This window comes from Neotamlana sargassicola (assembly GCF_020523965.1).
In the GTDB taxonomy this organism is placed as follows: Bacteria; Bacteroidota; Bacteroidia; order Flavobacteriales; family Flavobacteriaceae; genus Neotamlana; species Neotamlana sargassicola.
The window spans coordinates 57672-115342 of sequence record NZ_JAJAPX010000002.1; the positions used below are offsets into that span (position 1 = coordinate 57672).

54 protein-coding genes (2 of these 54 cut by a window edge) are annotated in these 57671 nt (G+C 33.0%); 30 read left to right on the forward strand and 24 right to left on the reverse strand.

Going from position 1 to position 57671, the window contains the following annotated elements; all coding sequences use genetic code 11:
* The 7 genes from LG651_RS05040 to LG651_RS05070 form a co-directional block, all read left to right on the forward strand.
* Positions 1-1679 carry the 3' portion of a calcineurin-like phosphoesterase C-terminal domain-containing protein gene (locus tag LG651_RS05040; protein ID WP_226695066.1) on the forward strand. The gene continues 307 nt to the left of window position 1, outside the view, so only the last 1679 of its 1986 coding nucleotides appear in the window; its start codon lies beyond the left edge, outside the window; the stop codon is at positions 1677-1679.
* A gap of 10 nt (positions 1680-1689) precedes the next feature.
* The gene (locus LG651_RS05045; protein WP_226695067.1) at positions 1690-3282 is read left to right on the forward strand and encodes a calcineurin-like phosphoesterase C-terminal domain-containing protein; all 1593 of its coding nucleotides are present in this window, start codon (positions 1690-1692) and stop codon (positions 3280-3282) included.
* Positions 3283-3295: 13 nt separating this feature from the next.
* On the forward strand, positions 3296-4213 hold the full coding sequence (locus LG651_RS05050; protein ID WP_226695068.1) for a glycerophosphodiester phosphodiesterase family protein: 918 nt from the start codon (positions 3296-3298) through the stop codon (positions 4211-4213).
* Between the two features lie 279 nt (positions 4214-4492).
* Positions 4493-5701 carry a mannose-6-phosphate isomerase, class I gene (manA, locus tag LG651_RS05055; protein ID WP_226695069.1) on the forward strand — a complete coding sequence of 403 codons (1209 nt, stop codon included), beginning with the start codon at positions 4493-4495 and terminating at the stop codon, positions 5699-5701.
* A 130-nt stretch (positions 5702-5831) separates the two neighbouring features.
* Positions 5832-7865, forward strand: a complete 2034-nt coding sequence (locus LG651_RS05060; protein WP_226695070.1) for a transketolase family protein — start codon at positions 5832-5834, stop codon at positions 7863-7865.
* An 11-nt stretch (positions 7866-7876) separates the two neighbouring features.
* Positions 7877-8533: a fructose-6-phosphate aldolase gene (gene fsa / locus LG651_RS05065; RefSeq protein WP_226695071.1), complete on the forward strand. Its 657-nt coding sequence runs from the start codon at positions 7877-7879 to the stop codon at positions 8531-8533.
* A gap of 159 nt (positions 8534-8692) precedes the next feature.
* Positions 8693-11068, forward strand: coding sequence for a GAF domain-containing protein (locus LG651_RS05070; protein WP_226695072.1), 2376 nt, complete (start codon positions 8693-8695; stop codon positions 11066-11068).
* On the opposite strand, the gene LG651_RS05075 is transcribed toward LG651_RS05070, so the two are convergent.
* The 3 genes from LG651_RS05075 to LG651_RS05085 form a co-directional block, all read right to left on the reverse strand.
* Complete coding sequence (locus tag LG651_RS05075; protein ID WP_226695073.1) at positions 11058-12185, reverse strand: PepSY-associated TM helix domain-containing protein; 1128 nt, start codon at positions 12183-12185, stop codon at positions 11058-11060. The two genes, LG651_RS05070 and LG651_RS05075, sit on opposite strands and share 11 nt — an antisense overlap.
* Before the next feature lie 54 nt (positions 12186-12239).
* On the reverse strand, positions 12240-14645 hold the full coding sequence (locus tag LG651_RS05080) for a TonB-dependent receptor (RefSeq protein WP_226695074.1): 2406 nt from the start codon (positions 14643-14645) through the stop codon (positions 12240-12242).
* Between the two features lie 122 nt (positions 14646-14767).
* A complete protein-coding gene (locus LG651_RS05085; protein WP_226695075.1) occupies positions 14768-16036 on the reverse strand; it encodes a Pycsar system effector family protein in 1269 nt (422 codons plus the stop codon).
* A 154-nt stretch (positions 16037-16190) separates the two neighbouring features.
* Between LG651_RS05085 and msrB the strand changes: the two genes are divergently transcribed.
* The 4 genes from msrB (at position 16191) to trxA (ending at position 21336) form a co-directional block, all read left to right on the forward strand.
* Complete coding sequence (gene msrB / locus LG651_RS05090; RefSeq protein ID WP_226695076.1) at positions 16191-16637, forward strand: peptide-methionine (R)-S-oxide reductase MsrB; 447 nt, start codon at positions 16191-16193, stop codon at positions 16635-16637.
* Positions 16638-16639: 2 nt separating this feature from the next.
* Positions 16640-17179, forward strand: coding sequence for a peptide-methionine (S)-S-oxide reductase MsrA (gene msrA, locus LG651_RS05095; RefSeq protein ID WP_226695077.1), 540 nt, complete (start codon positions 16640-16642; stop codon positions 17177-17179).
* Between the two features lie 37 nt (positions 17180-17216).
* Positions 17217-20924, forward strand: a complete 3708-nt coding sequence (locus LG651_RS05100) for a metallophosphoesterase (protein WP_226695078.1) — start codon at positions 17217-17219, stop codon at positions 20922-20924.
* A 100-nt stretch (positions 20925-21024) separates the two neighbouring features.
* The gene (gene trxA / locus LG651_RS05105; RefSeq protein ID WP_226543638.1) at positions 21025-21336 is read left to right on the forward strand and encodes a thioredoxin; all 312 of its coding nucleotides are present in this window, start codon (positions 21025-21027) and stop codon (positions 21334-21336) included.
* On the opposite strand, the gene LG651_RS05110 is transcribed toward trxA, so the two are convergent.
* The gene (locus LG651_RS05110; RefSeq protein ID WP_226695079.1) at positions 21333-22166 is read right to left on the reverse strand and encodes a hypothetical protein; all 834 of its coding nucleotides are present in this window, start codon (positions 22164-22166) and stop codon (positions 21333-21335) included. The two genes, trxA and LG651_RS05110, sit on opposite strands and share 4 nt — an antisense overlap.
* 14 nt (positions 22167-22180) lie before the next feature.
* Between LG651_RS05110 and LG651_RS05115 the strand changes: the two genes are divergently transcribed.
* Positions 22181-23422 (forward strand): BaiN/RdsA family NAD(P)/FAD-dependent oxidoreductase, encoded by a 1242-nt coding sequence (locus LG651_RS05115; RefSeq protein WP_394371656.1) that lies wholly within the window; start codon positions 22181-22183, stop codon positions 23420-23422.
* On the opposite strand, the gene LG651_RS05120 is transcribed toward LG651_RS05115, so the two are convergent.
* Complete coding sequence (locus LG651_RS05120; RefSeq protein WP_226695080.1) at positions 23419-24183, reverse strand: NAD(P)-binding domain-containing protein; 765 nt, start codon at positions 24181-24183, stop codon at positions 23419-23421. The two genes, LG651_RS05115 and LG651_RS05120, sit on opposite strands and share 4 nt — an antisense overlap.
* 68 nt (positions 24184-24251) lie before the next feature.
* Between LG651_RS05120 and LG651_RS05125 the strand changes: the two genes are divergently transcribed.
* The 5 genes from LG651_RS05125 (at position 24252) to LG651_RS05145 (ending at position 28920) form a co-directional block, all read left to right on the forward strand.
* Positions 24252-24782, forward strand: a complete 531-nt coding sequence (locus LG651_RS05125; RefSeq protein WP_226695081.1) for a DUF1697 domain-containing protein — start codon at positions 24252-24254, stop codon at positions 24780-24782.
* Between the two features lie 80 nt (positions 24783-24862).
* A complete protein-coding gene (locus LG651_RS05130; protein WP_226695082.1) occupies positions 24863-25951 on the forward strand; it encodes a diphosphomevalonate/mevalonate 3,5-bisphosphate decarboxylase family protein in 1089 nt (362 codons plus the stop codon).
* Between the two features lie 28 nt (positions 25952-25979).
* Positions 25980-26906 carry a mevalonate kinase family protein gene (locus LG651_RS05135; RefSeq protein WP_226695083.1) on the forward strand — a complete coding sequence of 309 codons (927 nt, stop codon included), beginning with the start codon at positions 25980-25982 and terminating at the stop codon, positions 26904-26906.
* 57 nt (positions 26907-26963) lie between these two features.
* The gene (locus LG651_RS05140) at positions 26964-27866 is read left to right on the forward strand and encodes a geranylgeranylglycerol-phosphate geranylgeranyltransferase (RefSeq protein WP_226695084.1); all 903 of its coding nucleotides are present in this window, start codon (positions 26964-26966) and stop codon (positions 27864-27866) included.
* A gap of 181 nt (positions 27867-28047) precedes the next feature.
* Positions 28048-28920 (forward strand): pseudouridine synthase, encoded by an 873-nt coding sequence (locus tag LG651_RS05145; protein ID WP_226695085.1) that lies wholly within the window; start codon positions 28048-28050, stop codon positions 28918-28920.
* A 148-nt stretch (positions 28921-29068) separates the two neighbouring features.
* Here the strand turns inward: LG651_RS05145 and LG651_RS05150 are convergent, their stop codons facing one another.
* Positions 29069-29386 carry a type II toxin-antitoxin system RelE/ParE family toxin gene (locus tag LG651_RS05150; protein WP_226695086.1) on the reverse strand — a complete coding sequence of 106 codons (318 nt, stop codon included), beginning with the start codon at positions 29384-29386 and terminating at the stop codon, positions 29069-29071.
* Complete coding sequence (locus LG651_RS05155) at positions 29386-29619, reverse strand: hypothetical protein (protein WP_226695087.1); 234 nt, start codon at positions 29617-29619, stop codon at positions 29386-29388. The genes LG651_RS05150 and LG651_RS05155 overlap by 1 nt, the downstream gene beginning before the upstream one ends.
* Positions 29620-30257: 638 nt before the next feature.
* On the opposite strand from LG651_RS05155, the gene LG651_RS05160 reads away from it, so the two are divergent.
* From LG651_RS05160 to LG651_RS05190, 7 genes are all read left to right on the forward strand, one after another.
* Positions 30258-31655 (forward strand): arginine decarboxylase, encoded by a 1398-nt coding sequence (locus LG651_RS05160; RefSeq protein WP_226695088.1) that lies wholly within the window; start codon positions 30258-30260, stop codon positions 31653-31655.
* On the forward strand, positions 31645-32580 hold the full coding sequence (gene speB / locus LG651_RS05165) for an agmatinase (protein WP_226695089.1): 936 nt from the start codon (positions 31645-31647) through the stop codon (positions 32578-32580). Before LG651_RS05160 ends, speB begins: the two co-directional genes overlap by 11 nt.
* Entirely contained in the window at positions 32570-33544 is a 975-nt protein-coding gene (locus LG651_RS05170; RefSeq protein ID WP_226695090.1) for a deoxyhypusine synthase family protein, read from the forward strand. The genes speB and LG651_RS05170 overlap by 11 nt, the downstream gene beginning before the upstream one ends.
* A 32-nt stretch (positions 33545-33576) precedes the next feature.
* A complete protein-coding gene (locus LG651_RS05175; RefSeq protein ID WP_226695091.1) occupies positions 33577-33888 on the forward strand; it encodes a hypothetical protein in 312 nt (103 codons plus the stop codon).
* Positions 33889-33905: 17 nt separating this feature from the next.
* Positions 33906-34127, forward strand: coding sequence for a hypothetical protein (locus LG651_RS05180; protein WP_044630997.1), 222 nt, complete (start codon positions 33906-33908; stop codon positions 34125-34127).
* Between the two features lie 19 nt (positions 34128-34146).
* A complete protein-coding gene (locus LG651_RS05185) occupies positions 34147-34932 on the forward strand; it encodes an RMD1 family protein (RefSeq protein WP_226695092.1) in 786 nt (261 codons plus the stop codon).
* A gap of 137 nt (positions 34933-35069) precedes the next feature.
* Entirely contained in the window at positions 35070-35417 is a 348-nt protein-coding gene (locus LG651_RS05190; protein WP_226695093.1) for a hypothetical protein, read from the forward strand.
* A gap of 42 nt (positions 35418-35459) precedes the next feature.
* Here LG651_RS05190 and LG651_RS05195 read toward each other — a convergent pair whose 3' ends face one another.
* The 7 genes from LG651_RS05195 to LG651_RS05225 all read right to left on the reverse strand — a co-directional run bounded on the left by LG651_RS05195 (position 35460) and on the right by LG651_RS05225 (position 43343).
* A complete protein-coding gene (locus LG651_RS05195) occupies positions 35460-36281 on the reverse strand; it encodes an alpha/beta hydrolase (RefSeq protein WP_226695094.1) in 822 nt (273 codons plus the stop codon).
* Entirely contained in the window at positions 36262-37653 is a 1392-nt protein-coding gene (locus LG651_RS05200) for a mannosyltransferase (protein WP_226695095.1), read from the reverse strand. Before LG651_RS05200 ends, LG651_RS05195 begins: the two co-directional genes overlap by 20 nt.
* Before the next feature lie 138 nt (positions 37654-37791).
* Positions 37792-39282, reverse strand: coding sequence for a cellulose synthase family protein (locus LG651_RS05205; protein ID WP_226695096.1), 1491 nt, complete (start codon positions 39280-39282; stop codon positions 37792-37794).
* Positions 39279-39974 (reverse strand): glycosyltransferase family 2 protein, encoded by a 696-nt coding sequence (locus tag LG651_RS05210; RefSeq protein WP_226695097.1) that lies wholly within the window; start codon positions 39972-39974, stop codon positions 39279-39281. The genes LG651_RS05205 and LG651_RS05210 overlap by 4 nt, the downstream gene beginning before the upstream one ends.
* The gene (locus LG651_RS05215) at positions 39974-40447 is read right to left on the reverse strand and encodes a toxin-antitoxin system YwqK family antitoxin (RefSeq protein ID WP_226695098.1); all 474 of its coding nucleotides are present in this window, start codon (positions 40445-40447) and stop codon (positions 39974-39976) included. The genes LG651_RS05210 and LG651_RS05215 overlap by 1 nt, the downstream gene beginning before the upstream one ends.
* Entirely contained in the window at positions 40447-42036 is a 1590-nt protein-coding gene (locus LG651_RS05220; RefSeq protein WP_226695099.1) for a 4Fe-4S binding protein, read from the reverse strand. The genes LG651_RS05215 and LG651_RS05220 overlap by 1 nt, the downstream gene beginning before the upstream one ends.
* A gap of 2 nt (positions 42037-42038) precedes the next feature.
* Complete coding sequence (locus tag LG651_RS05225) at positions 42039-43343, reverse strand: NAD(P)/FAD-dependent oxidoreductase (RefSeq protein WP_226695100.1); 1305 nt, start codon at positions 43341-43343, stop codon at positions 42039-42041.
* A 190-nt stretch (positions 43344-43533) separates the two neighbouring features.
* Between LG651_RS05225 and LG651_RS05230 the strand changes: the two genes are divergently transcribed.
* The 6 genes from LG651_RS05230 (at position 43534) to LG651_RS05255 (ending at position 49129) form a co-directional block, all read left to right on the forward strand.
* Positions 43534-44244 carry a DUF547 domain-containing protein gene (locus LG651_RS05230; protein WP_226695101.1) on the forward strand — a complete coding sequence of 237 codons (711 nt, stop codon included), beginning with the start codon at positions 43534-43536 and terminating at the stop codon, positions 44242-44244.
* A gap of 43 nt (positions 44245-44287) precedes the next feature.
* Positions 44288-45193 carry a hypothetical protein gene (locus LG651_RS05235; protein WP_226695102.1) on the forward strand — a complete coding sequence of 302 codons (906 nt, stop codon included), beginning with the start codon at positions 44288-44290 and terminating at the stop codon, positions 45191-45193.
* 34 nt (positions 45194-45227) lie between these two features.
* Positions 45228-46238 carry a glycoside hydrolase family 113 gene (locus LG651_RS05240; RefSeq protein WP_226695103.1) on the forward strand — a complete coding sequence of 337 codons (1011 nt, stop codon included), beginning with the start codon at positions 45228-45230 and terminating at the stop codon, positions 46236-46238.
* On the forward strand, positions 46235-46969 hold the full coding sequence (locus LG651_RS05245; RefSeq protein ID WP_226695104.1) for a hypothetical protein: 735 nt from the start codon (positions 46235-46237) through the stop codon (positions 46967-46969). Before LG651_RS05240 ends, LG651_RS05245 begins: the two co-directional genes overlap by 4 nt.
* Complete coding sequence (locus LG651_RS05250; protein ID WP_226695105.1) at positions 46966-48234, forward strand: POTRA domain-containing protein; 1269 nt, start codon at positions 46966-46968, stop codon at positions 48232-48234. Before LG651_RS05245 ends, LG651_RS05250 begins: the two co-directional genes overlap by 4 nt.
* A gap of 166 nt (positions 48235-48400) precedes the next feature.
* Entirely contained in the window at positions 48401-49129 is a 729-nt protein-coding gene (locus tag LG651_RS05255) for a metallophosphoesterase family protein (protein WP_226695106.1), read from the forward strand.
* Between the two features lie 2 nt (positions 49130-49131).
* Here LG651_RS05255 and LG651_RS05260 read toward each other — a convergent pair whose 3' ends face one another.
* The 10 genes from LG651_RS05260 to LG651_RS05305 all read right to left on the reverse strand — a co-directional run.
* Complete coding sequence (locus LG651_RS05260; RefSeq protein WP_226695107.1) at positions 49132-50661, reverse strand: carboxypeptidase-like regulatory domain-containing protein; 1530 nt, start codon at positions 50659-50661, stop codon at positions 49132-49134.
* A gap of 100 nt (positions 50662-50761) precedes the next feature.
* Complete coding sequence (locus tag LG651_RS05265) at positions 50762-51484, reverse strand: TIGR04283 family arsenosugar biosynthesis glycosyltransferase (protein ID WP_226695108.1); 723 nt, start codon at positions 51482-51484, stop codon at positions 50762-50764.
* A gap of 32 nt (positions 51485-51516) precedes the next feature.
* Positions 51517-52401, reverse strand: coding sequence for a DUF547 domain-containing protein (locus LG651_RS05270; protein ID WP_226695109.1), 885 nt, complete (start codon positions 52399-52401; stop codon positions 51517-51519).
* The gene (locus LG651_RS05275) at positions 52398-53279 is read right to left on the reverse strand and encodes a sterol desaturase family protein (RefSeq protein ID WP_226695110.1); all 882 of its coding nucleotides are present in this window, start codon (positions 53277-53279) and stop codon (positions 52398-52400) included. Before LG651_RS05275 ends, LG651_RS05270 begins: the two co-directional genes overlap by 4 nt.
* A gap of 3 nt (positions 53280-53282) precedes the next feature.
* Positions 53283-54446, reverse strand: coding sequence for an MFS transporter (locus LG651_RS05280; RefSeq protein WP_226695111.1), 1164 nt, complete (start codon positions 54444-54446; stop codon positions 53283-53285).
* 128 nt (positions 54447-54574) lie between these two features.
* On the reverse strand, positions 54575-55387 hold the full coding sequence (locus tag LG651_RS05285; RefSeq protein ID WP_226695112.1) for a purine-nucleoside phosphorylase: 813 nt from the start codon (positions 55385-55387) through the stop codon (positions 54575-54577).
* Positions 55380-56009, reverse strand: coding sequence for a TIGR04282 family arsenosugar biosynthesis glycosyltransferase (locus LG651_RS05290; protein ID WP_226695113.1), 630 nt, complete (start codon positions 56007-56009; stop codon positions 55380-55382). Before LG651_RS05290 ends, LG651_RS05285 begins: the two co-directional genes overlap by 8 nt.
* A complete protein-coding gene (locus LG651_RS05295) occupies positions 56002-56496 on the reverse strand; it encodes a rhodanese-like domain-containing protein (RefSeq protein WP_226695114.1) in 495 nt (164 codons plus the stop codon). The genes LG651_RS05290 and LG651_RS05295 overlap by 8 nt, the downstream gene beginning before the upstream one ends.
* Before the next feature lie 30 nt (positions 56497-56526).
* The gene (locus LG651_RS05300; RefSeq protein WP_226695115.1) at positions 56527-57354 is read right to left on the reverse strand and encodes a metallophosphoesterase family protein; all 828 of its coding nucleotides are present in this window, start codon (positions 57352-57354) and stop codon (positions 56527-56529) included.
* On the reverse strand, positions 57339-57671 hold the 3' end of the coding sequence (locus tag LG651_RS05305) for a sodium:solute symporter family transporter (RefSeq protein ID WP_226695116.1). 1002 nt of this gene lie beyond the right edge of the window; the window shows 333 of its 1335 coding nt (coding positions 1003-1335); its start codon lies beyond the right edge, outside the window; it ends in the stop codon at positions 57339-57341. Before LG651_RS05305 ends, LG651_RS05300 begins: the two co-directional genes overlap by 16 nt.

Below are 57671 nucleotides of genomic sequence, written 5' to 3' on the forward strand. Positions count from 1 at the left end.
CCATTCCTGCTAATTTTGAATCTGGAAATTATACACTTAGTGTTTTACGTAATACCAACAGCTTGCTTTTGGGTAATGTTTTGTGTAATGTAATTGCTAATACCAACATTCCCGATGTTGCTGGTAAAAACATAAAAGGTGTGGTTTATAGCAATGGCGAAGGTATAGCAAATGTTACGGTATCCGATGGTTACGAGGTTACGGTTACCGATGCTCAAGGGCGTTATTATTTAGAGTCGCAAAAACAAACAGGATTTGTTTTTATTTCTGTTCCTGGAAATTACGAGGTTACAAATGTTGGTAGTGCACCTCAATTTTTTAAACGCATAAGCAATAGTGTTGAAACAATAGAACAGAAAGATTTTTCGCTTATTCAAGTAGATAATAACAATCACGTTGTATTGCCTTTAGCCGATTGGCATTTGGCTAATAGAAATAACGATTTGGAGCAGTTTAATACTAAGGTGTTGCCAGATATTAATAGCACCATAGAAAAATATACAGCCAACGGCACAAAAGTGTATGCTTTAACTTTAGGCGATTTAACTTGGGATGCATATTGGTACGATAACAATTTTGGACTAAATGAGTATGTGCCGTATATGAATAAGGTAAACGCACCTGTGTTCAATCTTATTGGTAATCACGATAACGATCCTTATTACGCTAACGATTGGGAAGCCGAAAATAAATACCGCGATATTATTGGGCCTACATACTATTCGTTTAACTTAGGGAAGGTGCACTACGTAGTTTTAGATAGCGTAGAATATGTAAATTCTGGAGGTTCGCAAGGCACTGTTGGTAGTCGTAACTACAACGAAAAACTAACCAACGATCAAATAGAATGGTTAAAAAAAGATTTAGCAACCATAACCGATAAAAGTACACCAATTGTTTTGGCAATGCATACACCATTGTATAAAAATCCAACGGTTGATGCAGGCGGAAATCAAATAAATGCTACAGATTTATCTAATGCCAATACACTTGTAAGTGCACTGGCCGATTTTTCTACAGTACACGTTTTATCTGGGCATGCGCATGTTAATTTTTCTGTAGAAGAAGAGCAAAATATCATGGAGCATAATACAGCAGCTTTGTGCGCTACTTGGTGGTGGACCGGCAAAAGTGGATATGCTAACAACCATATTTGTAAAGATGGTAGCCCTGGCGGATATGGCATTTGGCAGATAAATAATACCGATATACAATGGCGTTTTAAGGGGATTGGTTACAATGAAGATTATCAGTTTAGAACCTACGATGTTAATAGCATTCACATTACAGCTGCTAATTATGCGCCCAATGCAAGCGACGCAGATATAGAAAGTTATGCCGATGTGTACGCAAGCCCAAGTGCCAATAACGAGGTTTTAATTAATGTTTGGGGTTACGATTCGCAATGGAAAATTGAGGTTTCAGAAAACAATCAATCCTTGCCCGTAACACGCGTAAATGCTAAAGATCCGTTACATATTATTTCGTACGAAGCACTGCGTTTAAATGCTGGAGCAACACCAACAAGTGCTTTTGTTACCAATAATACGGCTCACATTTTTAAGGTAACGGCAGCTGCAGCAAATTCAACTTTAATAATAAAAGTAACAGATAGGTTTGGTAATGTTTACACCGAAAATATGGTAAGACCCAAAGCACTCACTTTAAATATGGTTTAAAATATAAAACATGAAAATTTCAAAAATAAAACTATTAATAACTACTGTAATTTTTGGCGTTACAGTAATGCAAGCAATAGCTCAAAATAAAGTTACGGGTTATGTATTTCATGATGCCAATAGCAACGGAAAAAAAGAAACCAACGAAAAAGGTATTGAAAACGTTGCCGTAACGAACGGTAAGGAAGTAGTGCTTACAAATGCAAAAGGTGTTTACCAGTTACCTTTAACTAACGATGCTATAATTTCGGTTATTAAACCAAGCAATTACAAAGTAGCTGTAAATGCTAATAACTTGCCGCAGTTTTTTTACATCCATAAACCCAAAGGGTCGCCTAAATTAAAATTTAAAGGTGTTGAGGCCACCGGGAAATTACCACACAACGTAAATTTTCCTTTAATAGCTTCTGAAGAAAATGAGGTGTTTACGGCACTAATTTTTGGAGACCCACAGCCTTATACAAAACAAGAAGTAGATTATTTTGCAAAGGGTATTGTTGAAGAAGTAGCAAATATTAAAAATATACCTTTTGGTTTAAGTTTGGGCGATTTAGTTGGCAACGATTTAAGTTTGTTTAATCCGTATATAAAAGCCACTAAAAAAGCAGGTATTCCTTGGTATAATGTATTAGGAAATCATGATCTTAATTTTGATGTTGAAACCGATGCACTTTCCGATGAAACTTACGAGGCTCATTTTGGGCCTGCAAATTATGCATTTAACTATGGTAAAGTTCACTTTATAATTATTGATAATGTATTGTACCCAGACCCGCGAAACCAGTCAAAATATTGGGGCGGTTTTAGAGAAGATCAATTTCAATTTTTAGAAAACGATTTAAAGTATGTACCAAAAGATCATTTAATTGTTTTGGCCATGCATATTCCGTTAAGCGAACCAGATGATAATGATACTTTTAATGACGAGCATCGCCAAAGGTTATTCAATGTATTAAAGCCATTTTCAAATACCTTGTCATTATCGGCACACACGCATATTCAGCGTCAAGATTTTTTTACTAACGCTCAAGGTTGGCCACAAGAAAAACCGCACCATCATTATAATGTAGGAACTACTAGTGGCGATTGGTATTCGGGTAAATTAGACGCCAATAAAGTGCCTACTTCAACCATGCGCGATGGCACACCTAAAGGTTATGCATTTATAAACTTTAATGGCAATAGCTACAGTGTAGATTATAAAGTGGCGGGTAAGCCTAAAACACATCAAATGGAAATATTTGCCCCTAAAGTTGTAGCAAAGGATAAGAAAACTAAAGCTGCAATTTATGTGAATTTTTTCATGGGAAGCCCAAGCGATGAGGTGTTGTATAAAATTGATAGTGGTGAATGGAAGGCTATGAAATACACCACAGAGCCAGATCCGTCGTATGTGTCTCAGGTTGTTAGTTGGGATGAATCTGAAACGTTAATACCAGGCAAGCGCGCATCAAATGCTATTGATTGTACGCATCTTTGGAAAGGTAAAATTTCAACAAAATTAAGTGTAGGTACACATACTATTGAAGTTAAGGCTAAAGATATGTTTGGTAAAACGCATTATGGTAGTAAAACGTATCGTGTAGAGCAATCTAACTTCTAAAAAAATATTATAAATGAAGATTTTAAATTATATAGTAGTTTTTCTATTCGTTTTTGCTTGTAAAGAGCAACAAGAAAAAGTTTCAAAAGAACATATAGATCAGGGTAAAAAAGTAGAAGTTCAAGGGCACAGAGGAGAGCGCGGGCATAGTCCCGAAAACACATTAATTGGTTTTAAAAATGCCATTTTAAAAGGTGTTGATGTTATTGAGCTAGATGTTGTTATCTCAAAAGATAAAAAAGTTGTAATATCTCACGAGCCTTACATGTCATCGCTTTACGTTTTAACACCACAAGGCGATAGTATTTCAAAAGCTGAAGAGAAGCAGTACAATTTATATCAAATGACCTACGATAGTATTAAAACATTTGAAGTGGGTTTAAAAGGAAATATTAAGTTTCCAGAGCAAAAGCGCATTAAAGCATATAAACCATTATTGAGTGAGGTTATTGATAGTATTGAAGCGTTTGTTAGCGCCAATAAACTAACACCTGTGGGATATAATATTGAAATTAAATCGGTGCCATCTCAATATGGAGTTTACCAGCCAAAACCTAGTGTTATGGTAGATTTAGTTATGCAAGTTTTAAATACTAAAACCATAGCAGGTAAATGGAATATACAGTCTTTTGATCCTGCAATTTTAAACGAAATGCACGAAAAATATCCAGATGTAACGCTCGCTTATTTAGTAAGTAAAGGCGATTTTAAAGAGAATTTAAAGTTATTAAATTTTACGCCTAATATTTACAGCCCTAATTATAAATTAATTAAAACAAAAACTGTAGTAGATGCTATTAAAGCCAAAAACATGAAACTAATTCCTTGGACGGTAAATGATTCTATTGCAATTAGTGAGCAAATACATTTTGGTGTAGATGGTATTATTACAGATTACCCAGAAAAAGTATTAACCCAAATTACTGAGTGATAATTTTTATTTCGTAATGATTAAGTTAAGTTATTGATTTTAAGTTTCTCATATTGAATCAAGTCGAAAGGGCTCTTCATTTTAAATGGAGAGTCTTTTTTTTGTTTACATATTTAAAAATTCTTCATACATATTAAATACAGGAAGAAATTTTACCAAAATTTTAAAGCTTTGTTGTACTATATTTAATAATTTATTCTTTTTTGTTATTAAGCTACGTTAATATTGGTTTTAAGTAATTAAGCTGTTAATTTTACACCAGAATTAAATACAGCAAAAATGGCTAAACTATTTTTAGTAGAAGGACAAATACAAAACTACGCTTGGGGAGGTACACAATACATTCCTAATTTATTGGACGTTAAAACCAATGGCGAACAATGTGCCGAATATTGGCTAGGTGCGCACAATAAAGCACCATCAACAATAAAAACTGCTGAAGGCGATAAAACCTTAGATACTTATATTGCTAATAACTTAGCATCTGTTTTAGGCGATAATATTGCCAATGCTTTTGGTCGCTTACCATTTTTGTTTAAGGTTTTAGATGTACGCGATATGTTATCTATACAAGTGCATCCTACAAAAGTTGAAGCTGAAAAAGGGTTTAAAAAAGAAAATGAAGCAGGTATACCTTTAACCGCAAAACACCGTAATTATAAAGATGATAACCATAAGCCAGAAATAATGGTAGCTTTAAGTGAGTTTTGGTTATTACACGGTTTTTTAACGGAAGCCAAATTAAAAGCGGTTTTAGAGTCTGTTCCAGAATTTAAACATTTAATATCTGTTTTTAAAGCTGAAGGCTATTTTGGTTTGTATAAAACGGTTATGGAAGAACCTCAAGAAGAAACCAACAAAGTACTACAGCCATTAGTTGATAGAATTTTACCATTATACAAAGCCGGAAAGCTAGAAAAACAATCGCCAGATTATTGGGCTGCCAAAGCAGTAGATTCTGCCGATGATGCTTCGGTTTTAGATAAAGGTATTTACTCTATTTATTTTTTCAATATTGTAAAAGCAAATAAAGGTGAAGCGGTATTTCAAGATGCTGGTATTCCTCATGCTTATTTAGAAGGTCAAAATATGGAGCTTATGGCAAATTCAGATAACGTGTTGCGTGGTGGTTTAACACCAAAACATGTAGATGTGCCAGAATTATTAAAACACGTGGCTTTTAACGAAACGGTTCCTAACGTTATGCAAGGCGATTTACAAGCCGATGGGATAGAACGTATTTATAAATCGCCAGCACCTGATTTCCAATTAAGTTTAATTTCTTTAGAAGCTTCAAAAACTTACAAAAACACCTCAAAAACAGCCGAAATTGTTATTGTAATTGAAGGTGAGGCTGAAGTAAACGAAGGGGAAACAACGGTTGGTTTAGCTAAGGGGCAAGCCGCTTTTTTAGCAGCAACAAGTCAATATACAATTCAAACAAAATCGAACGCAATTATATATAAAGCAACTGCGCCACAATCGTAGTTGTTAAAATCATTGTAAAAACTATTAATATTAGTTTAATACGTGCTAAAAGCAACTGCTTTTAACATAAAAAACCTTAGTTTTGTGAGGTTAATTGTTACAACACCATTAAACTAGAACCTTTAAAATAATGAACAAGAAATTAGATCAACAAGCAGCAGATAATATACGTGCACTTGCCGTTGCTATGGTAGAAAAAGCAAATTCTGGACACCCGGGAGGACCAATGGGTGGCGCAGATTTTATGCACATTTTATATTCGGAGTTTTTTAATTACGATCCTTCTGATATGGAATGGCCATTTAGAGATCGCTTTTTTATGGATGCAGGGCATTTATCAACATTAATGTATGCACAATATTATTTATTGGGTAACTACTCAAAAGAAGATGTTTCTAATTTCAGACAATGGGGTTCAATTACTCCAGGTCACCCAGAGGTCGATGTAAAACGTGGTATAGAAAACACGTCGGGACCACTAGGTCAAGGACACACCATGGGTGTTGGTGCAGCAATTGCTACTAAGTTTTTAGCAGCACGTTTTGGCGATTGGATTAACCATAAAGTTTATGGTTTTATTTCTGATGGTGGTATTCAAGAAGAAATATCGCAAGGTGCAGGTAGAATTGCAGGGCATTTAGGCTTAAGCAATTTTATTATGTTCTTCGATTCTAACGATATTCAATTATCAACGTCTACAGACGAGGTAACTACCGAAGATACAGCCATGAAGTATGAAGCTTGGGGCTGGAAAGTAGTAACTATTGATGGTCACGACCACGATGCTATACGTAAAGCATTAACCGATGCTAATAACGAAACCGAGAAACCAACTTTAATTATTGGTAAAACCATAATGGGTAAAGGGTGTGTAACTTCAAATGGCGATATGTACGAAGGTCATTGCGAATTACACGGTAAGCCAATTGGAGCAACCGGAGCCGATTACCATAAAACATTAGCTAATTTAGGTGCTGATGCTGAAAAACCTTTCGATATTTTTAGTGATGTTGAAGCGTTTTACAGAGATTTAATCGTAGAAAAAACAAAACAAGCAGCAGCTAAAAAAGCGGAGATAGCTGCTTGGAAACAAGATAATTCAGAATTAGCCGAGAAATTAGACTTTTTCTTATCTGGAAAATTACCAGAATTAGATTTTGCTTCAATAGAGCATAAAGCCGGTTTAGCTACCAGAGCCGCATCATCAAATGTGTTAGCTTATTTAGCTGAAAATGTAGAAAATATGATTGTGTCTTCTGCAGATTTATCAAATTCAGATAAAACCGATGGTTTCTTAAAGAAAACATCTGCATTACAAAAAGGCGATTTTAGCGGTTCGTTTTTACAAGCTGGTGTTGCCGAATTAACTATGGCTTGTATTGCCAACGGTATTGCGTTACACGGTGGTGTAATTCCTGTTGTGGCAACCTTCTTTGTATTTTCAGATTACATGAAACCAGCCATTCGTTTAAGTGCAATTCAAGAATTACCAGTAAAATACGTTTGGACGCACGATGCATTCCGTGTAGGAGAAGATGGGCCAACACACCAGCCAATTGAGCAAGAAGCTCAAATTCGTTTGCTAGAAAAAATGCAAAACCATAGCCATAAGCAAAGTTTCTTAGCCTTACGTCCTGCAGATTCTGCAGAAACTAGCGTAGCTTGGAAAATGGCTTTAGAAAATACAGATACGCCTTCTGGTTTAATTTTATCGCGCCAAGGTATAAAAGACGTTCCTGCTGAAGGTTCTCGTTACGAAGCCGCTTTAGCTGCCGAAAAAGGAGGTTATTTGGTAAAAGAAGTTGAAAATCCAGATGTTGTACTTGTGGCTAACGGATCGGAAGTTTCTACTTTAATCGCGGCTGCCGAAATTTTAGAAGCAGACCATAATTTAAAAGTGAGTATTGCTTCTGTAATTTCTGAAGGTTTATTTAAGCAACAACCTAAAGAATACCAAAATAGTGTTATTCCTAAAAACAAACCACTATTTGGTTTAACTGCTGGTTTACCTGTAAATTTAGAAGGTTTAGTTGGTGATGCAGGAAAAGTGTTTGGTTTAGAGCATTTTGGTTATTCTGCACCAGCCTCTGTACTTGATGATAAATTTGGATTTACCGGAGAGAAAGTAAGCAAAGAAGTATTAGCGTATTTACAAACAAAATAAAACATTAAACTATGAAATTTTTTATTGATACTGCCAATTTAGATGAAATCGCAGAAGCACAAGCTTTAGGTGTATTAGATGGTGTTACAACAAACCCATCTTTAATGGCTAAAGAAGGTATTACTGGCGAAGAAAATATAATAAACCACTACAAAAAAATATGTGATATAGTTGAAGGTGACGTAAGCGCCGAAGTAATTTCAACAGATTTTGATGGTATGGTAAAAGAAGGTGAGGCTTTAGCGGCTTTAAACCCACAAATAGTTGTTAAATTACCTTTAATTGCCGATGGTATTAAAGCTTGTAAATATTTCTCAGATAAAGGAATAAAAACTAACGTAACATTAGTGTTTTCTGCTGGTCAAGCTTTATTAGCAGCTAAGGCAGGAGCAACTTATGTATCTCCGTTTTTAGGGCGTTTAGATGATATTTCAACAGATGGTTTAAACCTAATTGCAGAAATTCGTCAGATTTACGATAACTACGCTTTCGATACGCAAATTTTAGCTGCATCAATCCGTCACACAATGCACGTAATCGATTGTGCTAAGTTAGGAAGCGATGTTATGACAGGACCATTAAAATCAATTACTGGGTTATTAAAGCACCCATTAACAGATATTGGTTTGGCTAAATTTTTAGAAGACTACAAAAAAGGAAATTCTTAAAACTAAGTTTTTTTAAAATATAATTAAAAGCTTCTCTTATAATTAGAGGAGCTTTTTTCGTTTATTCCTGTAACTTTTGCATCGTAAGTTCGTCTATTGGTTAACGACTTAAATATTATTGCTAACTTTGTAAACTCTAATAAACTTAACGGTAGCCAAATGAATATTAACGACAACATAGATTCGCCTTTAAAGCTAAACATAAGCTTTAATAAGCTTTTAGAGCAGTATGAAGTGTTGTCTGAAAGTAAAAGTGAACTCACCAATATTAGAGCTAAAAAAGTTTTAAAAATTGCAGAGCAATATCCAGAACTTCGTAGCGGTATTACAAATACAAAAGTTTTAAAAGAAAGAGAAAAAGAGATAGCGTTTTTATTAGAAGATACGTTTAGTCCTTTACTAACGCATAATGAAATAAAAACGGCTTCAATACCATTTCACAACTTTATATTTAATGCTTCACAACGTTTTAAGAATATTATAGAAATAGCAGGCGACGATTTTCAGCTTCAAATTAAAAACATGGCTGAAGAAGATTCGTACATCATGTCTTGTGCCGTTATTTTAAATTATTTATTTGGTTACGAGTTAAATTTTAAACGTCCAATTTACTATCAAATACCAGACGAAAAAGGTATTATTCGATATTATAAAATTTTATATAATGCCGATTTTTGTGAAATAGAACCCAACGATAATGCGCCTAAAATAACACCAGAAGATTATGATGAGCTTATCGATAATTTTGATAATATTGAGCTGTGGAAAGAAAAATTTCCGCCGCAAAGCTATAGTTTTAAAGGCTTTGTAATTTCTAATATTTTCGATGTTACTGCCGATCAATCTATTTCGAATATCAAATCAACATTAATAGGTGCCGATAAGCGAAATAGTAAAACCTTTATGGATGGTTTTCAAGATATTTTCAGGTCATTACTAGGTTTAAACAGTATTAAAGTTGGTTTTTCAATTTATTTAGAAGAAGAGAAAACTTTCGAACGTGTTTATGGTGAAGGCATGGAAAGTTTTTTATTAGCCAATTCAGATTCCGAAGCTTGTAATAGCGTGTTATGTGATTGGTCTTACAATAGATTGATAAATGAAAAAAAGTTTTTTTCAATTTCAAATATAGATGAAGCTTTAAAAAAGTCTAAGGCGCCCCAAGTTAAATCGTTACATAAGCAAGGTGTAAAAAGTGCCATTTTTGCGCCAATAGCCAATGAGGGTCAACTCATGGGGATTTTAGAAATTGTTTCTCCAGAACCTAAAGTTTTAAATAGTATAAATGCCAATAAACTGCACGATATAATGCCATTTATTGTATCTGCGGTAGAGCGCTCTAAAGTTGAAGAAGAAAACTTAATTGAGGCTATTATTCAACAAGAATGTACCTCCATACATCCAAGTGTAGCTTGGAAATTTAAAAAAGCAGCACATAAATTTTTAAAAGAAAGTATTACAAATACAAACGGTAAACCGAGCTTTAGTAAAATAAGTTTTGATAATGTTTATCCGTTATTTGGGCAAATAGATGTAAAAGGTTCATCAGAAGCTAGAAATCTGGCAACTCAAAAAGATTTAGCCTTGCAGCTTACTTTGGTTAGTAAAATATTAGATGCTATTCCAGAAAATGAAAAATTGCCTATTTTCGAGCAACTTCTGTTTGAAATTGAAAACTTTACTACCGAAATAAAAACCGATTTTAAAGTTGATACAGAACAACAATTAACACGGTTTTTCAAAGATGAAATTGAACCGCTATTTATATACTTTCTAGCGAAGCGAACTTTTGCTAAAGCTGAGATTGAAGATTATTTTAGTAAAGTTGATACTAATTTAGGTGTTATTTACTACTACAGAAAAAATTACGACGATACCATTGCACGTATTAACAAAAACATGTCTGCCATTATAGATGGTAAGCAAAAAGAAGCACAAAACATGTATCCGCACTTTTTCGAGCGTTTTAAAACCGATGGTGTAGAGCATAACATGTACATAGGTGAATCTATAACTAAAGAAGATAGTTTTAATAAAATATATCTCTATAATTTAAGGTTGTGGCAATTACAGGCTATGTACGACATGGAAAATAGTTTTTATCAAAACCAAAACGAATACCCTGTAAGTTTAGATGTTGCTTCTATGATTTTGGTGTTTAATCAACCATTATCTATACGATTTCGAATGGACGAAAAGCAATTTGATGTAGATGGAACATACAATGCCCGTTACGAGGTCGTAAAAAAGCGTGTAGATAAAGCCTATATAAAAGGTACAAACGAACGTGTTACTGCTAAAGGAAAAATGAGTATTGTTTATTCTCAAAAAGAAGATGAAATAGAATACTTAAAATACATTCGCTTTATGCAGTCTAAAAACTTATTTGCAAACGATGTTGAGGTTTTAGAACTTGAAGATTTACAAGGCGTAACTGGGTTAAAAGCCATAAGAGTAAGTATGAATTACCAAAAAACAAACGGTGATTCTGTATTTTACACTTATGAAGATTTAATGAATGAAATTAGATCTTAGCTTTATTTTTATACTTTCTGCCATACCAAAGTAATCCACCAGTAACAGGAAGAGAAGCAATAGTTAAACTCACTAAAAAGGCTATAATTTTACCAACAATTCCTCCAATAGCACCTACGTGAATGTCATAATTCATGCGTAAAATTTTATCTGGAACTTTGGCATCTTTATATTTTCCGTAAATGGCAGGAGTTTCAATTTCTTCTAGCGTATTTTGGTCGAAGAATCTGTAATCAGAGTTATAGTATAAACCTCTGCTATTAGCTACTTCAATATAAATACTTGTGGTGTCGCTTTCAGGGTAGTGTAATTCGTAGCTTACAGCTTCAGGCGACTCTTTTCTTAACTTTTCAATTAAAAAATCTATAGGCTTAACAGCATAAGCATCAGAAGGAGAATTACTCACATTTTCAGGTGTTATAAATGCAGGAACTTTATCGCCTCCGGTAGACATATAAACAACATACTTTAACCAGTTATAAGAAATAACACTTCCTGTAAAAGCAATTATAAAAGCCAAAAAGGCAACATAAAAGCCAACAACGGTGTGTAAATCGAAATTTTTACGTTTCCATCGGGTTGTTTTTTTCCAATCGAAAGTAACACGTTGCTTTAAGTTTTTGCGTTTTTTTGGCCACCATAAAATAAAACCAGAAATAATAATTAATAGGAATATTAAAATTGAAGCGCCAACTATATTTTCGCCTATATCTTTAGGAAGCCATAAACGCATGTGGCCTTTTAAAATAAATGCAAAAAAACCGGACAAATGATCGTCAACTTGAATTACTTCTCCAGAATACGGATTTAAAAATACACTTTGGTAAAATTCAGGTTCGCCGTCGTAAAAAATAACTTCAACAGCTTCGTTAGGTTGTTTAAAAATAGTACCATGAACCGTATTATTAGGAAAAACACTTAATGCAATAGTTTTTGCTTCAGTTGGTGTAATAAATGCTCTGTCTTGTGGCGTAACATATTTATAATCGTCGTATAAACTTTCTATTTCATCTCTAAAAGCCCAACAGCACCCTGTTATAGCTACAACAAAAACAATAGCACCAGTTACTAAACCTAAAATTTTGTGTAATTGAAATACGGTTTTTTTAAATCCCATGGTTAAAAGTGTAAAGGCAACCTTTAAAGGTTGCCTTTTATTTTTTGGTGAAAGTTAAAATTTATAAGTAAAAGTACCAAGTAAAACACGTTGTTGTTGTGGTGTAATAGTACTCCAGCCCGAATAGTAAGTCTCGTCGGTTAAATTATTTCCTTTAATACTAATTCTAAATGTATCATTTTCGTAATACGCAGATGCATTAAATATGGTGTAACCTGGAATATAAAAACTTCCTGTTGCAGCTTTGTATGCAACCATAGTATCATATTCTGTTTGGCCATTAAAACCAGCACCTATACCAAAGTTTTTAAAGAATTTGTAATCTGCCCAAAAGTTATACGTGATTTCTGGACCAGATTCACCATAACGACTACCTTCTAAGTAAGTAGCTGAAGGAGAATTTGTAATTTCGGAGTCGTTATAACTAAAACCTGTATGAATGTTTAAGCCAGGAACTGGGTTGGTGTTAACTTCTAACTCTATACCTTGGCTATTAATTTCTAGATCCTGTGTTTGAGTGGCCCAGAAATATTTATTATCGACAGTAATGTTGTAATAACTTAAAGTAGCTTCTAGTTTGTTATTAAATAAGCTTGATTTTGCGCCAACTTCAAATTGGTCTGCTTGTTCAACATCAAAAGCTTGTAATGTAGTTGTAGCGTTATTATTCTCATCGTAAGTCGTGATATATTGCGGGTCAACGTAAGAGAAACCGTTTTGGTAGTTTGCAAATATTGACAGTTCATCCATAATAGGTTGAAAAACAATTCCAAATTTTGGAGAAAGCGTTGTGTCGGTATATTCAGTTTCGTCATCGGTAGCATCATTTCTATCTCCTTGATAATCGAATCTATCAAAACGCACACTAGCCATTAAAGATAAAGATGGTAAGATGTTTATAACATCAGAGATGTAAGCTCCAAATATATTTTGACGAACATCACTATTTAAAAATCCTAGCCCAGATAAAGCAGTACTAAGGTTTTCTTCGTTAATTTCTGGCTCGCCAAAAACTAAGTCTCCGTTTATATTTATTGTATGTAAATAGCCCCAGTTTGAGCTATTGTCTGTTATTTTGTAATCTAAATAATCAGCACCAACCAATAATTTATTTTGTATGTCGCCAATTTTAAATGTACCTGTAAAGTTTTGTTGTAAGTTTAATGTTTTAGTTTTCGAATTTGTGTCTTGCGCATACAAACTAAAATATTCGGTTCCTACTGGAGCAGTAGGATCTGTCCAATCGGCAGCGTTCCATAAATACGTATAATAACCTAAAGATTTGGCTGTATTACCAGAGATTAATGTTTGAGAAGACCAGCTATCTGATAATTTCCAAGCTACTTCACCGCGATAATTTTGTGTTACGTTGGTAATTGTAACATCGTTACTTGTAAACGATAATTCTTCGTTATACCCTAATTCTTCAATAGAATTAAACGCTAATGGCCCGTATCGGTTTAAGAATAAAAAGGTTTCGTTGGTTTGCTCGTTTTGAGAGGCTTCGTAAGAGAAGTTAAGCGTTAAATTATTGTTTACTCTATATGAAATAGATGGTGCTACAAACACTGATTTTTTTAAACCAGCATCTTGAAAACTATGTTGTTGTTGAAATCCGCCATTGAAGCGTAACGATAATTTATCGTTTGGGCTAATATTTACATCGGCATTTAGTTTGGCAAAATCGTAAGAACCACCAGAAACAGTTACTTCGCCACCTGTACCGCTGTAAGGCTTTTTAGTAATAATGTTTATTAAACCACCGTAAGATGTAACTGTACTTCCAAATAAAGTTCCAGAAGGACCTTTAATAACTTCTACACGCTCTACATTCGATGGGTTTATAAAACCATTAGTAATACCAGCAACACCATTTACTAATTGCGGTTGCACAGCAAAACCACGGCTAGAGTAATACCCAGCACCGTCACCACTTCTTCCTGTAGACGACCATAGCTTTGTAATACCAGCAGCGTTTTTTAAAGCGTCTTCAAAAGTATTAACCGATTGCGATATAAGTAATTGGTTCGTAATTGTGTTGTAAACTTGTGAGTTTTCAATATTTTTTAATGGCATTTTAGATACGTATGCGCTTTGCTTTCTTGAGAATTTGTTTTGGCGTTCGGTATCTATTACAACTTCTTGTAAGAGTTCATTTCCTTCAAAAAGGGCAATGTCGCCAATATTAAAATCTGAATTGTTTATAGTAAAATCAATTTCTTTAGTTTTAAAACCGATAAAAGAAATGACTAAAGTGTAATCTCCATTTTCAAGATTTGAAATTTTAAACACACCATTTTCGTCTGTTTGTGCACCTTTAGTAGTGTTTTTTACAATGGCGTTCACACCTAATAAGCTAGTTTGGTAATTGTCGGTAACCGTACCTTGAACAGAATAATCTTGAGAGAACCCTTTAAATGTTAATAATAACAAAAGGGTGATAATAAATTTTGATTTCATTTATTTAGACTAATTATAGATTGTTTTACTCGGCAAAAGTATATGCTAAGAATTAAACAAACAAATTATTTGTAATTAATCTAAATAAATACAATATTAAATAACAATTTTGTAGCGTATAGTTAACATAACGTATTATTTACGTTGGCGTTTTTGTTGAAAAGCAAAGACGTTGTAGTAGAATTATCGGGTAAAACATCGTTAAGTCTGGCGTTGTTTCCTTTTAAAGCCACACCAAAAGATATTACAGAAACAATCATTCCTATCATAAAAATGGTGTATGTAATTCTTAATATTCGGTATTTTCGCTCTAAAACTTTACCTAAAAAATAGAGGTCTTTGGTTAGGGAGCTATAAACGTAATTTTTGTCTTTAAGTAATTCCTTTACGGCCCAATCGTATTCTTCTAAGCTCATTTTATGAAAATTACCAAAAAAGGTTAAATTCACTTTTTTGTTAGCAACATCCTCTTTGGTAAACTCTCCACTTGTAATATTAGGTCGTGTAGCAATTATAGAAAGCACCATAGATATTACACATGATAGCGTAAAGATTGCAGTTGGATAAATTAAATAAGGATTAGAGTCTAATTTTGAAATTAAATTAGCTAACACTAACGAAATTATAATGGCATTTACAGAAAGTAAAATGTTTGCTTTAGTATCGGCAATATCACTAAGTTTAATGTGGTTTCTTAACGCAACACGATAAAAAGTTTGAATACCACGTTCTGGACTCTCGTTTTTATATTGCGCTTTATATTTTGCTTTTAACTCTTCGGTTTTAAGCTTTGTTTTTCTTTTCTTTTTAGATTTTATAAGGCTAGCTAAATTTTTCTCTTTTCTAGGTTGCCAGTTTTTTAAAGCATAATCGGTATAAAACTCATGCTTTTTTGTTAACACATTTATATTCTCGTTTTCCCATTCAATTGGGGTATAGTTTTTTATGCCTTGTAATTCTAATTCCTTTCTTAAAAACTCGCTAGCTTCGGTAAAATATTTTTTACCAAAGTGCGATGCATCGGCATCACGAATTATTTTATCAAGCTCAGTTTTTGGCGAATCTTTAAACTTTGTTGCCATTATACAGTTGTTAACTGCTGTAATGGTTTCTTGGTTTACATCTTGTTCTTTTAAAAAAGCAGTTGCAATTTTTACACTTTCTTCTTCATGATTATCTATAGATTTAGTGTAACCTGTATCGTGAAGTAAGACGGCGAGTTGCAATATTTCGGAGTCGGTGGTGCTAATTTCTGTGTTTTCAATAATTTCTCTAACACTTCTTAAAACACGTTCGGTATGGGTGTAATTATGATATAAAAAACTGTTGTCTAATTCATTTTTTAGTAAATCAAATACAAATTTTTCAGTTTTTTTAATGAGTTCTAACATAGAGATAAGTTCGCTTTTAAAGACACAAATTACTAAAATTTATGCGTATTTTTGGTATTTTATAAGTAAAGATTTTGGTCGTAAGGATATTCACAAACTAACGACTTAATCTATTTCGAATTGTTTAAAAAAATCATAAAATTCCACCTTTATAATGCTAACATGGAAAGATATTGTTAATTTTTCGGTAAACGGAAATTTAAAACCAGATAAACGTATTGAAAAATCTGAAGCCCAATGGCAAAGTCAATTAACACCAGAACAATATAGAATTACCCGATTAAAAGGAACCGAAAGACCCCATAGTGGAGATATGTGTACAAGCCATGAAGCAGGTATTTACAGCTGCATTTGTTGTGGTACATTACTATTCGATTCTACCATAAAGTTTAGTTCAGGAACCGGTTGGCCCAGTTTTACCCAGCCAATAAAAGATAATGCGGTTAAATACGAAAAAGATACAACTTTAGGCATGGTTCGGGTAGAAATTATGTGTAACACTTGCGATTCGCATTTGGGACATGTTTTTCCAGATGGGCCAGAACCTAGTGGTTTACGATATTGTGTAAACTCAGAATCATTACAATTAGAAAAAAAATAAATATGAATAAAAATATAGAAATAGCAACGTTTGGTGGTGGCTGCTTTTGGTGTACACAAGCCATGTTTCAAGAACTTATAGGTATAGAAAAAGCAGTATCTGGTTATTCTGGAGGTACTGTACCAAGACATCCAACGTATAAAGAAGTTTGTTCTGGCTTAACAGGTCATGCCGAAGTAGTGCAAATTACTTTTGATGCCGATAAAATCTCATATAAAGAATTGGCTACTATTTTCATGACAACCCACGACCCTACAACATTAAATAGGCAAGGGGCCGATGTTGGAACGCAGTACCGATCTGTTATTTATTACCATAGCGAAACCCAAAAAGAAATTGCTGAGGCTGTTTTAAAAGAAGTAGCTTCTTATTTTGATGATCCAATTGTTACAGAGATAACAGAAGCAAGTACTTTTTATGAAGCCGAAGAATATCATCAAGATTATTACAACAATAATACAACACAAGGTTATTGTAATGCGGTAATTACACCAAAATTAGCTAAATTTAGAAAGCTTTATGCATCCAAACTTAAATCGTAATATTTAAGTAAAAACAATTAATCTTCAACCCTCTCTAATGAACATTCAATTCAAGCGATTATCTATAGCTTTAAGTTTAATTCTTTTAAGTGCATGTGCAACCTATAAAACACAATACAATACAGACGTTATTTCGGGTAGCTTTAACGAGTCCGATATTGTGTATTCTTTTTACCTCATTGGTGATGCTGGAAACTCACCAATAGGCTCAAAATCTCAAGCGGTTCAAGCTTTAGAGGCTACTTTAAAAGAAGCTCCAAAGGCAAGTACAGTTTTGTTTTTAGGCGATAACATTTACCCTAAAGGCATGCCGGACAAAGATGAAAAAGGTAGAGAGTTTGCAGAGCATCAATTAAATGTTCAAACCGAAATAGTTAAAGATTTTAAAGGTGATGCTGTTTTTATTCCCGGAAATCACGATTGGTACAGTAACGGATTAAAGGGATTAAAACGGCAAGAAAAATATATTGAAGATAAACTTGGCAAAAATACTTTTTTACCTGAAGATGGATGCCCAATTGAAAAAGTTGAAATTTCAGAAGATATAACACTTTTAGTTGTAGATACAGAATGGTATTTAGTAAATTGGGACAAACACCCAACAATTAATGATGATTGCGATATAAAAACACGGTCTAAATTTTTAGATGAATTAGAAAGTGAAATTAAAAAGGCTCGAGGTAAAACTACAGTTATAGCTTTACATCATCCCATGTTTAGTAATGGGCCTCACGGTGGTAAATATTCTGTAAAACAACATTTAAAGCCCATACCTGTTTTAGGAACTTTAAAAAATATAGTGCGTAAAACAAGTGGCGTTTCTCCTGAAGATTTGCAGAACAAAAGGTACAACGATTTAAAAAAGCGTGTAGTAACATTAGCTCAAGAAAACGATAAGGTAATTTTTGTTTCTGGCCATGAGCACAGTTTACAATATTTGGTTAAAGATAATTTACCACAAATAATTAGCGGTGCCGGATCAAAATCTACACCAACCCGAAACGTTGCAGACGAGTTTTCATCTAGTAACCCAGGTTATGCAAGATTAGATGTGCTTAAAAACGGATCATCTTTCGTGCGTTTTTATTCTGCTACCAATAAGGTTTTATTTCAAACTCAAGTGCATAAAAAAGACAGATCGGATGAAATTTTCGATTTCGATAGTAATTTCCCAGACCAAGTTTCAGCATCAATATACACGCAGGAAGAAATTGATAAATCTAAATTATACAAGGCTATTTGGGGCGAACGTTATCGCGAAGTTTATGGAACAAATGTAGAAGCACCAACCGTAAATTTAGATACACTTTTTGGCGGTTTAAAACCTTTTAGAAAAGGAGGAGGGCATCAATCAAAATCACTTCATTTAAAAGATAAAAATGGGGCGCGTTACGTTATGCGTGCTTTACGTAAAAGTGCTTTGGTTTACTTACAAGCAACGGTATTTTTAAATCAGTATATAGAAGGGCAGTTTGAAGATACTGCGCCGGCAAATTTAATTCAAGACTTTTTTACTGGGTCGCACCCATATGCTCCATTTGTTACCGCAACATTATCCGATCCTTTAGGAATTTATCATACAAACCCAGTGCTTTATTATGTGCCTAAACAAAACGCTTTAGGATTGTTTAATGAAGATTTTGGAGATGAATTATACATGATTGAAGAACATCCTTCCGATGGTCACGACGATATAAAAAGCTTTGGCTACGCAAAAGATATTGTAAGTACAGACGATTTAAGAGAGCATTTAAGAAAAGATGAAAAATATAGCGTAGACGATATTGGATATTTAAGAGCTCGTTTATTTGATATGACTATTGGTGATTGGGATAGGCATACCGACCAATGGCGTTGGGCAGAGTTTGAAATCAGTGATGATGAAGTAGTTTACAAAGCAGTGCCACGAGATCGTGACCAAGTATTTTCCATAATGGGAGATGGTGCATTTATGCAATACGGTACACGTTTTATACCAGCTTTAAAATTAATGGAAGGTTTTAATGATGATATTAGAAGTGTAAAAGGCTTCAACTTTAGCCCATTTGGGTTAGACAATATGTTGCTAAACAAAACCACAAAACAGCAGTGGAACGAACAGGTTGCTTTTATTCAAAAACATTTAACCGATGAAGTTATCGATGAAGCTTTAAACCAGTTTCCTAAAGAGGTTCAAAATCCAGAAACCTTAGCAAGAATAAAACGTGTTTTAAAAGCTCGACTTAAAAATTTACCAGAAATAGCCAATGCGTATTTTAAAGTTCTAAATAAAACGGTGGTAATAACAGGAACAGATAAAGATGATTTTTTCGATATAGAACGTTTGCCAAATGGTGAAACAAAAGTTTCTGCCTATAGAAATATTGATGGAAAAAGAGATAAACAATTCTATGAAAAAACCTTCAATAAAAATGATAATAAAGAAATCTGGATTTATGGTTTAGATGATAAAGATGTTTTTAATGTTTTTGGTGAAGGAAACAAATTCATAAAAGTTCGATTAATAGGTGGTCAAAATAAAGACACCTATAATATTGAAAATGGTAAAAATCTTAAGTTTTACGATTATAAATCAAAAGAAAGTATAATTACAACAAACAAAGGAAGCAAGCATTTAACTAACGATTATAATACCAATGTTTACGATTTTACCAAGCCTAAAAATAATACCAATCAAGTGGTGCCTTCAATTGGTTACAATCCAGACGACGGTGTAAAAATAGGAGCGGTAAACACTTTTACAACTTATGGGTTTAAACGAAGCCCGTTTACCACACAACATAGTTTTTCTGCGGCTTATTTTTTTGCAACAAGTGGTTTCGATTTAGGTTATAATGCAGAATTTGCTAATGTTGTAAATAAATGGAATTTAGCCGTCGATACTAGGTTTACAAGCCCTAATTATGCAATAAATTACTTTGGTTACGGTAATAGCACAATCAATCCCGAAGCAGATAAAAATGATGGATTAGATGTCGATTTAGATTATAACCGTGTAAAAATACGTAAGTTTAAAATTGCGCCAGCTTTAGTTTGGCGAGGTGAATTAGGAGCCAGTTGGCAATTAGGGTTATCTTATGAAAATAATGAGGTAGATAACACTGCTGGTCGTTTTGTTAGTCAACCAAACGTGTTGCCAAATTCGGTATTTAATAATCAAAATTTTGTTGGTGTTAATGCTAAATATCAATTTGATAATGTAGATTATCCCACATTTCCAACAATGGGGATGCACATGGCTTTAGAAGCGGGTTATAAAAATAATACCGATAACTCGAATAGTTACGCTTATGTAATTCCAGAATTAGCCTTCGATTATAAAATTATACCAAGCGGTCAATTGGTATTTGCAACAAAATCCAGAGCACATTTTAATATAGGTGATGATTTTGAGTTTTACCAAGCCGCAAACATTGGTGCAAAAACGGGATTAAGAGGGTACAGAAACGAGCGTTTTATTGGTAAAACCGCTTTTACTCAAAGTTCTGATATTCGAGTGAACTTGCGTAGAGTTAGAACAGGATTATTGCCGTTAAATATTGGCGTTTATGGTGGTTTTGATGTTGGTAGAGTTTGGGTAGATAATGATTTTGTTTTAAGTACAGAAAGTAATAGTGATACATGGAATACCTCTTTAGGAGGTGGTGTTTTTGCCGATTTATCTCAGCTTACAACCTTAAATGCATCATTATTTCATAGTGAAGATGGTGTGCGTTTTGCATTTAGACTAGGTTTCGCCTTTTAATATTTTATGTGACGAATTTACATTTTTGGTGTCTTATAAATAATTAAGTAATCCATGGTGTGTTTTTACGACTAATAATTCCCCCTAAAAAAAACATATTATGATTAATAGCTTTAATGAGATTGTAAACTCAAAAAAAACAGTTTTAGTAGATTTTTATGCCACTTGGTGTGGGCCTTGTCAAGCCCTAATGCCAATTTTAAAAGAGGTTAAAGATGAGGTAGGTGATGATGTTAAAATCGTAAAAATAGACATTGATAAAAACAATGAACTTGCCGTAAATTATCAAGTACGCAGTGTGCCAACCATGATTTTATTTGTAGATGGTAAACCACGTTGGAGGCAATCTGGAGTGCTTCAAAAAAATGAAATACTTAACGTTTTAGATGTTCAGGCATCTGTAAAAGTCTAATCGATTTTAATAGTATAAAGTCGACCACCGGTGTCACCATTTTTTTCATCGGTTAAAAAGAGGGTATTGTTATTTTTATAGCAGATACCCTCTTTTTGTGTTATGGAATTAAATCCAATGGTTTGGTGTTTACCATTAAAAAAATTATCACTGGTAAAGTTGCTAAATAAGTGAATTTTATGTTGGGTTAAAATAACAATTTCTTTGCCATCGTCACGAATATCGGCAGCAGTAACCCAATCGTAATCATTGTCTCCAAAATTATAATTGCCAATTAATTTAGCCTTTTGTTTACCACTTTTGGCAGGGAGTTTATATACTTTAGTTTTGCCATGTTCGTTATTTACACGTGTTTTGGTAAATAAATAGAAGTTATTATTAAAGTAAAAAAAAGCTTCACAATCAAAATACAACTCGCTTTTTTTTGGTGAATAATCGTCTTGGTCTTCGTAAGTAAAAGAAATAGTTTCTACATCAATTTTGTCATCAGAATCTAAATTAGAAGCATTTACTTTTAATATTTTTAAATGTTTACGGTCGCTGCCATTATTACCAAAATCACCTATGTAAATATTGCCTTTTTCATCTGATGTTATGTCTTCCCAATCATGGTTTTTTGCATCAATTTTTAATTTTTTTTCAATGTTTCCTTCTTCATTAACTAAAAATAAATGCGATTTGTTTCCACTGTCGTTAAGCATCCAAATACCATTGTTTTGAATAGTTGTTTCGTTACCAGAAACTTCATTTAAATCTTTTGGTAAATCTACACTTTGGTCTTGGCAGTTTGCCACTAAAACAAGTAGAAATAAGTAAGCATGTTTAAGCATAAAACAAGTTTTAAATGCTAAATTTACAGCGTTTTTTTAACTCTATGAATACATTTAACGTTATTATAATAGGTGGTGGTGCCGCTGGTTTTTTTACGGCAATTAATGTTGCTAAGCAAAATCCAGATTTAAAAGTTGCTGTTTTAGAAAAGGCTAAAACGGGATTGCAAAAGGTGAAAATTTCTGGTGGCGGACGTTGTAATGTTACGCATGCAGAATTTATTCCGCAGGAATTAGTAACTAATTACCCTAGAGGCGAAAAGGAGTTACTTGGGCCGTTTCATCAGTTCATGACGGGCGATACTATGGCGTGGTTTGAGGAACGCGGTGTTGCGTTAAAAATTGAAGATGACGGACGTATGTTTCCAGAATCAAATTCGTCTCAAACTATAATAGATTGCTTTTTAAAAGAAGCTGAAAAATATAAGGTTGAGGTTATTTATAGTTCGGGCGTATTAAATATTGAGAAGCACGATAATGCTTGGGTGTTACAAACAAAAACTGAAGCATTTTATGCAGAAAAGATAGTAGTTGCTACGGGTAGTAGCGTAAAAATGTGGGATATTTTAAAAACCTTAAATCATACTATTATAAATCCTGTGCCGTCATTGTTTACATTTAATGTTACCGATAAACGTATAAAAAACATACCTGGGGTTGCGGTGCAAAATGTTACAGTTAAAGTATTAAATACAAATTTAGAATCTACTGGACCGCTTTTGGTAACACATGTTGGTTTTAGTGCGCCTTCAATTTTAAAACTATCTGCTTTTGGCGCTGTTGAACTCGCCGAAATGAACTACGATTTTGATATTGAAATTAATTTTATTCAGCAAGAATTTAATCAATGTCTAGATGTGTTAAAGCAATTAAAACAGGAGTTAGCAAAAAAAACGGTGTTTAAATTTGCTCAGTTTGGTATTCCAAAGCGTTTGTGGCAAAAATTAGTTTTAGCTTCAAAAATAGAAGAAAGTAAAACTTGGGCAGATATTAATAAAACTCAACTAGAAAATTTAGCCACACAACTTACAAAAGCAGTGTTTCAAGTAAAAGGAAAAAGCACTTTTAAAGATGAGTTTGTAACTGCTGGTGGTGTAGATTTAAAAGAGATAAACTTTAAAACTTTTGAAAGTAAGCTTCATAAAAATCTGTTTTTTGCCGGAGAAGTTTTAAATATTGATGCCATAACAGGAGGTTTTAATTTCCAAAATGCTTGGACTAGTGGTTTTATTGCGGCTAGAAGTATAGCTGATTAAATGTTCAACAAATCAGAATATAAAAATTTGTAATCCAAAGTTTTAATAAGTTTTTCAGGACTTATTTTTTTGTATTGTAAAGGTTGCGAATTATTAAAAACAGGAATTGGTTTTCCTAAGCTTTTTCTAGCTTGAATGTAAAATGCTTTTCTTGTTGGGTGATGGTTGGCACAAGCATTAAATACTTCTCCAAAAACATCAAACTCTATTATTTTAGAAATAATAGCAATGCAATCGTTGCGATGAATCATGTTTACAAAACCGTTGGGCTGCGGTATTTCTTTATCTTTAAACCAATTCCCAGGTTGGCGTTGTCCACCAAATAAGCCAGCAAACCTAATAATTGTAGTTTTAAAAGTTGTGTTATCTCTAAATAAGGCTTCAACTTTTGTGAGTAAAGAATCTATAGTTTCATCGGTTTCTGTGTAAGTTTTATTGCCTCGTGGGTAAACCGATGTGGAGCTAATAAAAATCACTTTTTTTACAGAAGATGTTTCAATAGCCTGAACCAAATTTTGGTATGCTTCAAAACGTTTTGATGTTATCATGATAAGTAAAACATCAGTATTTAAAAAATCTTCAAAATCTGGGTTTTCCTCAATGTTTACGGTATAAGGCGATATGCCTTCAGATTTAAAGTCGTTAACTTTTTCTAAAGAAGTTGTCGAGCCTTTAATGTTGTGGCCTTTAGCTATAAAGTGTTTTGCTAAAGGAAAACCTAACCAACCACAACCTAAAATGCTATATGTTTTTGTACTCATGCTTTTCTGTAAAAATACGGATAGTTTAATAATTTAAGTTTTATATTGTAAACATAATTTAGCCTAAAATGAAAACTTTTATTGCATTATTACGAGGTATAAACGTAAGCGGAAAAAATAAAATCCCGATGGCAGATTTGCGTGCATTACTAACAGAATCTGGTTTAAAAAATGTACAAACCTATATACAGAGCGGAAATGTAGTTTTTGAATCTTCAGAAGAAAATAATAACATTTTAGAAACTTTAATTAGTCAAGCTATTGCCAAAAAGTTTAAATTTAATGTGCCAGTTTTAGTGCTTACTCCAGAAGAATTAAGTGTTATTTTTAATAACAGCCCTTTTCCGCAAGAGCAAAAAGAAGACAGCTATTTTACATTTTTGTTTCAAGCTCCTAATAACAGCTTGATTAAAGAAATTTCAGAGATAAATTACCCAAACGAAAGTTTTAAAATAACTTCTAATTGTGTTTACTTTTACTCGTCTATTGGTTATGGTAGAGCAAAGTGCAATAATAATTTTTTTGAGCGTAAATTACAGGTTACAGCTACGGCCAGAAACTACAAAACGACCTTAAAATTAATGGACTTATCAAATTAAAAAACTATTGCTTATTTTTGCAAGCAATTTTTTCTGTAAAGAGTCCGTTTTGTGGGAGTTGCACTCATAATTTTTATTGAATGATAGTAGAAGAATTTATAACAAAATCTTACCCAAAAACCATTGAAGAAGGTAAAGTAGCTTGGGAATCGCCAAGTAACATTGCTTTGGTAAAATATTGGGGAAAAAAAGAACACCAAATACCAGCAAATCCCTCTATAAGCTTTACACTTAGTAAGTGCAAAACCATAACGGTTTTAGAGTTTTCTGAAAAAGAAAATAAAACCGATTTTTCGTTTGATGTGTTTTTAAATAATGAGAAAAAAGACGATTTTAAACCAAAAATAGAAACGTTTTTTAAACGTGTTGAAGCGTATTTACCGTTTTTAAAAAACTATCATTTTGTTATAAAAACCGAAAATACATTTCCGCATAGTTCGGGCATTGCGTCATCGGCATCAGGAATGAGCGCTTTAGCTTTGTGTTTAACCAGTGTAGATAGAATGCTAAGCAAAAACCATGAGCATTTAAATAAGTCGTTTTTTAATAAAAAGGCGTCGTTTTTAGCACGTTTGGGTTCTGGTAGCGCTTGCCGAAGTATTGAAGGTAATTTGGTTACGTGGGGAACACACGAAGCTTTTGCAGAAAGTTCAAATTTATACGGTGTTAAATACCCATTTGAAGTTCATGAAAACTTTAAAAACTACCACGATACTATTTTGTTGGTAGATAAAGGCGAAAAACAAGTTAGTAGCACAGTTGGGCACGGTTTAATGCATAACCACCCATTTGCAGAAGAGCGTTTTAAGCAAGCACATAAAAATTTAAATGATTTGATAGCTGTTTTTAAGTCAGGCAATTTAGATGCATTTATAAAAATTGTAGAAAGTGAAGCTTTAACCCTTCATGCTATGATGATGACTAGCATGCCGTATTTTATTTTGATGAAACCTAATACGTTACAAGTAATAAATAAAATATGGGCGTATCGCGAAAAAACAGATTCTAAAGTGTGTTTTACTTTAGATGCTGGAGCAAACGTACATATGCTTTATCCAGAAAGTGAAGCTGAAAATATTAATCAATTTATTAACAATGAGTTGGTTGAGCATTGCCAAAATGGGCAATATATTAATGACAAAATAGGTTTGGGAGCAAAATTGTTGTAATTTTGCTAAACTATATAAGCTTCAAATCATGAAAGGACCATTATTTTATTCTAAAATTTTACTTTTTGGTGAATACGGAATTATAAAAGATTCCAAAGGTTTATCTATACCATATAATTTTTACAATGGTGCTTTAAAAAAGAGCGAAAACCCAAGTGAAACGGCAATAAAATCGAACGAAAGCTTAAAAAAATACGTAGATTATTTAGCAGCAATAAATCCAGAATTAGTTGTTTTTGATATTGAAACACTAAAATCTGATGTTGCAGATGGCATGTATTTCGATTCTTCAATTCCGCAAGGGTATGGTGTTGGTAGTAGCGGAGCGCTAGTAGCTGCGATTTACGATAAATACGCTAAAAACAAAATAACAGTTCTTGAAAATTTAACTAGAGAAAAATTATTAGAATTAAAAGCTATTTTTTCTGAAATGGAATCGTTTTTTCACGGAAAATCGTCTGGTCTCGATCCTTTAAATAGTTATTTAAGCATTCCTATTCTTATAAATTCTAAAGATAATATTGAAGCAACCGGTATTCCTGCACAACAAAATGGTAAAGGTGCTGTGTTTTTAATAGATAGTGGTATCGTTGGCGAAACAGCGCCAATGGTTAGTATTTTTATGGAAAACATGAAGCAAGAAGGTTTCCGTAATATGCTTAAAGATAAGTTTATAAAACATACCGATGCTTGTGTTGAAGATTTTTTAAGCGGAAACATAAAATCGTTATTCAGTAATACAAAACAACTATCAAAAGTGGTGTTAAGCCATTTTAAACCTATGATTCCTAAGCAATTTCATGAGCTTTGGAAAAAAGGTTTAGAAACCAACGAGTATTACTTAAAACTTTGTGGTTCTGGTGGTGGTGGCTATATTTTAGGGTTTACCGAAGATATAGAAAAAGCAAAACAATCTTTATCAAATTATAAACTAGAAGTGGTTTACAATTTTTAATTAAATTTTCTGTCACCCTGAGCGTAGTCGAAGGGTCAAAACATTTTTAACTTCTTTATGCTAAATAGAAGACAGAAACATATTCTACTTAAGTTTTTTAGTATGTTTTCTGTAGTGCGTGGTTACAATATTTTGGTTATTGTAATAGCACAATACTTAACAGCAAATTACATATTAGCTTACAATTTACCAATTCGCCAAGTTTTACTAGATATTAATTTGTTTTTACTTGTGTTAGCCTCGGCAGCAACTATAGCCGGAGGTTACATTATAAATAACTTTTACGACTCCGAGAAAGATTTAATTAACAAGCCAATAAAATCGAAACTAGATAAATTGGTAAGTCAAAATACAAAGTTGTCATTTTACTTTGTACTTAATTTTTTAGCTGTTGTTTTTGCAAGTTATGTGGCATTTAATGCTGTACTCTTTTTTGCATGTTACATATTTGCCATTTGGTTGTATTCGCATAAATTAAAAAAACTACCAATAGTTGGTAATCTAGTGTCTGCAATACTAACTATTTTGCCATTTTTTGCCATATTTATGTATTATAAAAATTACGAAACAGTAATTTTTGTACATGCAACATTTTTGTTTTTAATAATATCTATGCGGGAACTGACAAAAGATTTAGAAAATATAAAAGGTGATTTACTTCAAGATTACCACACCATACCCGTTGTATATGGCGAAAAGGCATCAAAAATAATGCTTGCTTTTCTAGCTGTTTTAACGTTAGTGCCAACCTATTTACTACTTTTTAAATACCAAATAGGATATATGAATTTGTATTTTTATGCTAGCATTTTTTTATTGATTGTCTTCGTTGCAATGCTTTGGTACTCAAAAGATAAGTTGCATTATTTAATACTTCATAATATTTTAAAAATTATATTATTAACAGGAGTTTTGAGTATATTATTAATAGACGTAAGTGTTATTTTAAACAGAATTTAATGGTTTTGGGCGTTTTTACAACTTTTTATGAAGTTGTAAACCGCGCTTTCGCAAGTCGCTGTGCCAAATACATTTTGCACGAGCTCCAACAATTGCTCAATCGCTAACGCAAAAAAATCGTAAATTAAAAAGTCTAAATCGTTAATTTTAAAGTATATCTTTGCACAAAAATTAAAATACTATGAGCAGGAACCAAGGCAGAGGCAGTAATAAAAATACATCAAGAGGTGGAAGCAGTTCTAATAAACGAACTAGTTATTCACGAGGTAATTCACCAATTAAAAATCAAGGTGGTTTTACAAAGCCCTCGAATAGCACAAAACCAAAAGCGCCAAAAAAATCTAACCCAGAGGAAGTTAGGTTAAATAAATATATTGCTAATTCTGGTATTTGTTCTCGTAGAGAGGCCGATGTGCATATAGCCACAGGTTTAGTAAGTGTAAATGGTAAGGTTGTAACCGAAATGGGTTACAAAGTAAAACCAGGAGACGAGGTGCGTTACGATGGTTCGCGTGTAAACCCAGAACAAAAAGCTTATGTGTTATTAAACAAACCAAAAGGTTTTGCAACCACAAATAGCGAAGGAAAGGGCAGAACAGTAATGGATTTAGTTGCCAATGCTACAAATGCTAATATTAGGCCAATTGGTCGTTTAGGTAGAAATTCTAAAGGCTTAATATTGTTTACTAACGATGAGGCTGTGGTAAAAAAGTTTACCAATTCTAAAAATGGTGTACCTAGGCTATTTCATATAGAATTAGATAGAAATTTAAAACATGAAGATTTTAAAAAGATTCAAAGCGGTTTTAAAGTTGATGGTTCACTTATTGAAGTAGAGGAGATTAGCTACATCGATGGATCAAGCAAAAAGGAAATTGGTTTAAAAATAAAAAATACAGGAAATACTATTATCCGAACCATTTTCGAGCATTTTAGTTATGATATAGTAAGTATAGATTGTGTAGCTATAGCACATTTAACTAAAAAAGATATTCCGCGAGGACATTGGAAGCATTTAACTACTCAAGAGCTTAATAATTTAAAGATGCTTTAGTGAGATTCCGTAAAACAGTCTCGGCTATAGGTAGTTGCATTGGTTAGTGCTTAATTTTGCAAGTACATGCCAAACTGAAAATCTGCGAGGATTTTCAGAAGTAGGCGATAACGAGCAATTACTTATAGTCATGGTAGGTAATCAGGCTTTATTTAGTTCGTTTCATTTTCGGTGGATTTTGTCGAGTATCAAAAACATCAGCAATTTTTATAAATCCGTTTTGTTCATCAACCGAATATATCAGTTTGTAGTTTTTGAAAACCAAATAACGATATTGTATTTCTCTATCTTTAAGTAATTCCTCTTCTTGTCCTATGAAAGACGATTTAATTAATTTTTCCGATTCTTTAATTATTCCAGTTACAATTTTAGTAGCAACTTTTAAACTAGCTTTCTTTTCGTAATATTCATAAATTTCATCAAGTTGAGTTTCCGAAAAGTCAGACCAAATAATTTTAAAATTCATTATTCGTATTTGGCCAAAAGTTCAGAACTTGTTTTAAATCGATTGTTTTTGAAATCCGATTCTGATTTGTCAATTCGTCTGTTTAACTCATCAATACTCATAGGCTTAATTAGCCTTTCGTCAGGAGTGTCTTTTTCCTTTTTCAATATTTTCTCAAGCTTGGAAATTGCTTCTTCGTTTTGAAGTTTTAGGAATTCTTGAATAAATTCTATTTTTCGAGCTTCTAAATTCATTTCGAGTTTCTTTTTATCAAAGATACTAAATTATCAAATTCAATCAATATCGTTCTTGGTTTAACGAATCTTTCAGCTTGTTGCCAACTTCGGAATAATATTGATTTGTCATGCTGAATTAATTTCTTTATTTCAGAATTAATATAAATTAAAGATTCCGAAACAAGTTCGGAATTACAATAAAATTTAATTAAATCCCTAAACCCGCGTTAGGGATAGCAGCAGAAAGCCCACAGCAACCCCATGGTAATTGGGTTGCGAGGACTTGTCGCGTATAGCCCGACCCTTGTGGTAACGCCCAATAACATACGTGTTTAAATTTTTTTTCATTTTTTTTAAAAAAATATTTGCTGTATTAAAAAATAAATTACATTTGCCGCACTTATTAGCTGAACAATTTGAAACCTGTTTCTATGTTCGGGCTTTTGAAAATTAGGAAGTCATACTCAAAAGCAGCTTACAGATTAAGCAACCGAATTTTAAAGCTAACTTCCGTTTCTCCAATTTATGCTGTACAGCATGAGTATGCCTTTGTGCCAACCACACAGAGCCAGTTTCGTATTTGATATTATTTTGTTCTTATTGGCTTAACATGTAGTTAAACTACAATTCTCAATTTTAACATTTTAATAGAATAAATGAATACTAAATATATTGATTTAATCAATCAAACTTTTGATTTTCCTCAAGAGGAATTCGCTTTAAAAAATAAAACATTGGAGTTTCATGGTATTAACCTTATGGAACTTGTCGAGCAATATGGTGCACCGTTAAAATTCACCTATTTGCCACAAATATCGAACAATATTCAACGTGCAAAACACTGGTTTGCTAAAGCTATTGAAAACAATAATTATGCTGGTAAATACAACTATTGCTATTGTACAAAAAGTTCGCATTTTAAGCATGTTTTAAATGAAGCCTTAAAAAACGACATCCATATTGAAACCTCGTCGGCTTTCGATATTGATATTGTAGAATCGTTAAAGGCTGAAGGCAAAATTACAGACGAAACCTTTGTAATTAGCAATGGCTTTAAACGTGCACAATACGTAACTAATATTGCTAGATTAATAAATAATGGGCATAAAAATGCTATTCCTATTATTGATAATTATGAAGAAATAGACTTATTATCTGAAGAAATTAACGATACCTTTAAAGTAGGCATTCGTATTGCTTCGGAAGAAGAGCCTAAGTTCGAGTTTTATACCTCACGATTAGGAATTGGCTACAAAAACATTGTACCTTTTTATAAAGAACAAATAAAGGATAATAAAAAGGTTGAGCTTAAAATGCTACACTTTTTTATAAACACAGGCATTCGCGATAACGCGTATTACTGGAACGAACTTACAAAATGTTTAAAGGTTTATACCAGTTTAAAAAAGATTTGCCCAAGTTTAGATAGTTTAAATATTGGAGGTGGTTTTCCTATAAAAAACTCTTTAGCTTTCGAGTTCGATTATGAATATATGGTCGATGAGATTGTAAACCAAATTAAACTAGTTTGCGATGAAGAAGGCGTAGATGTACCAAACATTTTCACCGAGTTTGGTAGTTTTACCGTTGGCGAAAGCGGTGGTGCTATATACGAAGTATTGTACCAAAAGCAACAAAACGATCGTGAAAAATGGAACATGATTAACTCATCTTTCATTACAACATTACCAGATACCTGGGCCATAAATAAACGTTTTGTTATGTTACCAGTAAACCGTTGGCAAGATAGTTACGAGCGTGTTTTATTGGGTGGTTTAACTTGCGATAGTGACGATTATTACAACAGTGAACAGCACATGAATGCTATTTATTTGCCAAAATATAATAAAGACAAACCGTTATATATTGGTTTTTTTAACACTGGCGCATACCAAGAAACTATTGGTGGTTTTGGCGGGTTACAACACTGCCTAATACCATCGCCTAAACATCTTTTAATAGATAGAGATGAAGCGGGTAACTTACAAACAAAATTATTTAGCGAACAACAAAAAAGTGAAGACTTACTTAAAATATTAGGTTATGCAAAATAGAACCTACGCAGGTATTCCAGAAGAATACGCAAAATTAGAGCAAGCGAAAATTGTTTTAATTCCTGTGCCTTACGATGGTACAAGTACATGGCAAAAAGGAGCAGATAAAGGTCCAGAGGCATTTTTAGATGCTTCTGAAAATATGGAACTTTTTGATATTGAAACCAGAACCGAAGTTTACAAACAAGGTGTGTTTTTAGCGCCTGCAGTTACCGAAAATAGCTCACCAGAAGCTATGGTTGAAGCTGTGCATGAAGCGACTAAAAAATACATTAAAAAAAATAAGTTTGTAACCCTTTTTGGTGGCGAGCATTCTATTTCTATTGGTACAATTCGTGCGTTTAACGAAATGTATAATAACCTAACCGTTTTACAGTTAGATGCTCATGCCGATTTACGCGAAAGTTACGAAGGTTCAACCTGTAACCATGCATGTGCGGTTTACGAGGCTAGCCAAACTACCAATTTAATTCAGGTTGGTATTCGCTCAATGGATGTTATTGAAACTACCGTTTTAAACGAAGACAAAACCTATTTTGCACACGATATGGCTGTTGATGATTCTTGGATGGATTCGTCAATAGACCAAATGACAGATAATGTGTTTATAACTATAGATCTTGATGCTTTCGATCCGTCAATACTACCAAGTACAGGAACTCCAGAACCTGGCGGTTTATTATGGTACGAAACCTTAGATTTTTTAAAGCAAGTATTCGAAGAAAAAAATGTAGTAGGGTTCGATATTGTTGAACTTTGCCCTAATAAAAATGAAAAATCTTCAGATTTTCTTGCAGCAAAACTATATTACAAAATGCTTAGCTATAAGTTTCAAAACGATGATTTTGATGATGATTTTGATAATGCCAACAATAACAAATCAGTAAATAAAACCACTAAATTTAAAGATAACGATGCGTACTAAAGGTCCAATATCTCAATTTATAGAACACAACTATTTGCATTTTAATGCAGCAGCTTTGGTTGATGCAGCAAAAGGTTACGAAGCTCAATTAGAAAATGGGGCTAAAATGTTAGTATCGCTTGCAGGTGCTATGAGTACTGCCGAACTTGGTAAAAGTTTTGCAGAAATGATTCGTCAAGATAAAGTCCAAATCATATCATGTACAGGTGCAAATTTAGAAGAAGATATCATGAATTTAGTGGCGCATTCGCATTATAAACGTGTGCCAAACTATCGCGATTTAACACCGCAGGAAGAATGGGATTTACTTGAAAAAGGATTAAATCGTGTTACAGATACTTGTATTCCAGAAGAAGAAGCTTTTCGTCGTTTACAAGAGCATATTTTTAAAATTTGGAAAGATGCTGATGATAAAGGTGAACGTTATTTACCACACGAGTACATGTACAAAATGTTACTTTCTGGTGTGTTAGAGCAGTATTACGAAATAGATTTAAAAGATTCGTGGATGTACGCAGCAGCCGAAAAAAACCTGCCAATTGTTTGCCCAGGTTGGGAAGACAGCACCATGGGGAATATTTTTGCAAGCTACGTTTTAAAGGGCGAGCTTAAAGCAAGTACCATGAAATCGGGTATTGAGTATATGACGTTTTTAGCAGATTGGTATACCGATAATTCAACAAATGGTATAGGTTTCTTTCAAATAGGTGGCGGTATTGCAGGCGATTTTCCTATATGTGTAGTGCCAATGTTATACCAAGATATGGAACGTACCGATACACCATTCTGGAGTTATTTTTGTCAAATAAGCGATTCAACAACGAGTTATGGTTCGTATTCGGGAGCTGTACCAAACGAAAAAATAACTTGGGGTAAATTAGATATCGATACGCCAAAATTTATTGTAGAAAGTGATGCAACTATTGTTGCGCCTTTAATTTTTGCTTATCTTTTAGGTCTGTAAATTAGATCAATCTATCTAAATTTTTAAAAAACATGAAAAATAGAAACGATAACTTAAAACGTGTGATAGTTGATTTTAAAAAACTAACACCAGAAATTTTAGCTTTACTTGTTGAAAAATATCCCGATGGTTATGATGATGATCATGTTATTTCGTTTAGAAATCAACATAACGAAATTATTGAAGCCGTAGAGGTTACAACAGAGGATACTAAATATTTGGTTAAAGTAAGTTCTAAGCTTGCGGTTACTATGGAAAACTATGATGAAGACGATTATGACGATTTCGATAGTGACGATCCAGAGGCAGTACAACCTCCAGATACGGAAGATACAGACGACTAATCACAAATAAATATATTATGAGAACAGCTGTTTTTAAATCTTACGAAAACGGTTATTACAATTTTTGGTTTGAAAATGGAGAAGAATTAGCTTTTGAAGATGTACACCCTAGGGTTTTAAAGCAATTCGATTTAAAAAATGATGAAAGTTTAATAGACAAAGACTTTAAAATAACATTTATTGAAGAAGACGATGGTGATGATGTTATTTATATTGTACAAAGCCTAAAACCACTATAAAAGGTATTTAAAAAAATAAATGTACACCGTAGTTGCTTACCAAGTAGCTAGTGCTATCAATATAAAATCTAGCAAACAACAGTTGCCGTGGCAGCTGTTGTTTCAAGATAGCGACGAACTGTATTATACCAGTTCACCAAACAAATTTATTTACATATTTCAGTATGGCATGGTTAGTTTTTTTAACATGACTAGTACTGAAATAAACCATGCATTGCAAAAACTTAAACCGCAATGCACAAACTATTTTTCAGAAAAATTATCAGATTCGGTAGAAGTTGTTATTAAACCAAACATCTTAAAGGTGGAGTTCGATAATGTTATTTTACCTAATTTAGACGAAGAAATGATTCGTTTAGTTATGCTAAACGCGTCGCAATCTGTAGCCTTAAACCGTTATACCGAAATAACCGAAGAGTTGTTAGCCGAAACAAATAAACATACTTCATATTTAGAAGCTAACGGTAAACTCGATATTTCTGGTAACAAGTTAAAGCGTTTTATAGGCAAGGTTTTAAATATTAAAAACAAGATTTCTGAAAATTTGTACATTTTTGATTCGCCCGAAATTACTTGGGAAAAAGAAGAATTTAACAGATTAAATCAGGAATTAAAACAAGCCTTCGATTTAAAAGATAGATATCGCGTAATTCACGATCGTATTGAAATTATAAAAGAAAACCTCGAGCTTTTTAAAGATATAATGGACCATAACGAAAGCAGCCGTTTAGAATGGATTATTATTATTTTAATTGTAATTGAGGTTATCGATTTATTTATAGCAAAACTTTCAAATATTATTTAACGACACAGATAGTACATTATAATAACTTAAAATACCAGCAGCTTTAAGGATAAAGTTGTATTAAGTTAAACCGAAACTTTGGTAGATTTTTTCCGGTTAAAAATGTGTCACAAAAAAATCAAATTTTAAATATTATTATGAAAGCAAAGCATTCAATTTTAGGTTTAGTAGCTATATTCAGCTTTATTTTAACAGGTTTTACTCCTTTAAAAGCTCAAGAAGATACTATTGTTATTACTGCAATTTTTGATGGTAAAGAAGATTATGGATACAATTTTATTACAACAAGCGATGATTTAGAGTATACCGTAACATTCCACAAAATAAGTGATGAAGTTGCAAAAAGTTTCGATTTAAACTCAGATAAATTAATAGGAACTAAGTTTAAAATCACCTACACCTCTAAAATAGTTGTAACTAAAGATGAAGATGGTTACGATTACGAAGAAGAGATTAATACCATAAAAAAATTACAAAAATTGTAATAAAATTTAAAAGCTGCCTTAATTTAAATTAAGGCAGTTTTTTTATAAAACGGTTTTTAATAAATCGTAATATTGTTTGGTAATATGCAAACCATTGTGGCCAGCATCTGTAATATAATACAAAGTGGTTTGCTCTGGTTTTATGGCTTGTAATTTTTCGGCATTTGTTTTTGGGTTAACCAAAAAATCGCGTGTGCCACAAAAAATAGTTATTGGGCAAGACACGGTTTTAAGGTATTCGTAAGATTTAATATCGTATTTCATAATCCATTTTGGTACTGGAGGCGCAATTTCGTCTGCAATTAAGGTCTGCCAAGAATAATAAGGAGCGCCTAAAATAAGTTGTTTGGGCTTGTTTTTAGAAGCAACATAACTTGCTAAACCCGAACCAAGCGAAAAACCAAAAACAATAATTTCAGATTCTTTATAGTCTTTTTTTACAAAATTGTATACCTGTTGTGCATCGCTTAAAAGTTCGTTGCTATTGGTGTACGCGCCGTCGCTTTTTCCGTAACCACGATAGTCAACAAAAAGCACATCGTAATTATTTTCTAGATACAAATGTGCACGTGTTCCCCATTCGTGTATGGCGCCAGCATTACCATGAAAGTATAAAATAATGCCTTTAGAGTTATTGGCTTTAAATTTTACGGCGTTTAAATTTATATTAGCATCAACGGGAATATTTAATTCTTCAAAGGGTTCTTTAAAGCTATATTTATAATTTTTATCTAAAACTTTAGGGTTGAAGAAAAAGCGTTCTTGTTTAAAATATAGAAATATTAAAGAAGCTACATAGAGTACAACAAGGGTTATAATGAAGCGTTTTAAAAATCTGAAAATTTTATAGAAGTTGATGCTCAATGGGTTTCTTTTTAAAAATTTCGAATAAAAATACACTAAAAACGATAATATATTCTAAAGCTATAACCCATAAATTTTCAGATTTATCCATGGAGTTTAAATTTAAATAAGCCAAATAGCTTAAAATAATAACAAAACTCCAAACCAACGGAAATTTATATTTAGTAAACACCGATAAAATTAATAGCATAGCCAAATACCAAGGATGCACTGTTGTTGCTGTAAAATAATAGAAAGATAAAGCTATTAACATGGCGCTAATTAGTTGTACAAATGTTTTGTTTTTTCTGAAAAAAGTAATGATTAAAACAAAGAGTACAACTAGTAGCGAACTTACTTTTCCTATTATGGCAATTTCGTTGTAACCTCGAAATGCATAACCTATTTCTCGCGCTATGTAATATAAACTGGCATTAAACTCGAAATTACTAAACCATAGCGCTACTGTTTTACTGTAATTATTTATAAATTCTGAAGAATAAAACGGAATGAAAAGTAAAACCGTTGTAGCTAATATAATAGTGTAAAAAGCGGTTAATTTTAATAGTTTTGAAATTAATGATTTATTAGATGATTTGTTGTTTACAAACCACTGAAAAAACAAGGGTAAAAATAACAAAGGAATGAGTTTGGTTGCTATCGAGCATGCAAATATTATGGCGGCTAAAATCCATTTTTTTGAGTAAAGTAGGTGTAAACTCCAAACTAAGAAGCATATCATGACACCTTCAAAATGTAAGTTTCCTGTGAGTTCTATTATTATAAACGGATTTAAAATAAACCAGAATATGTTATACTCTGGAAGATTTAGTTTTGCTAATAGTTTTTTTCCAAAATGTAAGGTGCCAAAATCTGCAATAATTATTAAAATACGCAAAACTACAACAGAGCCTAAAATGCTTTTATTAGCCAAAAATGCCGCAATTACAAAGCATAATTGATTTATTGGTGGGTAGTTTGTAAAATGGCTAGCGTTTAAACCGCCCATGCCTTCACGGAGTTCTTGAGCTTGAGCTACTGGAAATTGGTTGTTTTGAATAAAATATTCAACGGTATTTAGGTAAGGGTTATAGCCTTGAAAAAGCATACGGCCGTCCCAAATAAAACGGTAAAAATCTTGTGATAGGTTTGGAATGGCGAGTATAAACAAAGCACGAAAACTAAAAGCGAAAACGGTTAAGGCTTTAGTGTTGTGTTTAAAAATGTTTACTATTTTGTAAAATAGGTAAAATAATGCCGAGTATAGTGTTACTAGTTTTATATAATCGGTGCGGACTAAATTGTATGCAAACGACCAATAAAATAACATGGAAGCAAGTACTAACAATAACGGAATTTTATAAGTTGTTATAAAGTTTTTGTTTAGTAACATACTTTAATTTTTGTTGTTAGCCGCGTTAGCGATTGCAACGGTTAGCTTTTGGCGAGGCGTGCATCGAGCCAAAACTATTAGTGTAAAGCGCGACCCCGAAGCTTCGGGGTAACGTCCAAAAAAGTGTTAAACCTAAATTTATACTTTTGAGGCTAACGATTTAAAAAACACATAGCCAAAACCTACAAATAGCATGAGGTGGAATGGGAATAACCCAAAATCGCCACCTTGGTTACCTACTATAAAGGCGCTATACATACCAAACCCGAAATAGAGCATGAGTAAACCTTCGAAAACTACATGAATGGATAGGTTTTTTTTCATGTATTTGTTGTTTTTCCAGTTGTCTTTAAATTTGGTAATGTTGAATTTTGGTGTTCTTACAAATTCGCTTTTTTTACCAAAATGACCTTCTAGAACGGCAATGGAATTGTGCAGTGAAAAGCCCATGGCTATCGAGAAAAACACGAAAAACATGCCTATGTATTTAAAGAAATTTTTAAAACCAGCGCCATAAATATTTTTATACATGTGCCAATAGCAAACAAAAAATATTATGGTACTTAACACAAAAAAGCTCATAACGTAAAAGTATGGTTTTAAGTGTGCATATTCATTTTTTATGTAAAGCATTGGGATGCTTAAAATACCAACAATAAGCACGTTCAAAAACATGGTACTGTTTAGTAAATGCAGCAAGCCGTGTACTTTGGTTTTAGCAGAAATATTGTTGGATTTTAGTACGCGACCAAGCATTTTCTGAAAGTTTTCTGCACCACCTTTGTTCCAACGGAATTGTTGCGAACGTGCGGCACTAATTACAACAGGTAATTCGGCTGGTGTCTCGACGTCTTCTAGGTATTTAAATTTCCAGTTTTTAAGTTGTGCACGGTAACTTAGATCTAAATCTTCGGTTAAAGTATCGCCTTCCCAATTGCCTGCATCTACAATACATTGTTTACGCCATACACCTGCGGTACCATTAAAATTTATAAAATGACCTTTACTGTTGCGTCCTACTTGCTCTAATGTAAAGTGCGCATCTAAGGCGAAAGCTTGAATTTTAGTAAGTATGGAGTAATTTCGGTTTATGTGCCCCCAACGCGTTTGCACAACACCAATTTCCGGGTTTTTAAAGTAAGGCACGGTACGTTTTAACCAGTCCTTTTTTGGAAGAAAGTCGGAATCGAAAATAGCAATAAATTCGCCTTTTGCAATTTCTAAACCTTCTTTAAGTGCTCCGGCTTTAAAACCTTTTCTATCGGTTCTGGTTATGTGTTTTATATCTAAACCGGTGGCTTGAAGTTTTTCTATATGTGCTTTGGTGGTAATTACAGTTTCGTCGGTTGAGTCGTCTAAAACTTGAATTTCTAGTTTGTTATTAGGGTAGTCAATTTCAGCAATATTGTCTAGTAAGCGTTCCATAACGTACATTTCGTTGTACACAGGAAGTTGTATAGTAACAACTGGTATTTCGTTAGGATTGGATAAATCGAATTTCTCTGAAGTGTCTGTCGCTTTTTTAGATCTAAGATAATTAAACAGTAAATTTAACTGAGCTAATGCATACATGAAAATAAGTAGCAAAGAAACCGAGTAAATAAATATAATAACAGATTCTAAAATCATTTTTTAACGCTGTATTTAAAAATCCAACCAAGTATTTTTACGCCTGCAAATATAGCACCTTTTATGGTTCCTGAAACTTTAGATTTACCTATTCTATTTCTATAATTTACTGGAATTTCGGTGTAAGACAAATTTTGCTTTAATGCTTTAAGTTGCATTTCTATGGTCCAGCCATAGGTTTTGTCTTCCATTTTTAAAGCCAAAAGTTTGTTGTACTTTATGGCTCTAAACGGACCAAGATCGGTAAAATTTGCATTGAAAAATAAAGACATAAGATTGGTTGCGAGCCAGTTACCAAATATTTGTGGTAAAGTCATAGCGCCTTGTTCTCGTAGTTTTTTAACACGGGCACCTATTACTAGGTCTATATTTTGGCTGGTTATTGGTTCTACTATTTTAGTTAATTCTTGGGGGTAATCACTATAATCACCGTCTAAAAATACAATAATATCTGGTTTTTTAGTTTTTTTTGCGATATAATCTAAACCTTTTAGACAAGCGTAGCCATAACCCTTCAAATTTTCGGTTAATACCGTTGCACCAGCTTTTCGTGCATTTTCTTCGGTAGCATCGGTAGAATTGTTGCTTACTACTATAATTTCGCTAACAATATTTGGTACATCGTTAACTACATGAGCTATAGATTCTGCTTCGTTAAAAGCAGGGATAATTACATTTATAATTGGTGTCATTACTCTAGATCGCTTAGGCTATTCTCTTTAGTGAACGATTTAAAATCGGTCCATTCCTTAATTTTTTTTCCAAGCGAATATTTAGCGGCAGATGTTAGTTTTTTATTTTTATACATGAGGCAATAGCCGTTTTTTTTATTGTTTTTTAGTTGGCATTTATGATTGATGTTTCCGTTTTCATCATAAAACACCCACCAATCTATTTTTTGGTTGTTTTTAAAATGTCCTTCGCTAGTTTTTTTACCTTGTTGATTGTAAAACACCCAAAATTTTGCACGCATATTGTTTTTAAAATGCCCGCTTTCTTTTAATTTTCCATTTCGGTAGAAGGTTTTCCAATATCCAATTTTGTTGTTAGAACTATCTTGCCATCCGCATGATTTTAATTTTCCATTATCAAAGTAATTTCTTTGATACTGTTTTTGTGCGACTGCAATATTACAAATAAGACAAATAAAAACTATAAAACGCATTACTTTTGATTAACATAATTCATTAAATCGACATCGTTGCCTAATAAAATGTCGTTAGAATTTATGCGACCTTTCATGCTGTCGTTTTCTAATTTTAAAACACCTCTTGGGCAAACTGCGCTACAAATACCACAACCAACACAGCTTGAGCGTACAATATTTTCACCTTTTTGGGCATAATGCCTAACATCAATTCCCATTTCGCAACTATTGGAGCAGTTACCGCAAGAAATACATTGTCCGCCGTTAGTTGTAATTCTAAATTTTGAAAATAAGCGTTGTTGAAAACCCAGTATTGCGGCCATTGGGCAACCAAAACGACACCAAGAACGACTACCAAGAATAGGGTAAAACCCCGTACCAATTACTCCAGAGAATATAGAACCAATGTAAATACCGTATGCCGATCTTAAAGCGCTGCCTTTTACAAAAAACAAATGATCTGTAGTACTGGTAAAATGCATAACAAGTAATAATGTAATAACAGCAAATAAACTAATGGCGCCATATTTAGCATCTTTAGCTAATTCTTTACCTTTAAAATACATTACGCCAGCAAAAACTAGAGTTAAAAAAGCAATAACTAAGCTAATAAAAACGCCTTTTGTAAGCCAATATTTGGAGCTATCGGTGCCCAAATAAGAATATACCATTGCCGTAGTCATCACTACAGAAAATACCAGTACTAAATGAATTAACCAACGTTCAATTTTCCAAGCATATAATTTTTTAGATGATAATTGTCTAAACGAATCACCAGCAGTTTCGGCTAATCCGCCACAACCACAAACCCATGAACAATACCAACGTTTACCGTATTTGTAGGTTAAAAATGGAGTGATTACAAAAATAGATATAATACCAAATAGTAATAAAGCTAAACCAATTGTGCCGTTTGAAATAAAACCTTTAACCGACCATTGATCGAAAATATAATAGTTTAGTGGCCAGATGCTTTTTAAGTCGTAATACGGTAAATCGTTGTTCATTACATACATGAACTCCGGAATTAAAAAGGCAAAACCTAATTGAAAAAACATGACCGAAATGGTTCGTAATTGTTGATAACGATTATGCCTGTACTTTAAAATAAATTTATAACCAAATGCTAATATGGCAATGGTATACAAAGTTCCGTAAACAAACCATTGGCTCGCATCTCTACCGCTTAATAATTTACTTAACGGATCGAAAAGCGCAATTAAACCAGTGTTTGCTTCACCATTTTGCCCAAGTCCTAAATATTTAGGAAAGAAGTAAAGCACAATATAAAATGAAGTTAAAACAACGCCTAAAATCCAGCCACCAATACCACGAGATGAAATTGATTTAAACCATACACCATCATTTTTAATACCCTCTAATTTTGTTAAATAGGCCTCACGAGAATAAAAAACTGTGCCCACCGTTATTAATCCTAACGCTAGCGTTAAAAACAAGCCTTTATTTGGGAAATTCGTGTTAAATAATGCTAAGGCTAAAATAACTAGACCAATTGAGCCTATGGCTAAAGCTATTTTTTGTTTAGTGGTTATGTTTAATGCATCTGGTTTTGCTAACGACATGCTTGAATTTAATTTATTGCTCATGGTTATGCTATTGTTAATTGGTTATTGTAGGCTTTTAAAATGTCTTTTTCGAATCGTTTGTAAAATTCTGGGTCAAAATTGGCTTCAGCTAAATGGTTCATTACATAGTCAATATCCCGTTTTTCGGTAAGCCAATTATCAAAAGTTTCGTGGCGCATTCTAATGCCAAAAGTATTTATGCCTAAAAATTCGTTTGTGTTTTTGTTGTATGCTACGGTAATGCATTTGGTGTCGTCGTCGTGTTTCCAGTGGAAATGAGCTTCGAAGTCTTTTTTACTACGTTCGCTAAACACCCAACCATAGGTTTGGTATTCAATATCCATAAATTTGGCAGAGTTAAACCAATGTCCGGGCTTGTATTCTAGTTTATTTCCGCAAATGGTTTGTGCTAGAGTTTCTCCCATCATTCGGCCGGTGTACCAAACCGCTTCAATAGGTCTGCGATTTCCAATGGCTTCATGCTGTTCGGCGCAATCGCCTATGGCGTAAACATCTTTTAAGTTAGTTTCTAAAAAACGGTTTACTTTAACACCACGGCCTACTTCAATTTTAGAATCTTTTAAAAATGAAATATTAGGTGTAACTCCCGCTGTTAGTCCAACCACCTTGCATTCAATTTCTTCACCTGTTTCATCAATAATTATCGATTTTACTTGTCCGTTTTCATCGGCTTTAATTTCTCTTAAATTACTAGAAAGGCGTAAATCGATATGATGATTTTTTATGTGTCTATTAATCATTTCACTTTCACCAGAGGGTAAAACGCCATTCCAGAAACTATCTTCCCGAACTAAAAAGGTAACCGGAATGCTTCGGCTATTTAGCATTTCTGCTAGTTCAATACCAATTAAACCACCGCCAACAATTACGGCACGTTTACAAACTTTATTATTTGGTGCATATTTTTCTAGGTTCTCTAAATCTTGCTTGTGGTACATGCCTAAAACACCCTTTAGGTCTTGCCCTGGCCAACCAAATTTATTTGGTTTACTACCAGTTGCTATTACCAATTTATCATAAGTAAGCGAATCGCCTTCGGTAAAATGAAGTGTTTTGTTATCGGTGTCTATTTGGTTTACATAACCTTTTTTTAAGTTGATTCTGTTTTTCTCCCAAAACCAATTTTCGTAAGGTTGCGTATGTTCAAATTTCATGTGGCCCATATACACATACATTAATGCAGTACGTGAGAAAAAATATTCGGTCTCGGCAGAAATAATCGTGATTTTTTTATCGGATAGTTTTCTAATATGTCTGGCAAGCGTAACGCCCGAAATGCCGTTACCAATAATTGCGATATGTTCCATTTTTGTGTTTTTGATGAATTTTAGGTCGTTATTAAAGTTAATAACTTAACGACTAGAATTAATTTAGAAACCTTATAAATTAAGCGCCAAGTGTAAGGTTTAATACTTTTATAGTTCTTAAAATTATTTTAAAATTTTTGTAAGACAACAATTTTAGCTTCGACAGAATGCCTGAATTAAACTAGAAATTATGAGAATTTTAAAATTTATTATTGTATTTGTTATAACATCTTCAGTGTATGCTCAAAATGTTGAAAGTTTTTTTAAAGAAACAAATACTTTTTTACAAACCTATGTTAAGGATGGTAAAGTAAATTATAAAGCTATTAATAACGATCCTTCTAAATTAAATAGCATTTTAGAACTTGCTAAAAACACATCGATTGATGCAAAAGATGCCAATAACTATCAAGCCTTTTGGATTAACGCTTATAACTTATCGGTTATAAAAGGAATAATAGATGTGTACCCTACAAAATCGCCATTAGATAATGATGGGTTTTTCGATAAAAAAACTCACGAATTAGCAGGGAAAAGCATCACTTTAAACGATATAGAGCACAAGTTACTTCGAGCAAAGTTTAAAGATCCTAGATTTCATTTTGTATTAGTTTGTGGCGCATTAGGTTGTCCGCCATTAATTAATAAGGCTTATTTACCAAATACGCTAAATGCGCAATTAGAAGCACAAACTAAATTAGCAATAAACGGTTCGTTTTTAATGGTAAATGTAAAAAAGAAGCGTGTTCAAGCTTCAGAAATAATGAAATGGTATAAAGAAGATTTTACCATGAATGGCACTACAGAAATTGACTTTATAAACAAATACAGAACAGAGGCCGTACCAGCAAACTCAAAAATTAGCTACTTCCCGTATAACTGGACATTAAATCAGCAATAAGAAAAGCAAAAAGAAAAATAAAAAGAACAATAAATAAAAAACTATGAAAAAACTATCCACCTTATTATTAGCATTAAGTATTTCCTTTTTAGGATTTTCTCAAGAGGATGAATCGCAAAAAAGTGTAATTCAAGAATATACACCATCAAAATTATTAAAAAAAGGGCAGTGGGATATTAAGTTTTTTAACAGCTTGTACACGCAAACAGAGCAAACCGATGCAGGAAGTACTTCTGGTAAAATAGCAAGACAAAACTTTTTTACAAATACCACCGAAATTTATACAGGCGTTAGTAATAATTCAAGAATAAACGTTGGTGTTATTTTTCAAGTACGTGCCAATACTTATAATGGTCAAGGTGCCTTTAGTGTGTTTAATTTTGAAAATAATGGTGTAGATGCCAGAAGTGGTGTAACAACTATAGCGCCATCTATACGTGTACAACCAATTGCAAGTGTGCCTAACTTTTCTTTTACAAGTTCGCTATATTTTGCAGTGTTTGAAGACGAACCAGGTGTTTACTTAGATAAAAGAAGTACGTTTTGGGAAACCAAGTTCTTTTACGATAAAACATTTGGTGGTGGCAAATGGCAAATTTTTACAGAAGCCGATTTTGGGTTTAACTTTGGTGAAAGTTCATCTGATGCAGATACTTTAACAGAAAACCAAGGCGAACGTTTTGCAAATAATAGTATGTTTTTACCTGTAAGTGCATTTTTAAGTTATTTTCCTTCGGCAAAATCTACAGTATTTGTAAATGCCCAACAAGCGTTTTTAATCGATTTAGGGAACAACTTTTCACAACGTTATACGCAATTAGGTTTAGGCGGAAAATACCAATTAACACAAGCTTTAAATTTAGAGGCATCGTTTGGTAAAATTGTAACTGGAAATAATTTTCAAGGTTTAGGGCAAACATTTAGTTTAGGCTTACGTGCTTTGTTTTAATAATTACTAAATTGGTGCATAAACAAAGATGTAAATGCAGTATTTAAAAGGTAATTTTTTTGGTGTTATTCTATTAATTCTAACGGCTTGTAATGGTCAAGCAGAAAAAATAAACGGTGTAAGTTTTGTGTCTTCTAGAGAATCTATAAACACGAGCCACACGCTTCCAGTTGTACAAGTAAATGCTAATTACGCAGCCGTAATGCCTTTTGGTTTTATTAGAGATTTAAGTACACCAGAAATAAGGTTTAATGGAGAACGACAATGGTTTGGCGAACGAAAAGCAGGCGTAGAACAATACATAAATGAGTTGCGAAAGCATAGTATAAATATTATGCTAAAACCGCAAATATGGATTGGTCGTGGTGAGTTTACAGGATACATTAAAATGCAAAGTGAAGCCAATTGGAAAACACTTGAAAATTCTTATTCTAAATTTATTTTAGAGTATGCAGTGTTAGCTCAGGCATTAAAAGTCGACATATTTTGTATTGGCACCGAATTACAACAATTTATTGAGCACCGACCGCAATATTGGGAGCAATTAATAAATGAAATAAAAAAAGTTTACAGTGGCAAACTAACTTATGCCGCAAATTGGGACGAGTTTAAAACAACGCCATTTTGGGATAAGTTAGATTTTATTGGAATTGATGCTTATTTTCCAGTTAGCGATATGCAAACACCAACATTTGAAGCTTGTTTGGAAGGTTGGAAAGCTCATAAGCCAACCATAAAGTCGATTTCAGAAAAACACAATAAACCCATTTTGTTTACCGAATTTGGGTATAGAAGTGTAGACTTTGCAGGTAAAAAACCTTGGGTTTTTAGTAGAAGCATGACAGAAGTTAACTTAGAAGCACAAGTAAACACCACAAAAGCACTTTTTGAAATGTTTTGGAGAGAAGATTGGTTTGCTGGCGGATTTGTTTGGAAGTGGTTTCATAAACACAACGAAGTTGGTGGCGAAAATAATAATCAGTTTACACCACAAAATAAACCGGCAGAAGCCGTAATTAAACAGTATTACAACACTATAAAATGAAAATAATAAAAGCGTTATGTTTATTGGTTTTAGTCGCATCTTGTGCTTCAAATGACAACATAACAGAACAGACTTTAGATTTAACAAGTTATATTGAAAATAAAACCTATGAAACCGGAGCTGTTATAGCTTGCGCTGGAAATGTAAGTGAAATCTCGAATGCGGCGGCTGTTTATTTTTATCCTGAAGGCGATGCCGAAAATTTTATACTTTTTGAAACGGCTTCAAATAACGTCGACCCTAATAATTTTGAGAATTACACCCGTTTACAAGTTGAAGATTTTCCCGTTTTTAATGGCTATTTAAGAAAGTTTGAAAATAATATTACAGAAGAACGTTGGTTTATTGTTTCTTTTGAAATGGATGGCGAAATAAAACTTTCAAATCCAATTCTTATAAAAAACCAATCGCAACCTACTATTTTTTCTAACGACATTACTATAAATCAAGATACTTCGCAGATGCCGTTGTTTACTTGGGAAGTGAATTCGGAGGCAGATAATGCTATTTTTTTCGAGGTGGTTTCAAACACCAATAACGACTTAATTTCTGGGACTTATACTTTCGAAACGCAGTTTCAATATTACAATACAGCCAATGTGGTTTTAAATATTACAAATGGCACTCCGCCGGATTTAACATTGGGCGAAACTTACAACATAACCATTATGGATGTGAGTGAAGATAACTGGATAAACGAATTTTTCATCAATCAATTTACAGTACAATGAAGCAACTATTACGTTTTCTTTTTTTAAGTTTTACCTGCGTTACATTTTCGCAAAACACAGTTGCCGATTTAAAAGTGCAAGGCAATAAAAAATTAAAATCTGGTTTTGTAAAAAAAATATCGAATATAAAACCTGGTGTGGTTTTAGACTCTGCTGTTATAGAAAGCGACATTAAATTGTTAAAACGTTTGCCATCTATCGCACACGCTTATTATCAGGTGTTTCCAACAGGAAAAGAAAACGAGTATAATGTGTTTTATAACATTGAAGAGAACTTTACAATTATACCTTCTGCAAATGTTTATACTACAAATAACGACGAATTTGCATATCGTTTAGGGCTTTACGAGTTTAATTTGTTTGGGCAAAATATAGCTTTTGGTGGGTTTTACCAAAAGGATATTTACGACTCGTATGCTATAAATTTTAGGGCGCCTTATTTGTTTTCAAGACAATTAGGTTTAGCCGTAAATTATCAAAATTTAACTACTTTGGAGCCTGTTTTTTTCGAAAGTAACACAGCAGATTATCGTTATAACAATAATTCGTTAGAGGTTTTGGGCTTATATCAGTTTAATTTTACCAATAGAATTGAAGCTGGTGTAAATATTTTTAGCGAAGACTATAAATACGTATCAGGAGCTACTAGCAATAGTGTTCCGTTGAGTTTAGATGTAGATAAAATCCTTTATAAGTTAATTTACGAGTACAACAATTTAAATTACGATTATCAATACGTCGAAGGCTTTAGGAGTGTGTTTAATTTTCAGTATGTGCATTCACGGGCAGGAGACCGTAAAAAGTTTCCCGATTTTTTAATTGGATGGAACGATTTTATGTACTTTAAACGTGTTGGGCAACGTGGTAACTGGGCGAGTAGATTTCACATTGGTACTGCAACTAATAACGAAACACCATTTGCGCCATTTGCAGTAGATAATAATAAAAATTTAAGAGGTGTTGGTAATTTAATTGATAGAGGAACAGCCGCTTTAGTTTTAAATACAGAATACCGATATACCCTTTACGAAAAAGGATGGTTTGCATTACAAGGAAATGCTTTTATTGATGCCGGTACATGGCGAAACCCTGGTGGCGATTATGGCGATTTTACCGATTCGAAAAATATGCGCCTATTTCCGGGTGCAGGGTTAAGATTTATTCATAAAAAAATATTTAATGCCATTTTTAGAATAGATTATGGTGTTGGTTTAACCAAAAATGCCAGTCGCGGTTTTGTGTTTGGTATTGGGCAATACTTTTAGCTATTAAAAAGCAAATTGAAGGCTATTTTAAGGAACAAAATTTTGTGTTAATTAATTATGTTTATAGTAAAACTTATAAATTGTAACTTTTAATCTTAATTTAATATACTTTAAATTTTTTTTGACAAACAAAGACCTAATTTTGTAGGAAATTAAACTTTTACATATGCGAACCTTTGCTATTGGAGATATTCATGGCGGTCTTAAAGCCTTAACTCAAGTCTTAAATAAATTAGAATTAAAAGATGATGATACCCTAATTTTTATGGGCGATTATGTTGATGGCTGGAGTGAATCGGCGCAGGTAATAGATTTACTATTAGATTTAGCAGAAACATTTAAGTGTATTTTTATAAAAGGAAACCACGATTTCTGGTGCGAAGAGTGGTTAAGGGATAAAACGGTTAATCCAACCTGGTACATGCATGGTGGTAAGGAAACTATGGAAAGTTACGAAGGTTTTTCTGAAGCAGAAAAGGCAGAGCATTTAGAGTTTTTCGAAAACTTAAAAATGTATTATATCGATAGCGAAAACCGTTTATTTTTACATGCGGGGTTTACATCGATGCATGGCGTAGAAAAGGAAGTTGTTAAAGAAACTTTATATTACGATAGAACACTTTGGGAAATGGCCTTAGGTTTAGATAAGAATATAAGTAAAACCGATATTTCTTACCCAAAACGGTTAGTGCATTATAGCGAAATATTTATTGGGCACACTCCAACAACTAATTTTAATGTTGATGTACCAATGAATGCCGCAAACGTTTGGAATATAGATACTGGTGCCGCGTTTAAAGGTAAAGTAACGGGTATGAATATTGAAACTAAAGCTTTTGTGCAAAGCGATAATTTACCTGGTTTATACCCTAACGAAAAAGGTAGGAACAAATAAACTTAATCTATGCTTTTAAACGATTTAATAGCTTCGTTAGGTTCAATAACATTGTAGCCTTCCCAAAAAGTAGGATCGTAATCTGGTAAATAAGTTGGTTTAACATCTGGTTTTTCCGCAAAATTATTAAAACTAGACTCGGTTAAAATGCTGTTTTCGAAAACTACAAGCTCTCGTTTTTCACTGTTAGACATTATAAAATGAATATCTGTAGATATTTCGTTTTGTTTTCTACGACCTCTAGTGTGCTTGTTTTTTTCAATAATTTTTAATGGGCGTTTTATACCAAAGTCGGTGCCTTCAACCGATTCGGCATATTTTAATTTATAGCTTTTAGCATCATCTTGTTCGTAAATAAAAACGCCTTTTAATAGGTTTTTTTCATACGAAATACCTAAAAGATTAAAGCTTTTTAATTGCTTTACGTTTTGGTAATCGGCTCTAATAACAGCAAAGTCATCGGTGTTTATGTATAAAACGCCTTTGTAATCGGCACCTCTTTTTGGTTTAAAGGTTATTTTATAAACAAAGGCTTCGTTTAAAAATAAATGATCTACTATTTCAAATTCATATTTATTAGGTTTATAAATAAAATTTAAGTCGGAATCTTCAAAAATAAAACTAGATTCCTGTAAATCGATTAAATCACTTTTTCTGTAAGATAAAAATTGCTTTTTTCGGGCTTCTTCTTTCTTTTTTTGAGCTTGCAGAAATTCATCTGTTTGTTTTTCTTCTTTTGTTGGTTTGTCATTAAAAATGGTAGTGTCAACTTCTGTTTTGGTACCAAATAATCCAGATTTCACCTTAAAATATGAGTCGCGTTTTACACGCTTTTGTAAAATAGTATTGAGTCTTTTTTCAACACCTTCAAAAGAAACTTCGTTGTTTTTGTCGTACAAATGCGAGGCTTTAATAATGTCTAGTTTAGCATCATCGATAACATCGCTTTTGGCCGTGTAAAAATCACCTAAAATTTCTGTGTAATCGGCATTTGTATTGGGTAAAATGTTTAATATGCTATCAGCAAATTTTTGATTGAGTTCTGGAATTGTCGTTTTTTTTACATCAACGTGTTTTTTCAGCATTTTATTAAAATAGGAAACCCGATAAAACAACCTGCTTTTATTAAACGGGGCGCTGTAATTTTGTTCTAAATTTTCATGCACCTTTTCAATAATTTCCTCTGCGGTGTAATGTTTATTTGAAACTAAAACTTCATCTAACTCTATAGAGCTCGGGCTTAAAAGTAAAAGGCTATCCTTAAATTTTAAAACAGGAATGGTTTTGTTTTCATAGCCTAAACAGCTTATTGTTAGCGAGTCTTGTGGGGATGGATTTTTTTTAAAATGAATTTGAAAAACACCATCGGCATTACTTATTACGCCTAATTTTTTACCAAGTGTAATGTTTGCAAACGGAATGGGTTTTTGGCTTACCGAATCGATAAGTCGGGCGTTTATGGAATGTTGTTGAGCAACAACAGAAGTAATGGATAAAGAAAATACGAGAATAAGTAAGTAAGCTTGTTTCATGTTTTTCAATTTAGCTATGAAGATATAGTATTACATGAAAAAAGACTTAAAAATTAACATTTTGTTACATGCAGTTTGGTTAATTTTTAACACATTTTATTTAAGCAATAGATTTTTTGTAGTATTTATGAAGCTCTTCTGCCGATGCGCCTAAATAGCGTTTTATATAAATTTGTAAGAAATGATATTGCAATTTAAAAACCCCCACTTTTTTATAAAGTCGCGATGAGGTGGTAAGTTTTTTATTAATTACAACAAAGCTTTTGCGCTCGTATAATTCGTTTATAAGCATATTGTCTTCGTAAATAATATAACTTTCATCGTAGCCACCAATAGCGTTAAACAGTGTTTTTGTAATAAATTGGCTTTGGTCGCCGCCTCGGCAAGCGCGCCATGAAAATTGGGTAAACCAACCAGCTAGTGTTAGCCACCAATGGTCACTATCAAATTGCATTCTAAAACAGCCGGCTTGGTTTCCTTTTTGTATTTCGTTTAAAATAAATACATCGAAATGTTCTGGTGGAAAGGAATCGGCATGTAAAAAATAAAGCACCTTGCCTTTGGCGTTTTTAGCACCAAAATTCATTTGTTTGGCACGTCCTTTTTTCGAATTTAATATTTTAATTTCAGGGCGTGCCGCTTGGTCGCTATTTCCTATAAAATTAATAAAGCGGTTAACACTAGCTATAGTGCCATCGGTACTGCCACCATCAACAATTAAAATTTCGGAAACATTTTTAGCTGTCGAATTTTTTAATAAATGCTGAAGTAAAACCGTTATGTTATTTACTTCGTTTAAAACTGGAATAATAATACTAATCATACTTAATCTACGATGTTTTTATAGTATTGGTTTTACTCGTTTAAATTCCAGTTGTAATCTAAGTAGCTTTTTGATGCATTCGGAGCTATTTTTACCTGGGAATACTTGTTTAAAAAATCGATTAAATCAGAATCGTTGGTTTTAAAATCTTTAGAAAACCATTTAAATATTTTCGATAGTTTTAAGGTGTTTGCCGAAATTTGGTTTTTAGAGATATCGGTTAAAAATTGTTTTGTTGCACTTGTTAATTGCGACCCTAAATTAGAAGCATTAAAAGCTTGGTTTTGTAATTTAGGGCAAGATATTGATGCGCAAACTATGGCAAAATGTATGCGTGGTTCGTCCATTTTTCTTAAAATATTGTGCTCGATATCATTTAAGTTATACCATTTTTCTCCTAATTTCCAAAGGCGTTCATCCCACGGATTTTTTATGTCTTTAATACTTTTTACGGGATAGTTTCTAAGGATTAAATCAATTGTAAAAGCATTATACGCATTAATCCAAAAGGCTAATTTTTGGTTTTTAGAAAAATTAGAGAACTCATTGGTAGCATAAATGGCTTGTAAACTTTTTATGTAATTATTTAATAGTTTTTTGTCTGTTTTAAATCCGTCATAATTAACATTTCCAGCAAGCGTAACGTGTTTTTGTAATAATGTATCCCAAGCGCTATGAAGGTTTGACGGCGGATTGCTTTGGGTTGGTGTTGAAGGTGTTTGTTTTGTGTTGTTTTCGGCTGTTTTAACCGAGTCTACTATTATTGTTGGTTTATTTGTAAGTGTTGAATCTATTACAGTTTCGGGTGTTTTATCAATAACGGTGGTTATCGTTTTTTTTGATGATTCGGAAGTGCTTTTAGTTCCAGAACATGTTATAAATATAAGGCCAATACAAATAATAGTAAATTGTTTCATTTTTTTAGAGGATATATTTCTTGGTGTAAAAAATCTTTTGGAAAATTTTCGTCGCCTTCAAATCCTAATTCAATATCTCTGCCGTTATGCGGAATGTAATTGGTTTTAAAAATATAGTCCCAAAGGCTTAAGGTTAGTCCGTAATTAACACCATACCTTACATGTTTTGGTAAGTGTTTTACATGATGCCAAATATGCATTTTAGGATTGTTAAAAACATACTTTAAAACACCGTAATCCCATCCTAAGTTAGCATGGTTTAAATGCCCAATGGTAATATTAAAAAAGTGAACAATGGCAACATCTTGAGCATCAAAACCACCAATAATAGCTAGAGGTATGTAAAGTATCGATTTATAAACCACAGGTTCCATCCAGTGGTAGCGTAGGTGAGCGGCAAAACCCATTTCTTTTACACTGTGATGCACTTTATGAAAATTCCATAAAAACTGAAACCGGTGTAATAATCTATGGGTGTTCCATTGCACAAAATCTGAAACAATAAAGAAAATAAATAGACCTAAAGCTTTGGGTAATTGGTCGACATCGAAAAGCTGAAAGCTTGAAATCGATAAATTAACTACACTTAAAATATCATTAAAAAAATGAGCTGCGGTATTCGATAAAGCTATGAGAATAATAAGATTTAATAGAAAAAAATTAAAGAACATATAAAACGTATCTAACCAGAAATCTTTACGAAAAACAGATTGGTTTTTACGCCAAGGAAATATAATTTCTAAACCCCAAACCACAAGTGAAATAGCAATTAGGCCATAAAAATAATTATCCCAATGGTTTATGTTAACTAATTCGTTTTTAAGATAGTTCCAGTAGCCGGAATACGATTTTTTAATAATGTCGAAATACCTTTCCATGGTTTAATTTTTTATTTTTAAAAGAGATATTACGCCTATAATAGGACCTATAGATAATATTACGAAAATGTACTTTATGCTAATGTGTTGCGATAATAAGGCCAGTAGCTGTATGCTTAAAATGGTTAAACTATAACCTATGCAGTTTACAATAGTTAAAGCTGTTCCTCTAGTTTTTGCCGATGCATTTTGGGCAACCATGGTAGATAATAACGGGGAATCGATAATGACCACCATGCCCCAAAAAATTAAAAATACCATGACAAATAAAACAGAGGAGGTTGATAGTATTATTGGCGAAATTAAACAGCAAAAGCCCGATAAAGCTAAAGCAACTAACGTAGTAGATTTAGTTGATGTTCTCTCTGAGATATAACCGCCAAAAACACAGGCTAAACTGCCAGAAGCTATAATTATAAACGACCATAATGAAACATTTATTGGAATATTTTGCGAATTGGAGTAGTAGCTTAATATTACGGGAACAAAAGCCCAAAAAGTATAGAGTTCCCACATGTGGCCAAAATAACCAAAAGCCGTTTGTTTAAATTTTGTCGACTTAAAAATAGTTGTAAACAGCGATAGTTTTACTGAAGAACTAGCAATTCTGTAAGGGCCATCGGGAACTAAAAATAACATTAAAGTTCCGCCTAAAGTGGCTAACAGCGACGTGTAAATTATAACTTGTTTCCAAAGCGTTGCGTTAATTGTATTGCTTATTATATGTGGAAATGCGGTTCCTAAAACTAGGGCGCCAACTAAAAAGCTTAACGATTTACCTAAGCCTGCTTCAAAATAATCTGAGGCTATTTTCATACCAATAGGATAAATTCCAGCTAGTAAAATACCTATGCTAAATCGTAAGCCAATTAAATTAAACAAAGTGTTTTGAGGTAAAGTAATACCCAAGTTTAAAATAGCAGCAAGAAAAGCACAAACAAAAAATACTTTCGACGGCGAAAACCTATCCGCAACATTAAAAATGGCAAACAAAAGTGTGCCTGTTATAAAACCTAATTGTATAGCCGAAGTTAAAATACTTAAAGCGTTAACGGGTAAACCAAACGACTCAATTATTGGGTTAATAACCGCATTACTGGCAAACCATAACGATGTACAGCAAAATTGAGCGAACACAATTATGGTTAAAATACGTTTACTATTCATATTAACTTTAAAATTAGCTTAGTACAATACCAATAATTGGTTTTAAAACTTTAAAAAACCGGAGACGACTCAATATACCTGACGTTATAAGCGTATTGCTGTTGCTTACTAAGGCTGTTTAAAATGAATTAAATGCTTTTTAATAATTCTTTAAATAACAAAATCATGTTAGGTTCTGCCTTGGTAGCGTGTGCAATTATATCATCGATGTTTACCGGCTCTAGGTTGTCTGGATCACATTCGTCGGTTAAAACTGAAATAGCAGCTACTTTTAAGTTTAAATGGTTTGCTACAATAATTTCGGGTACGGTACTCATACCAACGGCATCGGCACCAATAATTTTTAGCATGCGGTATTCGGCACGGGTTTCTAATTGTGGGCCAACCACACTAGCATAAACACCTTTATGAAGTGTTATGTTATGTTTTAAAGCAATGTTTTTAAATTTAGAATTAATCTCGGCATCGTAAGGAGCGCTCATATCTGTAAATCGTTCACCAAGTTCCGAAACACCTTTAAAAGCTAAAGGCGAACTACCTTGAAGATTTATATGATCGTCAATAAGCATTAATTCTCCCTTTTTAAAGTTTAAATTGATTGCTCCAGCCGCATTTGAAACTAAAAGTGCTTTAATACCTAATTTTTCCATTATTCTTACCGGGAAAGTAACATCTTGCAAGGTGTAACCTTCGTAAATATGAAAACGGCCTTGCATAACAACAACCTTTTTACCTTCAATGGTGCCATAAATTAGTTTGCCTTTATGAAACTCAACCGTAGCTGTTGGAAAGTTAGGAATATGGTTATAGCTAACTTGTGCAATAATTTCTATTTCATTAATTAATTGCCCTAAACCAGTGCCTAAAATTATCCCAATTTCTGGGGTGTCGAATCCTTTTTCTTTTAAGTAATCAACTGTTTCTTCAATAAATTTAATCATTTAATTGCTGTATTTTTTCCTGTAATGTTTTGTTGTTTTTGTAAAATTTAGAGGCGATTAAATCGTCGTAAGTATCAATGTCGTTTAATGTTTTTAATGTGCTAAACGTATTATTGTTTTGGGTTAAAGTTTTTAGTGTTTCGTTTAAAAGTGATGGCTGACTCCAAGGTTTATTACTAAATACTTCAGGAATAAGTTTTGATAAGCCAACGAGATAATAACCACCGTCTTCAGCAGGTCCAAAAACTGCATCGTTAGTTTTTAGGGCTTCAAAGGCTTCATTAATTTCGGTTTCGCTAATATCTGGTAAATCCGACCCAATTAATACAATGTTTTCGTAACCCGCGTTAAAACCATCTGTAAAAGCATTAAGCATGCGTTCGCCTAAATCCTCACCATTTTGAATGGTTTTAATATGATTTCCCCAAGTGTTTTCTTCAACCCTGTTAGAAAAATATATGCGCTTGTTATAAGGAACCTTATTGGCAACTTTTTCGGTAATTTTTAAAAGCTCGGTATATACCTCAAAAGCGCCATAATCGCCAATAGTTCTAGCGAGTCTGGTTTTTACAGTGCCTAATGTTTTGTTTTTAACAAATACTATTAAAAGGGTATTAGTCATAAATTTTATTGCCTTTTGTTAACCATTTACTCCATGGTTTTGAGAATGTATGAATATTGTCGGTTTCTTTTTCATTCGAGTCGTAAACTGGATTTCCTTTGTTTTTCCATTCAAAAATACCGCCATATAAATTATGAACGTTGGTATAGCCAGCTTTTTTTAGCTTTTCGCCAATATCTTCCGATCGAATACCAATAGAACAATACACAATTATTTTAGCATCTTTATTTGGAAGGTTTCCCGAAATTGAATCTACATTAAAAAAGTCGTAACCTACGCAAATGGCATTTTTTATATGGCTTGTTTTAAATTCCTTAGGTTCTCTAGAGTCTAGCAGTATAAAGCTTGCGGTTTCCGATTTTAATGAATCGACCGATATGTACGGAATACTATTCGTGTTTTCTTTTTTTAGTAACGCTTTTAGTTTTTTTTGACTAAAACTGTACATGGTAAAAAAAAGAAGGGATAATGTTACATAAATTCTCATATTCTGTTAGTTGAATGATTTTTTTTATCCTTACAATACAATTGGTTTTCCTTGTAATTGTTGTTCCATTTCTGGTAAAATTTCCATGTTATCCCAAATACCGTTTGCTATGGTTTTTGCATAAGATTCAGGAAGAATACCATTAAGCATTAACTTATTTGTAAAATTATGGTTGTATGCTAACTTACGGAAATTTATATGAAATGGTTTTACACTATCATCTAAAATAGCATACCAAACTTCGGTGTTTCCATCGTTGGCAGGCATACCAATTACGCCTGGATTTATCCAATGTTTATTGGCTTTTTTATCTAAAAAAGGTAATCCAGAATGGCCTGCAATAATGTTGGCGCTTTTTGTAGCTTTAAAAACCTCTTGTTTTATTTGCCAAGGTGTTGATTTAAAAATGTATTCTGAAATATTTGAAAACGAACCATGAACCACAAAAAAAGTAGAGTCATTGTAGTTAAATTGAATATGATCGGGAAGCGTTGCTAAATAGTTTAAAGCAGAGTTTGAAACTCGACTTTTAGCATAAGGATACCATTGCTGTGAAAAGCTATCGCATCGCGAACCAGACTTAAAATCGCAACCGCAATCGTCTTCATTATTTATTAATTGTACTTCAATGTTACCTAAAATACTCTGTGCTTTCCAATTTTTAAATGTTTGAATAGTTTCTTCGGGTTGGGCACAATAACCAACAATATCGCCAGTGCAAATACAGTTTTCTGGCGGAATTCCTTCCTGTTTTGCAACATCAATTAAAGCCTCTAAAGCTTGAAGGTTACTGTAAACACCACCAAAAATTAAAAGCTTACCTGTTAAGGTTCCTAAGTCTTTTATTTTTTTATCCATGATGGTATTAAGTATAAAATAATACAACAAGAAATACCCCAAACATTTACCCAAAGCAAATCGGCATATTTTCCTGTTGTAAAGATTAAACTAGTCGGAAAACTTTTAAAAACTAACAAGAAACCAAAAATAACACCCGTAATTACACTTAAAAAGAAACTAATTTTCGGCACGCTTTTCTTCCAAAAAATAAAAACAGGAGTTAAGCCAATAACCATGGTTCCAGAAATGGTTGTAGCCGATAAAATTTCGGCATCTAAAAAAACGGGTAAGGTACCTAGTATGGCAACGGCAATCATTACCGCTCGACCAAAGGT

Coding starts and splice junctions, on each gene's coding strand:
- LG651_RS05045 (WP_226695067.1), top strand. CDS start 1,690: ATGAAAATTTCAAAAATAAAACTATTAATAACTACTGTAATTTTTGGC.
- LG651_RS05050 (WP_226695068.1), top strand. CDS start 3,296: ATGAAGATTTTAAATTATATAGTAGTTTTTCTATTCGTTTTTGCTTGT.
- manA (WP_226695069.1), top strand. CDS start 4,493: ATGGCTAAACTATTTTTAGTAGAAGGACAAATACAAAACTACGCTTGG.
- LG651_RS05060 (WP_226695070.1), top strand. CDS start 5,832: ATGAACAAGAAATTAGATCAACAAGCAGCAGATAATATACGTGCACTT.
- fsa (WP_226695071.1), top strand. CDS start 7,877: ATGAAATTTTTTATTGATACTGCCAATTTAGATGAAATCGCAGAAGCA.
- LG651_RS05070 (WP_226695072.1), top strand. CDS start 8,693: ATGAATATTAACGACAACATAGATTCGCCTTTAAAGCTAAACATAAGC.
- LG651_RS05075 (WP_226695073.1), bottom strand. CDS start 12,185: ATGGGATTTAAAAAAACCGTATTTCAATTACACAAAATTTTAGGTTTA.
- LG651_RS05080 (WP_226695074.1), bottom strand. CDS start 14,645: ATGAAATCAAAATTTATTATCACCCTTTTGTTATTATTAACATTTAAA.
- LG651_RS05085 (WP_226695075.1), bottom strand. CDS start 16,036: ATGTTAGAACTCATTAAAAAAACTGAAAAATTTGTATTTGATTTACTA.
- msrB (WP_226695076.1), top strand. CDS start 16,191: ATGCTAACATGGAAAGATATTGTTAATTTTTCGGTAAACGGAAATTTA.
- msrA (WP_226695077.1), top strand. CDS start 16,640: ATGAATAAAAATATAGAAATAGCAACGTTTGGTGGTGGCTGCTTTTGG.
- LG651_RS05100 (WP_226695078.1), top strand. CDS start 17,217: ATGAACATTCAATTCAAGCGATTATCTATAGCTTTAAGTTTAATTCTT.
- trxA (WP_226543638.1), top strand. CDS start 21,025: ATGATTAATAGCTTTAATGAGATTGTAAACTCAAAAAAAACAGTTTTA.
- LG651_RS05110 (WP_226695079.1), bottom strand. CDS start 22,166: ATGCTTAAACATGCTTACTTATTTCTACTTGTTTTAGTGGCAAACTGC.
- LG651_RS05115 (WP_394371656.1), top strand. CDS start 22,181: ATGCTAAATTTACAGCGTTTTTTTAACTCTATGAATACATTTAACGTT.
- LG651_RS05120 (WP_226695080.1), bottom strand. CDS start 24,183: ATGAGTACAAAAACATATAGCATTTTAGGTTGTGGTTGGTTAGGTTTT.
- LG651_RS05125 (WP_226695081.1), top strand. CDS start 24,252: ATGAAAACTTTTATTGCATTATTACGAGGTATAAACGTAAGCGGAAAA.
- LG651_RS05130 (WP_226695082.1), top strand. CDS start 24,863: ATGATAGTAGAAGAATTTATAACAAAATCTTACCCAAAAACCATTGAA.
- LG651_RS05135 (WP_226695083.1), top strand. CDS start 25,980: ATGAAAGGACCATTATTTTATTCTAAAATTTTACTTTTTGGTGAATAC.
- LG651_RS05140 (WP_226695084.1), top strand. CDS start 26,964: ATGCTAAATAGAAGACAGAAACATATTCTACTTAAGTTTTTTAGTATG.
- LG651_RS05145 (WP_226695085.1), top strand. CDS start 28,048: ATGAGCAGGAACCAAGGCAGAGGCAGTAATAAAAATACATCAAGAGGT.
- LG651_RS05150 (WP_226695086.1), bottom strand. CDS start 29,386: ATGAATTTTAAAATTATTTGGTCTGACTTTTCGGAAACTCAACTTGAT.
- LG651_RS05155 (WP_226695087.1), bottom strand. CDS start 29,619: ATGAATTTAGAAGCTCGAAAAATAGAATTTATTCAAGAATTCCTAAAA.
- LG651_RS05160 (WP_226695088.1), top strand. CDS start 30,258: ATGAATACTAAATATATTGATTTAATCAATCAAACTTTTGATTTTCCT.
- speB (WP_226695089.1), top strand. CDS start 31,645: ATGCAAAATAGAACCTACGCAGGTATTCCAGAAGAATACGCAAAATTA.
- LG651_RS05170 (WP_226695090.1), top strand. CDS start 32,570: ATGCGTACTAAAGGTCCAATATCTCAATTTATAGAACACAACTATTTG.
- LG651_RS05175 (WP_226695091.1), top strand. CDS start 33,577: ATGAAAAATAGAAACGATAACTTAAAACGTGTGATAGTTGATTTTAAA.
- LG651_RS05180 (WP_044630997.1), top strand. CDS start 33,906: ATGAGAACAGCTGTTTTTAAATCTTACGAAAACGGTTATTACAATTTT.
- LG651_RS05185 (WP_226695092.1), top strand. CDS start 34,147: ATGTACACCGTAGTTGCTTACCAAGTAGCTAGTGCTATCAATATAAAA.
- LG651_RS05190 (WP_226695093.1), top strand. CDS start 35,070: ATGAAAGCAAAGCATTCAATTTTAGGTTTAGTAGCTATATTCAGCTTT.
- LG651_RS05200 (WP_226695095.1), bottom strand. CDS start 37,653: ATGTTACTAAACAAAAACTTTATAACAACTTATAAAATTCCGTTATTG.
- LG651_RS05205 (WP_226695096.1), bottom strand. CDS start 39,282: ATGATTTTAGAATCTGTTATTATATTTATTTACTCGGTTTCTTTGCTA.
- LG651_RS05210 (WP_226695097.1), bottom strand. CDS start 39,974: ATGACACCAATTATAAATGTAATTATCCCTGCTTTTAACGAAGCAGAA.
- LG651_RS05215 (WP_226695098.1), bottom strand. CDS start 40,447: ATGCGTTTTATAGTTTTTATTTGTCTTATTTGTAATATTGCAGTCGCA.
- LG651_RS05220 (WP_226695099.1), bottom strand. CDS start 42,036: ATGAGCAATAAATTAAATTCAAGCATGTCGTTAGCAAAACCAGATGCA.
- LG651_RS05225 (WP_226695100.1), bottom strand. CDS start 43,343: ATGGAACATATCGCAATTATTGGTAACGGCATTTCGGGCGTTACGCTT.
- LG651_RS05230 (WP_226695101.1), top strand. CDS start 43,534: ATGAGAATTTTAAAATTTATTATTGTATTTGTTATAACATCTTCAGTG.
- LG651_RS05235 (WP_226695102.1), top strand. CDS start 44,288: ATGAAAAAACTATCCACCTTATTATTAGCATTAAGTATTTCCTTTTTA.
- LG651_RS05240 (WP_226695103.1), top strand. CDS start 45,228: ATGCAGTATTTAAAAGGTAATTTTTTTGGTGTTATTCTATTAATTCTA.
- LG651_RS05245 (WP_226695104.1), top strand. CDS start 46,235: ATGAAAATAATAAAAGCGTTATGTTTATTGGTTTTAGTCGCATCTTGT.
- LG651_RS05250 (WP_226695105.1), top strand. CDS start 46,966: ATGAAGCAACTATTACGTTTTCTTTTTTTAAGTTTTACCTGCGTTACA.
- LG651_RS05255 (WP_226695106.1), top strand. CDS start 48,401: ATGCGAACCTTTGCTATTGGAGATATTCATGGCGGTCTTAAAGCCTTA.
- LG651_RS05260 (WP_226695107.1), bottom strand. CDS start 50,661: ATGAAACAAGCTTACTTACTTATTCTCGTATTTTCTTTATCCATTACT.
- LG651_RS05265 (WP_226695108.1), bottom strand. CDS start 51,484: ATGATTAGTATTATTATTCCAGTTTTAAACGAAGTAAATAACATAACG.
- LG651_RS05270 (WP_226695109.1), bottom strand. CDS start 52,401: ATGAAACAATTTACTATTATTTGTATTGGCCTTATATTTATAACATGT.
- LG651_RS05275 (WP_226695110.1), bottom strand. CDS start 53,279: ATGGAAAGGTATTTCGACATTATTAAAAAATCGTATTCCGGCTACTGG.
- LG651_RS05280 (WP_226695111.1), bottom strand. CDS start 54,446: ATGAATAGTAAACGTATTTTAACCATAATTGTGTTCGCTCAATTTTGC.
- LG651_RS05285 (WP_226695112.1), bottom strand. CDS start 55,387: ATGATTAAATTTATTGAAGAAACAGTTGATTACTTAAAAGAAAAAGGA.
- LG651_RS05290 (WP_226695113.1), bottom strand. CDS start 56,009: ATGACTAATACCCTTTTAATAGTATTTGTTAAAAACAAAACATTAGGC.
- LG651_RS05295 (WP_226695114.1), bottom strand. CDS start 56,496: ATGAGAATTTATGTAACATTATCCCTTCTTTTTTTTACCATGTACAGT.
- LG651_RS05300 (WP_226695115.1), bottom strand. CDS start 57,354: ATGGATAAAAAAATAAAAGACTTAGGAACCTTAACAGGTAAGCTTTTA.